The 56394-nt window shown below is 67.7% G+C and carries 53 protein-coding genes (1 of these 53 only partly in view); 32 read left to right on the forward strand and 21 right to left on the reverse strand.

Going from position 1 to position 56394, the window contains the following annotated elements; translation table 11 throughout:
• Positions 1-405 precede the first annotated feature (405 nt).
• Positions 406-1617, reverse strand: a complete 1212-nt coding sequence (gene tyrS, locus N5D91_RS15450) for a tyrosine--tRNA ligase (RefSeq protein ID WP_100437695.1) — start codon at positions 1615-1617, stop codon at positions 406-408.
• Positions 1618-1784: 167 nt separating this feature from the next.
• Between tyrS and N5D91_RS15455 the strand changes: the two genes are divergently transcribed.
• Together N5D91_RS15455 and N5D91_RS15460 are read left to right on the forward strand one after the other, a co-directional pair.
• A complete protein-coding gene (locus N5D91_RS15455) occupies positions 1785-3257 on the forward strand; it encodes a peptidoglycan DD-metalloendopeptidase family protein (RefSeq protein WP_180855588.1) in 1473 nt (490 codons plus the stop codon).
• A 64-nt stretch (positions 3258-3321) separates the two neighbouring features.
• Positions 3322-4449: an anhydro-N-acetylmuramic acid kinase gene (locus tag N5D91_RS15460; protein WP_180855589.1), complete on the forward strand. Its 1128-nt coding sequence runs from the start codon at positions 3322-3324 to the stop codon at positions 4447-4449.
• Positions 4450-4519: 70 nt separating this feature from the next.
• Here the strand turns inward: N5D91_RS15460 and N5D91_RS15465 are convergent, their stop codons facing one another.
• The 3 genes from N5D91_RS15465 to N5D91_RS15475 all read right to left on the reverse strand — a co-directional run bounded on the left by N5D91_RS15465 (position 4520) and on the right by N5D91_RS15475 (position 6930).
• Entirely contained in the window at positions 4520-4750 is a 231-nt protein-coding gene (locus N5D91_RS15465; RefSeq protein ID WP_180855590.1) for a hypothetical protein, read from the reverse strand.
• Between the two features lie 78 nt (positions 4751-4828).
• A complete protein-coding gene (locus N5D91_RS15470; protein WP_180855591.1) occupies positions 4829-6133 on the reverse strand; it encodes an MFS transporter in 1305 nt (434 codons plus the stop codon).
• The gene (locus tag N5D91_RS15475) at positions 6130-6930 is read right to left on the reverse strand and encodes an exodeoxyribonuclease III (RefSeq protein ID WP_032128444.1); all 801 of its coding nucleotides are present in this window, start codon (positions 6928-6930) and stop codon (positions 6130-6132) included. The genes N5D91_RS15470 and N5D91_RS15475 overlap by 4 nt, the downstream gene beginning before the upstream one ends.
• Before the next feature lie 162 nt (positions 6931-7092).
• Between N5D91_RS15475 and pyrE the strand changes: the two genes are divergently transcribed.
• The 8 genes from pyrE (at position 7093) to N5D91_RS15515 (ending at position 16573) form a co-directional block, all read left to right on the forward strand.
• The gene (gene pyrE / locus N5D91_RS15480) at positions 7093-7752 is read left to right on the forward strand and encodes an orotate phosphoribosyltransferase (RefSeq protein ID WP_010486876.1); all 660 of its coding nucleotides are present in this window, start codon (positions 7093-7095) and stop codon (positions 7750-7752) included.
• A gap of 19 nt (positions 7753-7771) precedes the next feature.
• Positions 7772-8434 (forward strand): hypothetical protein, encoded by a 663-nt coding sequence (locus N5D91_RS15485; RefSeq protein WP_110710811.1) that lies wholly within the window; start codon positions 7772-7774, stop codon positions 8432-8434.
• 221 nt (positions 8435-8655) lie between these two features.
• Complete coding sequence (locus N5D91_RS15490; protein WP_005407770.1) at positions 8656-8748, forward strand: potassium-transporting ATPase subunit F; 93 nt, start codon at positions 8656-8658, stop codon at positions 8746-8748.
• Between the two features lie 12 nt (positions 8749-8760).
• The gene (kdpA, locus tag N5D91_RS15495; protein WP_110710810.1) at positions 8761-10467 is read left to right on the forward strand and encodes a potassium-transporting ATPase subunit KdpA; all 1707 of its coding nucleotides are present in this window, start codon (positions 8761-8763) and stop codon (positions 10465-10467) included.
• A gap of 10 nt (positions 10468-10477) precedes the next feature.
• Positions 10478-12535: a potassium-transporting ATPase subunit KdpB gene (gene kdpB / locus N5D91_RS15500; RefSeq protein WP_279909061.1), complete on the forward strand. Its 2058-nt coding sequence runs from the start codon at positions 10478-10480 to the stop codon at positions 12533-12535.
• Positions 12532-13182: a potassium-transporting ATPase subunit KdpC gene (gene kdpC, locus N5D91_RS15505; RefSeq protein WP_153856767.1), complete on the forward strand. Its 651-nt coding sequence runs from the start codon at positions 12532-12534 to the stop codon at positions 13180-13182. Before kdpB ends, kdpC begins: the two co-directional genes overlap by 4 nt.
• A 36-nt stretch (positions 13183-13218) precedes the next feature.
• Positions 13219-15879 carry a sensor histidine kinase KdpD gene (locus N5D91_RS15510; RefSeq protein ID WP_110714244.1) on the forward strand — a complete coding sequence of 887 codons (2661 nt, stop codon included), beginning with the start codon at positions 13219-13221 and terminating at the stop codon, positions 15877-15879.
• On the forward strand, positions 15860-16573 hold the full coding sequence (locus N5D91_RS15515) for a response regulator transcription factor (RefSeq protein ID WP_004153862.1): 714 nt from the start codon (positions 15860-15862) through the stop codon (positions 16571-16573). Before N5D91_RS15510 ends, N5D91_RS15515 begins: the two co-directional genes overlap by 20 nt.
• Before the next feature lie 95 nt (positions 16574-16668).
• On the opposite strand, the gene N5D91_RS15520 is transcribed toward N5D91_RS15515, so the two are convergent.
• From N5D91_RS15520 to coaBC, 3 genes are read right to left on the reverse strand one after another with little or no spacing between them, the layout of a single operon-like run.
• On the reverse strand, positions 16669-19014 hold the full coding sequence (locus tag N5D91_RS15520; protein ID WP_180855212.1) for a phosphomannomutase/phosphoglucomutase: 2346 nt from the start codon (positions 19012-19014) through the stop codon (positions 16669-16671).
• A gap of 12 nt (positions 19015-19026) precedes the next feature.
• Positions 19027-19500 (reverse strand): dUTP diphosphatase, encoded by a 474-nt coding sequence (dut, locus tag N5D91_RS15525; protein WP_110710806.1) that lies wholly within the window; start codon positions 19498-19500, stop codon positions 19027-19029.
• Positions 19497-20759, reverse strand: coding sequence for a bifunctional phosphopantothenoylcysteine decarboxylase/phosphopantothenate--cysteine ligase CoaBC (gene coaBC, locus N5D91_RS15530; protein ID WP_164162253.1), 1263 nt, complete (start codon positions 20757-20759; stop codon positions 19497-19499). The genes dut and coaBC overlap by 4 nt, the downstream gene beginning before the upstream one ends.
• Positions 20760-20987: 228 nt before the next feature.
• Between coaBC and N5D91_RS15535 the strand changes: the two genes are divergently transcribed.
• From N5D91_RS15535 to N5D91_RS15550, 4 genes are all read left to right on the forward strand, one after another.
• Complete coding sequence (locus N5D91_RS15535) at positions 20988-21614, forward strand: response regulator transcription factor (RefSeq protein WP_110710804.1); 627 nt, start codon at positions 20988-20990, stop codon at positions 21612-21614.
• A gap of 70 nt (positions 21615-21684) precedes the next feature.
• Positions 21685-22389: a DNA repair protein RadC gene (gene radC / locus N5D91_RS15540; protein WP_110710803.1), complete on the forward strand. Its 705-nt coding sequence runs from the start codon at positions 21685-21687 to the stop codon at positions 22387-22389.
• A 114-nt stretch (positions 22390-22503) separates the two neighbouring features.
• Positions 22504-24192 (forward strand): arginine--tRNA ligase, encoded by a 1689-nt coding sequence (gene argS, locus N5D91_RS15545; protein WP_110710802.1) that lies wholly within the window; start codon positions 22504-22506, stop codon positions 24190-24192.
• A 21-nt stretch (positions 24193-24213) separates the two neighbouring features.
• Positions 24214-25104, forward strand: a complete 891-nt coding sequence (locus N5D91_RS15550) for an SPOR domain-containing protein (protein WP_164162255.1) — start codon at positions 24214-24216, stop codon at positions 25102-25104.
• 157 nt (positions 25105-25261) lie between these two features.
• Here N5D91_RS15550 and N5D91_RS15555 read toward each other — a convergent pair whose 3' ends face one another.
• Positions 25262-26014 (reverse strand): SDR family NAD(P)-dependent oxidoreductase, encoded by a 753-nt coding sequence (locus tag N5D91_RS15555; RefSeq protein WP_110710800.1) that lies wholly within the window; start codon positions 26012-26014, stop codon positions 25262-25264.
• 116 nt (positions 26015-26130) lie between these two features.
• On the opposite strand from N5D91_RS15555, the gene N5D91_RS15560 reads away from it, so the two are divergent.
• Entirely contained in the window at positions 26131-26598 is a 468-nt protein-coding gene (locus N5D91_RS15560) for a DUF1456 family protein (protein ID WP_005411992.1), read from the forward strand.
• On the opposite strand, the gene N5D91_RS15565 is transcribed toward N5D91_RS15560, so the two are convergent.
• Positions 26567-27454, reverse strand: coding sequence for a LysR family transcriptional regulator (locus N5D91_RS15565; protein WP_110710799.1), 888 nt, complete (start codon positions 27452-27454; stop codon positions 26567-26569). The genes N5D91_RS15560 and N5D91_RS15565 overlap by 32 nt on opposite strands.
• Positions 27455-27598: 144 nt before the next feature.
• Here N5D91_RS15565 and N5D91_RS15570 point away from each other — a divergent pair, with 144 nt between their 5' ends.
• Positions 27599-28747 (forward strand): MFS transporter, encoded by a 1149-nt coding sequence (locus N5D91_RS15570; protein ID WP_153856794.1) that lies wholly within the window; start codon positions 27599-27601, stop codon positions 28745-28747.
• Here N5D91_RS15570 and N5D91_RS15575 read toward each other — a convergent pair.
• Positions 28744-29442, reverse strand: a complete 699-nt coding sequence (locus N5D91_RS15575) for a TorF family putative porin (RefSeq protein ID WP_180855214.1) — start codon at positions 29440-29442, stop codon at positions 28744-28746. The two genes, N5D91_RS15570 and N5D91_RS15575, sit on opposite strands and share 4 nt — an antisense overlap.
• A 179-nt stretch (positions 29443-29621) precedes the next feature.
• Here N5D91_RS15575 and N5D91_RS15580 point away from each other — a divergent pair, with 179 nt between their 5' ends.
• Positions 29622-30011: a DUF6165 family protein gene (locus N5D91_RS15580; RefSeq protein WP_110710796.1), complete on the forward strand. Its 390-nt coding sequence runs from the start codon at positions 29622-29624 to the stop codon at positions 30009-30011.
• A gap of 12 nt (positions 30012-30023) precedes the next feature.
• On the opposite strand, the gene N5D91_RS15585 is transcribed toward N5D91_RS15580, so the two are convergent.
• Both N5D91_RS15585 and N5D91_RS15590 read right to left on the reverse strand, forming a co-directional pair.
• On the reverse strand, positions 30024-30695 hold the full coding sequence (locus N5D91_RS15585; protein ID WP_164162259.1) for a response regulator transcription factor: 672 nt from the start codon (positions 30693-30695) through the stop codon (positions 30024-30026).
• Positions 30696-30884: 189 nt separating this feature from the next.
• Complete coding sequence (locus N5D91_RS15590) at positions 30885-31457, reverse strand: Ax21 family protein (RefSeq protein ID WP_032130335.1); 573 nt, start codon at positions 31455-31457, stop codon at positions 30885-30887.
• A gap of 283 nt (positions 31458-31740) precedes the next feature.
• Between N5D91_RS15590 and N5D91_RS15595 the strand changes: the two genes are divergently transcribed.
• Entirely contained in the window at positions 31741-32100 is a 360-nt protein-coding gene (locus tag N5D91_RS15595) for a DUF1428 domain-containing protein (RefSeq protein ID WP_049455507.1), read from the forward strand.
• A gap of 15 nt (positions 32101-32115) precedes the next feature.
• Here N5D91_RS15595 and N5D91_RS15600 read toward each other — a convergent pair whose 3' ends face one another.
• Together N5D91_RS15600 and N5D91_RS15605 are read right to left on the reverse strand one after the other, a co-directional pair.
• Complete coding sequence (locus N5D91_RS15600) at positions 32116-32802, reverse strand: hypothetical protein (RefSeq protein WP_110710794.1); 687 nt, start codon at positions 32800-32802, stop codon at positions 32116-32118.
• Positions 32803-32909: 107 nt separating this feature from the next.
• Positions 32910-33803, reverse strand: coding sequence for a histone (locus N5D91_RS15605; RefSeq protein ID WP_153856762.1), 894 nt, complete (start codon positions 33801-33803; stop codon positions 32910-32912).
• A 491-nt stretch (positions 33804-34294) separates the two neighbouring features.
• On the opposite strand from N5D91_RS15605, the gene N5D91_RS15610 reads away from it, so the two are divergent.
• From N5D91_RS15610 to N5D91_RS15650, 9 genes are all read left to right on the forward strand, one after another.
• Complete coding sequence (locus N5D91_RS15610; protein ID WP_110710793.1) at positions 34295-35728, forward strand: Do family serine endopeptidase; 1434 nt, start codon at positions 34295-34297, stop codon at positions 35726-35728.
• A gap of 101 nt (positions 35729-35829) precedes the next feature.
• Positions 35830-36195 (forward strand): hypothetical protein, encoded by a 366-nt coding sequence (locus N5D91_RS15615; protein ID WP_004153835.1) that lies wholly within the window; start codon positions 35830-35832, stop codon positions 36193-36195.
• A gap of 8 nt (positions 36196-36203) precedes the next feature.
• Positions 36204-36674 carry a phage holin family protein gene (locus N5D91_RS15620; protein ID WP_004153834.1) on the forward strand — a complete coding sequence of 157 codons (471 nt, stop codon included), beginning with the start codon at positions 36204-36206 and terminating at the stop codon, positions 36672-36674.
• The gene (locus N5D91_RS15625; protein WP_110710792.1) at positions 36671-37126 is read left to right on the forward strand and encodes a protein sip-5; all 456 of its coding nucleotides are present in this window, start codon (positions 36671-36673) and stop codon (positions 37124-37126) included. Before N5D91_RS15620 ends, N5D91_RS15625 begins: the two co-directional genes overlap by 4 nt.
• 67 nt (positions 37127-37193) lie before the next feature.
• Entirely contained in the window at positions 37194-38303 is a 1110-nt protein-coding gene (locus N5D91_RS15630; RefSeq protein ID WP_110710791.1) for an AI-2E family transporter, read from the forward strand.
• A gap of 31 nt (positions 38304-38334) precedes the next feature.
• Positions 38335-39054, forward strand: a complete 720-nt coding sequence (locus N5D91_RS15635; RefSeq protein ID WP_164162262.1) for an HAD-IA family hydrolase — start codon at positions 38335-38337, stop codon at positions 39052-39054.
• A 3-nt stretch (positions 39055-39057) separates the two neighbouring features.
• Positions 39058-40425, forward strand: coding sequence for a M17 family metallopeptidase (locus tag N5D91_RS15640; protein WP_180855218.1), 1368 nt, complete (start codon positions 39058-39060; stop codon positions 40423-40425).
• A 135-nt stretch (positions 40426-40560) separates the two neighbouring features.
• Positions 40561-41664 (forward strand): catalase family peroxidase, encoded by a 1104-nt coding sequence (locus N5D91_RS15645; RefSeq protein WP_110710788.1) that lies wholly within the window; start codon positions 40561-40563, stop codon positions 41662-41664.
• A complete protein-coding gene (locus tag N5D91_RS15650; protein ID WP_012509795.1) occupies positions 41661-42197 on the forward strand; it encodes a cytochrome b in 537 nt (178 codons plus the stop codon). Before N5D91_RS15645 ends, N5D91_RS15650 begins: the two co-directional genes overlap by 4 nt.
• Before the next feature lie 555 nt (positions 42198-42752).
• Here the strand turns inward: N5D91_RS15650 and N5D91_RS15655 are convergent.
• From N5D91_RS15655 to N5D91_RS15670, 4 genes are read right to left on the reverse strand one after another with little or no spacing between them, the layout of a single operon-like run.
• A complete protein-coding gene (locus N5D91_RS15655) occupies positions 42753-43355 on the reverse strand; it encodes a response regulator transcription factor (protein ID WP_014035676.1) in 603 nt (200 codons plus the stop codon).
• Positions 43352-44566, reverse strand: coding sequence for a sensor histidine kinase (locus tag N5D91_RS15660; protein WP_180855219.1), 1215 nt, complete (start codon positions 44564-44566; stop codon positions 43352-43354). The genes N5D91_RS15655 and N5D91_RS15660 overlap by 4 nt, the downstream gene beginning before the upstream one ends.
• A gap of 6 nt (positions 44567-44572) precedes the next feature.
• Complete coding sequence (locus N5D91_RS15665) at positions 44573-45355, reverse strand: ABC transporter permease (RefSeq protein ID WP_049399875.1); 783 nt, start codon at positions 45353-45355, stop codon at positions 44573-44575.
• The gene (locus tag N5D91_RS15670; RefSeq protein WP_180855221.1) at positions 45352-46248 is read right to left on the reverse strand and encodes an ABC transporter ATP-binding protein; all 897 of its coding nucleotides are present in this window, start codon (positions 46246-46248) and stop codon (positions 45352-45354) included. The genes N5D91_RS15665 and N5D91_RS15670 overlap by 4 nt, the downstream gene beginning before the upstream one ends.
• Positions 46249-46450: 202 nt before the next feature.
• Between N5D91_RS15670 and N5D91_RS15675 the strand changes: the two genes are divergently transcribed.
• The 4 genes from N5D91_RS15675 (at position 46451) to N5D91_RS15690 (ending at position 51004) form a co-directional block, all read left to right on the forward strand.
• A complete protein-coding gene (locus N5D91_RS15675) occupies positions 46451-47704 on the forward strand; it encodes an efflux RND transporter periplasmic adaptor subunit (protein ID WP_180855223.1) in 1254 nt (417 codons plus the stop codon).
• A 102-nt stretch (positions 47705-47806) separates the two neighbouring features.
• Positions 47807-48496, forward strand: a complete 690-nt coding sequence (locus N5D91_RS15680) for an ABC transporter ATP-binding protein (protein ID WP_071229387.1) — start codon at positions 47807-47809, stop codon at positions 48494-48496.
• Between the two features lie 14 nt (positions 48497-48510).
• Positions 48511-49668, forward strand: a complete 1158-nt coding sequence (locus tag N5D91_RS15685) for an ABC transporter permease (RefSeq protein ID WP_032128170.1) — start codon at positions 48511-48513, stop codon at positions 49666-49668.
• Between the two features lie 13 nt (positions 49669-49681).
• Positions 49682-51004: an ABC transporter permease gene (locus N5D91_RS15690; RefSeq protein ID WP_180855225.1), complete on the forward strand. Its 1323-nt coding sequence runs from the start codon at positions 49682-49684 to the stop codon at positions 51002-51004.
• Between the two features lie 74 nt (positions 51005-51078).
• Here the strand turns inward: N5D91_RS15690 and N5D91_RS15695 are convergent, their stop codons facing one another.
• On the reverse strand, positions 51079-51378 hold the full coding sequence (locus N5D91_RS15695) for a YrhB domain-containing protein (protein WP_180855227.1): 300 nt from the start codon (positions 51376-51378) through the stop codon (positions 51079-51081).
• A 357-nt stretch (positions 51379-51735) separates the two neighbouring features.
• Here N5D91_RS15695 and N5D91_RS15700 point away from each other — a divergent pair, with 357 nt between their 5' ends.
• Complete coding sequence (locus tag N5D91_RS15700) at positions 51736-54561, forward strand: TonB-dependent receptor (RefSeq protein WP_180855228.1); 2826 nt, start codon at positions 51736-51738, stop codon at positions 54559-54561.
• 155 nt (positions 54562-54716) lie between these two features.
• Here N5D91_RS15700 and rarD read toward each other — a convergent pair whose 3' ends face one another.
• Entirely contained in the window at positions 54717-55616 is a 900-nt protein-coding gene (gene rarD, locus N5D91_RS15705) for an EamA family transporter RarD (RefSeq protein ID WP_110710780.1), read from the reverse strand.
• Positions 55613-56394: the 3' portion of a drug/metabolite exporter YedA gene (gene yedA, locus N5D91_RS15710; RefSeq protein ID WP_110710779.1), read on the reverse strand. It continues 124 nt past the right edge of the window; the window shows 782 of its 906 coding nt (coding positions 125-906); the start codon falls outside the window, past its right edge; its stop codon occupies positions 55613-55615. The genes rarD and yedA overlap by 4 nt, the downstream gene beginning before the upstream one ends.

The following is a 56394-nucleotide window of genomic DNA, read 5'->3' on the forward strand; positions in this document are numbered from 1 at the left end:
ATTCCCGTGTGCTGCGAAGTTTCCTTCGTAGCGAGCCGCCCATTATGCCAGACTTTTTAAGTCCGTCAACACCTTCGTTCGATCATCTCGTTCGGCGGTGGTGGGCGCCCTGTTGTCGCTGAAGCCCCTTGGTGGCGACCCCTGCGACGGGGGAGGAGAAGTATGTCCCCATTCGCATCATTTGTGAAGGGGGTGTGGCGTTTTTTTTCAACGGATGTTGCATCCGTTCATCCATCCCGCTGCGGGAGGACCCCGCGAAGAGCAAGACAAGAGCAGTCGAGCGTGGCTATGCCGGGCGTCCTGCCCGGCCCCCTCCGGGCCGTCGCAAGCGACGTTGGCAACGGCTCCTGCCGTTGCCTTCGACTCTACAAAGGAAGGGCCGGCTGCGCCGGCCCTTCCCTGGTGTCAGGCAGCGACCAGGCGCACGCGGGCGAAGGTGCGCTTGCCGACCTGCAGCAGGCCTTCGAAGCCCGGCTGCAGCACCTGCTGGCCATCTTCGACCACTTCACCGTCCACCTTCACCGCGCGCTCCTTGAGCTTGCGGTTGGCTTCGGAGTTGCTCGGGGTCAGGCCGGCCGCGGTCAGCAGTGCGGCGATACGCAGGCCTTCGGCCGGGATCGCCACGTCCTGCAGCGGCAGCTGGGTGATGTCGCCCTGCCCGGTCACCGCCGCTTCCCAGCCGGCAATGGCCTGCTCGGCCGCCGCGGCGTCGTGGAAACGGGTCGCCAGTTCACGCGCCAGGCGCAGCTTCACCACGCGCGGGTTCAGGCCGCCATTGGCCACCTGCTCGCGCAGCTGCAGGGCTTCGGCCTGGCTGATGTCGAAGGACAGCAGCTCGATCCAGCGCCACATCAAGGTGTCGTCCACCTTCATGGTCTTGGTGACGATGTCGATGGCCGGCTCGCTGATACCAATGTAGTTGCCCAGCGACTTGGACATCTTGTTGACGCCGTCCAGGCCCTCCAGCAGCGGCATGGTCAGCACCACCTGCGGCTTCTGGCCATGGTGCTCCTGCAGGCCACGGCCCATCAGCAGGTTGAACTTCTGGTCGGTACCACCCAGCTCGACGTCGGCCTCCAGGGCCACCGAGTCGTAACCCTGCACCAGCGGGTACAGGAACTCGTGGATGGCGATGGACTGCTGGGCGGCATAGCGCTTGGCGAAGTCGTCGCGCTCCAGCATGCGCGCCACGGTGTGCTGGCCCGCCAGGCGGATCATGTCGGCCGCGCCCATCTTGCCGAACCACTCCGAGTTGAAGCGGACTTCGGTACGGCTGCGGTCCAGCACCTTGAACACCTGCTCCTCATAGGTACGGGCGTTGGCCAGCACGTCCTCGCGGCTGAGCGGCTTGCGGGTCAGGCTCTTGCCGGACGGGTCACCGATCATGCCTGTGAAGTCGCCGATCAGGAAAATGACCTGGTGGCCGAGGTCCTGGAACTGGCGCATCTTGTTCAGCAGCACCGTATGGCCCAGGTGCAGGTCGGGCGCGGTGGGGTCGAAGCCGGCCTTGATCCGCAGCGGACGGCCTTCCTGCAGGCGCGCACGCAGATCCTCGAGCTTGAGGATCTCGTCGGCACCGCGGCCGATCAGGGCAAGGGCTTCTTCAATCGAGGACACGTGACTACTCCCGGCAACGCCGATTCTTGTGTGGGGTGTTAAAGCGAAGTTAACCCGATTGGCTTCACAAAAGCCAATGGGCACAAGGGTTTGACGCGGTTTTCTCAGGTGTCTATGGTAACCGGCGATCAGGCCCGCGCTCCCGGGCCGCCAGGAAAAAACCGCCGATGCACAATTCCGAACAAGGGCGCGCACGCAAGCAGCGCTTCCAGGAACGCCTCCACGTCCTGCACGACAACGCCCTGCATCGGAAGCTCAGGCAACATCTTCCCGCCGCCTTCAATGAGCGCTGGACCCGCCGTCATTGGATGCATGCCAGCCTGTTCGCGACGATCGGCGCCCTGGTGGCGACGATCGTCCCGGGTTTCTCGCACACCATCGACGCGCCCTTCGCCGACAGCCACACCAGCCTGGCGCTGCCGTTGCCGCCGCTGACCATGGCCCGCCAGCAGCAGGTGCCCGGAGACAGCTGGCAGGTGCTGCGTGTGCAGCGCGGCCAGACCCTGAGCGACCTGTTCGACAAGGCCGGCATCCCGGCCACCACCCTGCACCGGGTACTGGACCACCCAGGTGCACGTGAGGCGCTGACCAAGCTGCGCCCGGGTGCCGAGATCGCCTTCGACATGCCGCTGTCCGGTGACCTGCGCAGCATCCGCTTCGACCGCGATGCCGACAACCGGGTGGAACTGAGCCTGGCCGGCGATGACATCAAGGAGAAGGTGACCCAGCGCGAGACCTCCACGCGCACCGTGGTCACCAGCGGCGAGATCACCAGCTCGCTGTATGCCGCCGCCCGTCGGGCCGGGCTGTCGCCGTCGGCGATCGCGACGATGACCGACGACATCTTCAAGTACGACATCGACTTCTCGAAGGACCTGCAGCCGGGCGACCGCTTCAGCGTGGTGATGGATGAAACCTGGCGCGAAGGCGAGAAGGTGGACACCAGCAAGATCCTGGCCGCGACCTTCACCACCGGTGGCAAGACCTATTCCGGCTTCCGCTTCGACCGCAACGGCAAGTCCGAGTACTACGACATCAACGGCCGTTCACTGAAGAAGAGCTTCATCCGCATGCCGATCCCGTTCGCGCGGCTGAGCTCGACCTTTGGCGCGCGCAAGCACCCGGTGCTGGGCAAGATGCGCATGCACAAGGGCGTGGACTACGCCGCGCGCACCGGCACCCCGATCATGGCCGCCGGCGACGCCCGCGTGCAGTTCGCCGGGGTGCAGCGCGGCTACGGCAACGTGGTGATCCTCGACCACGGCCGCGGCCACACCACCCTGTACGGCCACATGTCGCGCTTTGCGAACATCAAGACCGGCCAGCGCGTGGCCCAGGGCACGGTGATCGGCTATGTCGGCTCGACCGGCCTGGCGACCGGCCCGCACCTGCACTACGAATTCCGCGTCAACGGCGAGCACCGCAACCCGCTGACCGTGACCATGCCGCCGCCGGAGCCGCTGAAGGGCGCCGAGCTGGTCGCCTTCCGCGCGCAGACCGCACCGGCGATGGCCCGCATCCAGGGCATGGAGAAGCTGATCTACGCCGACGCCAGCCCGGCGCCGACCAGCCGCGACGAGGCCGCCCCCGAGGTGGCCAGCGCCAAGGACAAGCAGACGACCGGCCGCAAGCGCGGCTGAGCCCTGCGTTGACGAAGAAGGACGCGGCAGCCCAAGCTTGCCGCGTCCTTTTTTTATGCCTGCCATGAATACAACTGCCGACAGCGACGCCCCCCTGTACCTTGGCCTGATGTCGGGCACCAGCGCCGACGGCATCGATGCCGCACTGGTGCAGTTCCCGAGCAGTGGCGGCTGCCGCTTCGTGCACGGCCTGACTGCCCGCTGGGAGCCGGTGCTGCGGGCGCGGCTGGTGGCGCTGGGCGAAGGTGGCCCGCTGGACTCGCTGGAGGAGCTGGGCGAGCTGGACGCGCGGATCGCGATCAACTTCGCCGAGGCCGCCAACCAGCTGCTGGCCGAGGCCGGGGTGGACCGCAGCCAGGTGCGCGCGATCGGCTCGCACGGCCAGACCGTGCGCCATCGTCCGCTGGCCAACCCCGCCTTCACCGTGCAGCTGGGCGACGGCAACCGCATCGCCGAGCTGACCGGGATCACCACGGTCTCTGACTTCCGCCGCCGCGACGTGGCGGCCGGGGGCCATGGGGCGCCGCTGATGCCAGCCTTCCACCTCGGCATGCTCGGCACCGCCGACGAAGACCGCGCGGTGCTGAACCTGGGCGGCATCGCCAACCTGACCCTGATCCCGCGCGAAGGCGCGGTGCGTGGCTTCGATACCGGCCCGGCCAACGCGCTGATGGATGCCTGGTGCCAGCGCCACACCGGCCGCACCTTCGATGCCGATGGCGCGTATGCCGCCAGTGGCGCGGTGGACGAGGGCCTGCTGGCCGGCTGGCGTTCGGAGCCGTGGTTTGACCTGCCGCCTCCGAAGAGCACCGGCCGCGAACAGTTCCATCTGGCCTGGGCCGAGGCACACATGGGCGAAGGCCAGTACGCCGCCGCTGATGTGCAGGCCACCCTGCTGGAGCTGACCGTGGCGACGGTGGCCGATGCGCTGCTGGCGCAGCAGCCGCAGACCCGGCGCCTGCTGGTCTGTGGCGGCGGGGTGCGCAACCGGCAGCTGATGAAGCGGCTGGCGGCGCGGCTGCCGGAGGTGCAGGTGGAGTCCAGCGCGGTGCATGGGCTGGACCCGGAGTACGTGGAGGCGATGGGCTTTGCGTGGCTGGCGCAGCGGACGATGGACGGGCTGGCCGGCAACCTGCCGAGCGTGACCGGGGCGACGGGGCCGCGGATCCTGGGTGCGATCCACCTGGCGTGAGGTGGTCATCCACGCATGGCGTGGATCTACCGGGAACGGCGGTCGAGCGTGGCTCGATGCTACATGGGCACTAATCGAAGCCCTGCCCTGCGGGCAGGGCCTGCAGGGCGGCGATGGCGTCGGAGAGCGCATCCACTTCGGGATCACAGAAGCCGGAGCGGACCTCCAGTTCACTGCTGAACAGGCCCTGCTCCAGCAAGGCGGTGCAGGTCTGTTCGTGGGTCCAGCCGCGGGCGACCGCGACGCGTCGGATACGTTCCAGCAGCAGCGGGTCCAGGTCCCGCAGCACAACGTCGGCCATGCTCACTTCCCCGTTCGCAAGGCACCGCCCCCTCGGCGCGTCGGGGGCGATGATCCCGCAGTCCGGGCGGGCAGGCAATCAGGCGACCGGCGGCGGCCCGCGGTCGGCGATCCGCGGCCACAGCCACGCCAGCAGCAACAGGGTCGGCACCACGGTGATCGAGCTGAGGATGAAGAACGTGCTGTAGGACGTGGCTTCGACGATGTAGCCGGAGACACCGCCGACGAACTTGCCGGGCAGGTTGGCCAGCGACACCAGCAGCGCGTACTGGGTGGCGGTGAAGTTGCGGTCGGTCAGCGACGACATGAAGGCAACCAGCACGGTGCCGGCAAAGCCCTGGAACAGGTTGTCGGCACTGAGTGCGGCATAGAACGCCCACAGCTTGCCCGGGTTGTGCGCCATCAGCAGGAAGGCAAGGTTGGACAGCGCCACGCCCAGTGCGGCCACCAGCAGCATGCGGCGGAAGCCGAACGCGGCCACCGCGATACCGCCCAGGAACGCACCACCGATCCCCATCCACACGCCGAACAGCTTGGAGACGGTGGCGATGTCGGCCTTGTCGAACCCCGAATCGAGATAGAACGGCCCGGCCATCACACCGATCACCTGGTCGGGGAACTTGAACAGGCCGACAAAGGCCAGCAGCACCAGTGCCAGCGCCACGCCATTGCGGCTGAAGAAGCTGGAAATGGGCTGGATGAAGGCTTCGGCGATATCGATGCGGCGCTGCACGGCGGTGACCGGGCGCTCCGGCTCGGCACACAGCAGGGTGGTGACGATCGGCAGCAGCATCAGTGCCGCCATCGCCAGATAGGCGACGATCCAGCCTTCGAACTGGGCCAGGTACAGTGCGCCAGCGCCCGCCAGGATCAAGCCGATCCGGTAGCCCAGCGTATAGGTCGCAGCCAGCGCAGCCTGGGCGGCCTGCGGCGCGATCTCGATGCGATAGGCATCGACGGCGGAGTCCTGGGTGGCGCCGGCGAACGACGCCACCAGCACCCACATCACCAGCGGCCAGACACCCTGTTCTGGCCGCACGAAGGCCAGTGCCACCAGGCCGACCAGCACCAGCGCCTGCGACACCAGCAGCCACGAACGACGGCGACCGAGCCCACCCAGCAACGGGAAGGCATAGCGGTCCAGCAACGGTGCCCACAGGAACTTGAGCAGGTAGAAGAAGCTGGCCAGGCTGATCAGGCCGATGCTGCCCAGGTCCAGGCCGACGTCGCGCAGGCGCGTGGACAGGGTCTGCGAAGCGATCAGCAGGAACGGCAGGCCGCTACCGAAGCCAAGCATGGCCATGGTCAGCGCCGACGGGGTACCGAAGGCACGCTTGATTCCTGCCCAGCCCTTGTAGCTGACCGGCGTGGCCGCCTCGGTCACAGGTCGTAGTCCACGATGAACGGCGCGTGGTCGGAGAAGCGCTCGTCGCGGTAGATCGAGCAGCTGCGCAGGCGGTCACGCAGGCCCGGGGTGATGAACTGGTAGTCGATGCGCCAACCGACGTTGTTGGCGCGGGCAGCACCGCGGTTGCTCCACCAGGTGTAGTCCTCGCCGGTGGGGTTGAGCAGGCGGTAGGCGTCAGCCCAGCCACGGCCGGCGGCGACATCGGTGGCCTGGCCATGGTCGGCGCACAGGGCGTTGAGCCAGTCGCGCTCTTCCGGCAGGCAGCCGGAGTTCTTCTGGTTGGACTTCCAGTTCTTGATGTCCAGCGCCGAACGCACGATGTTCCAGTCGCCGCACAGCACGTAGTCGCGGCCGCTGCGCGCCCATTCCTCGAGGATCGGCCGCAGCCATTCCATCACTTCGAACTTGAAGCCCTGGCGCAGGTCGCCCGAGCTGCCCGACGGGATATAGAAGGAGACCACGCTGAGGTTGCCGTAGCGCGCCTCGATGTAGCGGCCTTCGTCGTCGAACGGGGCCCAGCCCAGCGAGGTGATCACCTGGTCCGGCTCGCGCTTGCTGTAGATCGCCACGCCGCTGTAGCCCTTCTTGGTGATGGCGTCGCGGTAGAAGCAGTGGTGGCCGTCCGGGCGGAACATCGGATCGGTCAGCTGGTCTTCCTGGGCCTTGGTCTCCTGGATGCACAGGACGTCGGCGTCCTGGGACCGGAACCAGTCGAGGAAGCCCTTGGTTGCGGCGGAGCGGATGCCATTGGCGTTGAAACTGATGATGCGCATGCGGGGGACCTGCGGCGGGAAACCGGGCAAGCATACCGGTTGCCCGCGGGGCTGCGCAGTCCGCCGCGACGGGCCGCGACGGCCTTCACGAGGGTCCGGACGAGCGCGAAACGCCCAGCTGGATTAGGATTTGTGCTCCAAATGAAGATGAATCGAGTTTTGATGAGCGACCACCGCCACCGTTTCCTGCAGCTGGCCCTGACCGCCGACGCCCTGCGCTTCGGCCAGTTCACCCTCAAGTCCGGCCGGCTGAGCCCCTATTTCTTCAACGCCGGTCGTTTCGACTCCGGTTCGCTGCTGTCGCAGCTCGGCGCCTGCTACGCCGATGCCATCGATGCCACCGGGATCAAGTACGACGTGGTGTTCGGCCCCGCCTACAAGGGCATTCCGCTGGCCACCGCGATGGCCTGCGAGCTGGCCCAGCGTGGCCGCGACCTGCCGCTGTCGTTCAACCGCAAGGAAGCCAAGGACCACGGTGAAGGCGGCCAGCTGATCGGCGCCGACATGAACGGCAAGCGCGTGCTGATCGTCGACGACGTGATCACCGCTGGCACCGCGATCCGTGAAGCGCTGGGCATCATCCGCGCCGCCGGAGGCACCCCGGCCGGCATCGTGGTGGCGCTGGACCGCCAGGAGATCGCTTCGGAAACCGATCGCCGTTCGGCGGCGCAGTCGGTGGCCGAAGAGGCCGGCATTCCGGTGATCGCCGTGGCGTCGCTGGCCGACCTGCTTGATTTCGCCTCCGGCAACCCGGAACTTGTGGGTTACCGGCAGCCGCTGGAAGCCTACCGGGCCCAGTACGGCGTCCGTTCGATCCGCTGACCGACCCAGGGGAAAGGTCATGTCCCGAGTTCCTGCTGTCCTCTTTGCCGGCCTGCTGCTGGCCGTGCCGTTCACCGTACCGGCGCAGTCGCGCGACAGCGGCAAGACGGAAAAGAAGCTGTACTGCTGGAACGAGGGCAAGGAGCGGATCTGCAGTGATTCGCTGCCGGCCGACGCGGTCAACCATGCCCGCGAGGAGTTCAACGCGAAGAGCGGCCTGCGCAATGCGCAGGTCCAGCGCGCGTTGACCGACGAAGAGCGCGCCGCCGCCAGCACGGAGGCGGCGCAGCAGCAGCTGGACCTGATGGCCGCGCAGACCCGCCAGCGCACCGAGCAGGCTATGCTGACCACCTATGGCAGCGAGGACGACCTGCGCCGGGTATTCGCCGAGCGCCAGGAAGTGCTGGACAACAACCTGAAGACCGCCGAGTACAACGTCACCAGCCTGCGTGAGTCGCTGGTGGCGCTGCTGGCGGCCGCAGGTGACCGCGAACTGGCCGGTGGCAAGGTGGCCGACAAGCAGGCCGAGGCGATCCGCCAGCGGCACGTGCAACTGCAGTCGCAGCAACGCCTGCAGGCCGGGTTCCTGCAGCAGCAGCAGGCGTTGAAGGTGGAAATTGAAAGCACCCTGCAGCGCTATCGCGAGCTGAAGGGGCTGGTGCCGGCGAGCCAGGCTCCGTAATTCGCCTGTAGCGCCGGGCCCGCGCTCGGCTCTGCGTGACCTTGGGAAAGAGCAGCCGAGCATGGGCTCGGCTCTACAGCAGGCGGCGCCTGGTTACGGGTTGGCCCACGGAATTTATGCACTCTTTACGCGTCGACCCGGTCCGGCGCGTAGTGCGTTTATGGGCGGCAGGACGACGATGACGGCCTGAGGTGGAGGGGTTCCACCAGGACGCTATTGCAATGTCCCCCTGGCTGTCGTTGTTGTGTGGCGTGCTGGTGCTGGTCGCCGCCGCCTATCTTCTTTATGTCGTGCTGCGGCCCGAGTCGTTCTGAGCGGAGCCGGCCATGACTGAGATGCTTGTGATTATTGCCGCCAGCCTGCTGCTGGCGTGGCCGCTGGGCCTGTACCTGGCCCGCGTGATGCGTGGCACGCCGATGAAGGTCGACGTGCTGTTCCACTGGATCGAGAAGCCGCTGTACAGGGTGTTCGGGGTCGATCCGTCGCGCTCGATGTCCTGGCGCGGCTACGTGCTGGCCTTCGTACTGAGCAACGTGGTGGTCGCGGTACTGACCCAGGCGGTGTTCATGACCCAGGCCTGGCTGCCGCTGAATCCGGACCAGATCCCGAACATGCGCTGGGACACCGCGCTGCACACGATGATCTCGTTCCTGACCAACACCAACCAGCAGCACTATTCGGGCCAGGCGCAGCTGTCCTATCTCTCGCAGATGACCGGCATCACCGGCCTGCAGGTGGTGACGCCGATGATGGGCCTGGCGCTGGCAGTGGCGACGCTGCGGGCGTTGTTCTCGCGTGCGCCGCAGGCGGCGGCGACGGGTACCGGCGATGACCGCCAGGTGGCGGTGGGCAACTACTACGTGGACGTGGTGCGCCTGTGCGTGCGCTTCCTGCTGCCGCTGTGCCTGGTGTGGACCCTGCTGCTGACCAGCCAGGGCGTGCCGTCGACGATGACCGGTGGGCCGCAGGCCACGCCGATCGACGCCAGCGCCGGCATGGCCGAACAGAAGCTGCCGCTGGGCCCGGTCGCGGCGATGGTCGCGGCCAAGCAGCTGGGCGCCAACGGTGGCGGCTGGTACGGCCCGAACAGCAGCTTCCCGCTGGAGAACCCGACCCCGCTGTCGAACGCGCTGGAAATCGTCGGCATCCTGCTGGTGCCGATGGCGGTGATCTTCATGATCGGTGCGTTCACCGGCCGACGTCGCTTCGGCGCCCTGGTGTTCAGCTGCATGCTGGGCATGTCGCTGCTTTCCACCGGCGCGATGATGTGGAGCGAAGGGCATAGCGCCAGCGCCGCCACGCCGCTGCTGATGGAAGGCAAGGAGGTGCGCTTCGGCGCCGATGGCACTGCGCTGTGGGCGGCGGTGACCACCCAGGTCTCCAACGGTTCGGTCAACGGCATGCACGATTCGCTGGCACCGCTGAGTGGCGGCATCGCGATGGTCAACATGCTGGTCAGCGCGATCTGGGGCGGCATCGGCTGTGGCCTGCAGCAGTTCATCGTCTATCTGCTGCTGGGTGTGTTCCTGGCCGGGTTGATGACCGGGCGCACGCCGGAACTGTTCGGCCGCAAGCTGGAGACGCCACAGGTGCGCCTGCTGGCCCTGCTGGTGCTGCTGCAGCCGATCACCCTGCTGGTGTTCACCGCGATCACCCTGGCCGTGCCCGGCCTGGCAGGGACCTCCAACCCCGGCTTCCATGGCATCAGCCAGGTCTTCTACGAGTACGTCTCGGCCTACGCCAACAACGGCTCGGGCTTCGAAGGGCTGGGCGACGCCACGCTGTGGTGGAACCTGAGCTGCTCGCTGGTACTGCTGCTGGGCCGCTTCCCGCTGCTGATCATTCCGCTGGTGGTGGCCGCACAGCTGGCTGCCAAGCGCCAGGCCCCGGAGTCTGCCGGCAGCCTGCAGATCGAAACCCCGACCTTCGCCCTGACCCTGGTCTCGGTGATCGTCATCCTGACCGTGCTGCAGTTCATGCCGGCGCTGGTACTCGGCCCGATCGCCGACCACCTGAGCCTGGGACTGCACTAAGGACACCCTGATGAGTACCCAAGCAAGTTCAACCCGTAGTACCCATGCAGCGCGCCCTGCCCTGCTGGATGGCGCCGGCCTGCGCCGTGCGCTGGTCGACGCAGTGCGCAAGCTGTCGCCGATGCATCTGGTGCGCAGCCCGGTGATGGCGGTGGTGATGGCCGGCACGATCGTGGCCGCGATCGTCACCCTGACCGGCAATGCGCCGCTGGGCTTCGGCCTGGCAGTGACCGTGATCCTGCTGGTGACCGTGCTGTTCGGCAACTTCGCCGAAGCGGTGGCCGAAGCGCGTGGCCGTGGCCAGGCCGCCTCGCTGCGGCGTGCCCGCCAGGACCTGGTGGCACGCCGGCTGGCGGCGCCGCAGCCGGGCGCCGCCGAAACCCAGGTGCCGGCCGCCGAACTGCGCCCGGGCGACCATGTGATCGTCAGCGCCGGTGAGCTGGTGCCGGCCGATGGCGAGATCGTGCAAGGCCTGGCCACCATCAACGAAGCGGCGGTGACCGGCGAATCGGCCCCCGTGCTGCGCGAGGCCGGTACCGACCGTTCCGGCGTGATCGGCGGCACCAAGGTGCTGTCCGACCAGATCATCGTGCGGGTGACTGCCGAGCCGGGCCACAGCTTCCTGGACCGGATGATCGCGCTGGTGGAGGGCGCCAACCGCCAGAAGACCCCGAACGAGATCGCGCTGACCCTGCTGCTGGCCGCGATGACGCTGACCTTCCTGGTGGTGGTGGCCACGTTGCCGGCCATTGGTGCCGCCGTCGGCGTCAAGGTCGACCCGCTGCTGCTGATCGCGCTGCTGGTGTGCCTGATCCCGACCACCATCGGCGGCCTGCTGCCGGCCATCGGCATCGCCGGCATGAACCGTGCGCTGGCCGCCAACGTGCTGGCCAAGTCGGGCAAGGCGGTGGAGGTGGCCGGCGACGTCGACGTGCTGCTGCTGGACAAGACCGGCACCATCACCTACGGCGACCGCCAGGCCAGCCACTTCCATCCGCTGGCCGGCATCGACGCCAGCCAACTGCGCGAGGCGGCACTGCTGTCCTCGCTGGCCGACCCGACCCCGGAAGGCAAGTCGATCGTGCGCCTGGCGCGCGAACAGGGTTGTGCCACCGCCGAACCGGACCACGCCGAGTACCTGGCGTTCAGTGCGCAGACCCGCATGTCCGGCGTGGATCTGGAACATGGGCGGCAGATCCGCAAGGGCGCCGCCGATGCGATCCGCACCCACGTGCAGGCGCTGGGCGGCAACGTGCCGGCGGAACTGGCCGGTCGCGTCGAGCAGGTCGCACGCAATGGTGCCACCCCGCTGGTGGTGGCCGAGGGCCGCCACGTGCTGGGCGTGATCGAGCTGTCGGACGTGGTCAAGCACGGCATGCGCGAGAAGTTCGCGCAGCTGCGGGCGATGGGTATCCGCACGGTGATGATCACCGGCGACAACCCGCTGACCGCCGCCGCGATCGCTGCCGAAGCCGGCGTCGACGACTACATCGCCGAGGCTCGCCCGGAGGACAAGCTGGCACGCATCCGCCAGGAGCAGGCCGGCGGCCGCCTGGTGGCGATGGTCGGTGACGGGACCAACGACGCCCCCGCACTGGCCCAGGCCGACATCGGCCTGGCGATGAACTCCGGTACGCAGGCGGCGAAGGAGGCCGGCAACATGGTCGACCTCGATTCGGATCCGGCCAAGCTGCTGGCAGTGGTGGAAGTCGGCAAGCAGCAGCTGATCACCCGCGGCGCGCTGACCACCTTCTCGCTGGCCAACGACGTCTCCAAGTACTTCGCGATCCTGCCGGCGCTGTTCGCCGCGGCCGTTCCGACCATGGCCGCCTTGAACGTGATGCAGCTGTCGAGCCCGCGCAATGCGGTGCTGGCAGCGCTGATCTTCAACGCCCTGGTGATTCCCGCCCTGATCCCGCTCGCCCTGCGTGGCGTGCGCTTCCGCCCGGCCACTGCAACCGCACTGCTGCGCCGGAACATGCTGGTGTACGGCCTCGGCGGCGTGCTGCTGCCGTTCGCAGCGGTCAAGGCAATCGACCTCCTTCTTGTCCTGGTATTCGGCGCATGAACCGTTCCGCTTCCACCTCCACCTCCCTGTCCCGCGAAGCAAAAGCCGAGGCCCGCGTGGCCAGCCTGCAGGACGGCGCCAGCTGGCGCCCGGCGATCGGCCTGGGCCTGGCTACCCTGCTGCTGGCCGGTGCGGTCTACGCCGGTATCGCCACCGGTTTCGCCGGCCTGGCCTACCCGACCCAGGCCGAGGGCAGCCTGCTGCGCGATGGCAGCGGCCAGGTGCGCGGCTCGGCATGGTTGTCGCAGCCGTTCAACGGTGACGGCTACTTCCAGGCACGTCCGTCGGCAGCCAACTACGACCCGATGGCCGCGGCCGGTTCCAACATGGCGCGCAGCAATCCGGCCCTGGCCGAGCGTGTTGCAGCCAGCACCGCTGCGGTGGCCGCGCGCGAAGGCGTCACCCCGGCGCAGGTACCGGCAGACCTGGTCACGCAGTCCGCGGGTGGCCTGGATCCGCAGCTGTCGCCGGCCGCGGCGCAGCTGCAGGTGGCACGCGTGGCGCGCGCCCGTGGCCTGCCGGTGGAACGCGTGCAGGCACTGGTGCAGGCGCATACCGAAGGTCGCCAGTGGGGCCTGTTCGGCCAGCCGCGGGTGAACGTGGTGACGCTGAACTTCGCGCTGGACCATGCGGCCAAGGCACCGTGATGCCGGCCTGCACCGGCTGCGCGCACAATGGCACCCATGACTGATGCGCGTACCCGCCAGGCCGATGCCCTGGTCGAAGGCCTGCAACGCGAAGCCGGCGGCAAGCTGACCGTGTTCCTCGGCGCGGCGCCGGGCGTGGGCAAGACCTACACCATGCTGACCCGCGCACAGGAACAGCTGCGCCGCGGTGTCGACCTGGTGGTGGGCCTGGTGGAAACCCACGGCCGCGCCGATACCCAGGCGCTGCTGGAGGGCCTGCCGCAGTTGCCGCTGAAGGCAGTGGCCTACCACGGCCATACCCTGCAGGAGATGGACCTGGATGCCGTGCTGGCACGGCATCCGGCGCTGGTGCTGGTGGACGAACTGGCCCATCGCAATGCGCCGGGCAGCCGCCATGAGCGGCGCTGGCAGGACGTGATGGAGCTGCTGGACGCCGGCATCGACGTCTGGACCACGGTCAACATCCAGCACCTGGAAAGCCTCAACGACGTGGTGATGCGGATCACCGGCGTACGCGTGAGCGAGACCGTGCCGGACGGCGTGCTCGACCGCCTGCATGACATCGTGCTGGTCGACCTGCCGCCACGCGAACTGATCGCGCGCCTGCAGCAGGGCAAGGTCTATGTGCCCGAACAGGCCGCGCAGGCGCTGCAGGCATTCTTCTCGCCGGCCAACCTGACCGCGCTGCGTGAACTGGCGATGCAGGAAGCCGCCGACCGCGTCGACAGCAGTCTGCGTGAAGCACGCGCCGCACGCGGCGAGAGCAACCTGCCGCTGCGTCGCGGCGTGCTGGTGGCCATTGATGGCGGCGGTCAGAGCGAATACCTGGTGCGGGTGGCGCGTCGCATCGCCGAACGCCGCGATGCGCCGTGGACGGTGGTGACCGTGCAGGGCCGACGCCAGGACGAGGCGACCCGGCGCGAAATCGATGCGGCCTTCGCACTGGCACGGCGCCTGGGCGGCGACGCCGAACTACTGCACGGATCGAGCATCGCCGATGCCCTGCTCGACCATGCCGCGCACAACGGCGTGTCGACCCTGGTGCTCGGCCGGACCCGCGAACGTCCGCTGGCGCGGATGTTCAACCGCACCCTGACCCAGCAGCTGATCCAGCGCGGCGCGCACTACGAGATCACCATCATCAGCACGCCGCAGGCACGCGCACGCTCGCGCCGCGAGGGGCTGATGGCACCGGTGCGTGGTTTCAGCCATGAACCCGTGCAGGCCCTGATCGCCACGGCGTTGGCGTGCGTGGTTGCCTGGCTGGCTGAACGCTGGGTGGGCATGGCCGACCTGTCGATGGTGTTCATCGTGGCGGTGGTGCTGGTGGCTGCACGCACCCGTGCCAGCGTGGCGGTGATGGCGGCGATCCTGTGTTTCCTCGCCTACAACTTCCTGTTCATCGCACCGCGCTTTACCTTCGCCATCGGCGCACGCCAGGGCGTGATCACCGTCTTCCTGTTCCTGGCCGCCGCACTGGTGGCCGGACGCCTGGCCTCGCGCCTGCGCATGCAGGTGATCGCGCTGCGTGCGGCCAACCGCCATGCACGTGCGCGCCAGCAGCTGGGCCGGCAGCTGGCCAGTGCCGCCGGCAACGGCGAGGTGGCACAGGCGGGTCGGCATGCACTGGAACAGGCGATGGACGTGCCGGCATGGCTGCGGATCGGCGCCGACACCGCAACCGGTGGCCGCAGCCAGCCCGGCGACACCGACCTGGCCGCCGCCGACTGGGCGCTGCGCCATGGCCAGCCCAGTGGACGCTTCACCGATACCCTGGCCGGTGCGCAGTGGTGGTTCCTGCCGCTATTGGATGGCGAGGACCGCGCGATCGGCGTGGCCGGCCTGTACCTGCCCGGCGCACAGGCGCGCCTGCTGCCCGAACAACGGCAGCTGGCCGAAGCAATGGTCGATGACATCGCGCAGGCCGCGCTGCGCACGCGGCTGGTGGCCGAACTGGAGCAGGCGCACGTCAGCAACGAGACCGAGCGACTGCGCTCGGCGCTGCTCTCTTCGGTGTCGCACGACCTGCGCTCGCCACTGGCGGCGATGATCGGCTCGGCCGACAGCCTGGCCAGCTACGGTGCGGCAATGGATACGGCCGATCGCCGTGCCCTGCTCGACACCATCCTGGTCGAGGGCGAGCGGCTGGACCGCTACATCCAGAACCTGCTGGACATGACCCGCCTCGGCCACGAAGGATTGAAGATCAACCGCGACTGGATCGGCGTGGACGAACTGATCGGCTCGGCCGCACGGCGCCTGCAGCGCTACCAGCCGAAGGTGCGGCTGGAGCTGGACATTCCGGCCACGCTGGCGCCGATCTGGGTACACCCGGCGCTGGTCGAACAGGCGGTGTTCAACGTGATGGAAAACGCGGCCAAGTTCTCACCGCCCGATGCCGCCGTGCAGGTCCAGGCGCGCGAGCTGGACGGCCAGCTGCGCATCGACGTGATCGATGCCGGCCCCGGCATTCCCGACGACGAGCGTGCGCGCATCTTCGACATGTTCTACAGCGTCGAACGCGGTGACCGTGGCCGCCACGGCACCGGCCTGGGCCTGACCATCTGCCAGGGCATGATCGGCGCGCACGGCGGCAGCGTGCAGGCGCTGCCCGGGCGCGACGGTCGCGGTACCCTGATCCGCATCACCCTGCCCCTGCTCAAGCCAGCCTCCCACGATGAGCCCGACCCCGATTGATGCCAGCGTGCCAGCCGCGCGCGTGCTGGTGATCGATGATGAAACCCAGATCCGCCGGTTCCTGGACATCAGCCTGCGCGCGCAGGGCTACCAGGTACGGCAGGCCGCCACCGGTCAGGAAGGCCTGCAACTGGCCGCCAGCGAGGACATGGATCTGGTGATCCTGGATATCGGCCTGCCGGACATGGAAGGCCACGAGGTGCTGGAACAGCTGCGGCAGTGGAGCCAGGTGCCGGTGATCATGCTGACCGTGCGCGCCGGCGAAGCCGAGAAGGTACGGGCGCTGGACACCGGCGCCAACGACTACGTGACCAAGCCGTTCGGCACGCAGGAGCTGATGGCGCGGGTGCGGGCGCTGCTGCGCACCCGCAGCGTGCCCAGCGACGGCACGCCGCCGGTGTTCGACGACGGCCACCTGCATGTGGACCTGGTGCGCCGTGAAGTGGCGCTCGACGGCGAACCCGTCGCATTGACCCGCAAGGAGTACGCGTTGCTGTCGCTGCTGCTGCGCAACGCCGGGCGGGTGGTGACCCAGCCGCAGATCCTGCAGGAGATCTGGGGACCGACCCACCAGCACGACACCCACTACCTGCGCATCCTGGTCGGCAAGCTGCGGCACAAGCTGGGCGATTCAGCGCTGGATTCGCGCTACCTGTTCACCGAACCGGGCGTGGGCTTGCGGTTCAAGGGGTAGTGCCGGCCGCTGGCCGGCAACCTCCTGAACCCCAGAACCATCCTGTGGTTGCCGGCCAGCGGCCGGCACTACCCGATCGATCCAATCCCGATCAATCAGAACCCCAGCGGGGTGTCGCCCAGCACCGGCTGCAGCTGGCTGCGGAACAGCGCCTGGATACGTTCCAGCGCCGCCTCGTCATTGCCCTCGAAGCGCAGCACCAGCACCGGCGTGGTATTGGAGGCGCGCACCAGGCCCCAGCCATCGGGGAAGTCCACGCGCAGGCCGTCGATGGTCGACAGGCGACCGCCCACATACGGGTTGTCCGGCGACTGCGCCGCCGCCACCAGCATCGCCACCAGCGCATGCGGCGTGCCTTCGGCCACCGGCACCTTCAGTTCCGGCGTGGCCACCATCTCCGGCAGCTCGGCCAACACCTCATCCGGCGTTTCCTCGCGCTGGGCCAGGATCTCCAGCAGGCGCGCAGCCGCATACAGGCCATCGTCGAAACCGAACCAGCGTTCCTTGAAGAAGAAGTGGCCGCTCATCTCGCCGGCCAACTCAGCATCGGTCTCGCGCATCTTCGCCTTCATCAGCGAATGCCCGGTCTTCCACATCAACGGACTGCCGCCATTGCGCAGCACGTGGTCGGACAACTTGCCGGTGCACTTCACGTCGTAGATCACCATCGCGCCGGGGTTGCGCATCAGCACGTCGGCGGCGAACAGCATCAGCAGGCGGTCGGCATAGATGATCTTTCCTTCGCCGGTGACCACGCCCAGGCGGTCACCGTCGCCATCGAAGGCGACGCCGAGATCGGCACCGAAGCGCTTCACCGTCTGCACCAGGTCTTCCAGGTTCGCCGGCTCGCTGGGGTCGGGATGATGGTTGGGGAAGCTGCCGTCGACATCGCAGTACAGCGGGATGACTTCCGCACCGATCGCTTCCAGCAGCTGCGGCGCGAGCGCGCCGGCCACGCCGTTGCCGGCATCGGCCACGACCTTCAACGGGCGGTCCAGCTGCACGTCGTCGGCAATGCGCTGGATGTAGTCGGCGCTGACATCGCGCTGCTGGTAATCGCCCGGTTCGGCGGCCTGCACCAACCGGCCTTCAATGATGCGCTGGTAGAGATCGGTGATGGCATCGCCGGACAGCGTCTCGCCGCCGATGACCACCTTGAAACCGTTGTACTCGGGCGGGTTGTGGCTGCCAGTGACTGCCACGCAGGTACCGGTACGCAGGTGGAAGGCGGCGTAGTACACCAGCGGCGTCGGTGCCAGGCCGATGTCGATCACCGCACAACCGGCCCGACGCAGGCCCTCGGCCAGGCCTGCGGCCAGCTCCGGCCCGGACAGGCGGCCATCACGGCCGACCACCACCTCGCGCAGGCCCTGTTCCAGGGCCACGGTGCCGATGGCCTGACCGATCAACGCAGCGGTCTTCGGCGTCAGTTCGCTGCCGACCACGCCGCGGATGTCGTAAGCGCGGAAAATGCCGGCGGCCAGTTCCTCGGCCGGCACCGGCGGCGGCGGCGGTGGCGTGCTTTCCTCGCTGGCGGCAGCGGCCAGCGGGGGCGGCGCCATCTGCAGGCTCTCGCTCAGGGTCGGGCCATGGTCGGCCTCCGCTGCAGCGGCACGGCGCGGCAGTGGCAGGGTCTTCGGCAGTCGGCCACGACCGACCACCAGCAGCACGGCGATGAACGCCAGCAGCAGCGCGACGATGGCGCTGGCCAGCGCGCCCAGGCCCAGCGGGCCGGCTTCAACATTGGGCACCGCGGCGACCAGCCGCAGCGGTGTACCGGCGACCGGCCGTGCCAGTGCCTCGGCGCTTTCCGCCAGGCCGGAATCGCCTTGGGCGACGAGGTCGTGCGCGCCCTGGCGCAATCCGAGGAAACCCGTGGACGGCGCGCTGACCTGATCCAGCGGTGAGGTCAGCCGCAGCAACGGCTGGCGCACATACAGCACCGCCGGGCCGAGGCTGCCCAGTTGAACCGGCGCTGCCAGGCCCAGGCGATTGCCACCGCCATCGCGGACCACGCGCAGGCTGGGCTTGCCTTCGGCCAATGCCGCTTCCAGCAGCGCCAATCGGGCATAGCCAAAGGCGGCCGGGTCGGCGTAGGCGTTGGCCAGATCGGCAGTCAGCACGTCAGCCTGCTCCACGCCGGTCCAGCTCTCGCGCACGGCCAGCGCCGCTGCCGCTGCATCACCGGCCTGCAACGCCTGCTGCACGCGTTCGTTCTTCAGCTGCTGCTGCAGCTGCTTCAGCTGGCCAGCGGCCGCGTCCTGCAGGCCCTGCACGGCCTGGTCACGTGCTTCTTCCAGCGCCTGGCCGTTGGCCTCCTGGCGCCATTGCTGCACCGCGCTCCATCCGAACCAGCCGGCCAGCAGGATCAGCAGCACCCCCAGTAGTGGTGCACTGCGACCCAACGACCGTCCCCGCTGTCCTTCCCCGATGCCGCTCATCGATGTCCCCCGTCAACGCACCCCGGTATGGCCGAATCCACCCGTTCCCCGCACGCTGTCGGTGAAAGTATCCACCACCTGCAGGTTGACGCGGGCAATCGGCACGACCACCAGCTGCGCGATGCGATCGCCCGGCTCGATGGTGAAGGCCTCACGGCCACGGTTCCAGACGCTGATCAGCAGCGGGCCCTGGTAATCGGCATCGATCAGGCCGGTGCCGTTGCCGAGCACGATGCCGTGGCGATGGCCCAGCCCCGAGCGCGGCAGGATCACCGCGCACAGGTGCGGATCGGCGATGTGGATGGCCAGGCCGCTGGGCACCAGCGCGGTGTCGCCCGGCTGCAGGGTCAGCGCGGTATCCAGCGCCGCGCGCAGGTCCATGCCGGCGCTGGCCTCGGTTGCGTAGGCCGGCAGTGGCCAGCTGTCGCCGAAACGCGGGTCGAGCAGCTTGACCTGCAGCGGTTGGGAAGTGAAAGCCTGGGTCATGCCTGGAGTCTCCGCGCGATCAGCGCCAGCAGTTGTTCGGCCAGTTCACGCTTGGAGGTGGCCGGGAATACCTGTTCACCGTCCTGCCAGAAGGCCGTGGCGGCATTGTTGTCGCTCTCGAAACCGCCACCGCTGATGCCGACCTGGTTGGCGATCACCAGGTCGAGGCGCTTGTCGACCAGCTTGCCACGCGCGTATTTCTCCACGTCGTGGGTCTCGGCGGCGAAGCCGACCACCAGCTTCAGCGACTGGGTCTGCGCGGCGACTTCGGCAAGGATGTCCGGAGTGCGCACCAGCTCGATCACCAGCGACTGGCTGTCGGCGGTCTTCTTCAGCTTCTGCTGGGCCACCTGGCGCGGTGTGTAGTCGGACACCGCTGCGGCACCAATATAGATGTCGGCCGGCAGCGACTTCAGCACGGCATCGCGCATCTGCGCGGCCGAGCGCACGTCGACGCGCTGCACGCCGGGCGGCGTCGGCAGCTGTACCGGGCCGCTGACCAGCACCACCTGAGCACCCATCGCGGCGGCGGCAGCGGCCAGGGCAAAGCCCATCTTGCCGCTGCTGCGATTGCCGACATAGCGCACCGGATCAATGTCTTCATAGGTCGGGCCGGCACTGATCAGCAGGCGCAGGCCCTGCAGCGCGCGGGTTTCCGGTGCGGCAACCGCAGCGGCGGCACCGCCGTTGGCGGCCAGCGCGGCAACGATGTCGGCCGGTTCGGCCAGCCGGCCGGGACCGGATTCACCTTCGGCCAGCGGGCCGTCGACCGGGCCGATCACCTGTGCGCCGCGCTGGCGCAGCAGGGCGATGTTGGCCTGGGTGGCCGGATGCAGCCACATGCGGTGGTTCATCGCCGGGCAGAGGGTCAGCGGCGCGGTACTGGCCAGGCACAGCGTGCTGACCAGGTCATCGGCGTGGCCCTGGGCCAGCCGCGCCAGCAGATCGGCGGTACCGGGGGCAACCACGATGCGGTCGGCCCAGCGCGCCAGCTCGATGTGGCCCATGGCCTGTTCGGCGGCGCTGTCCCACAGCGTGGTGCGGGTGGGCTGCCCGGACAGGGCCTGGAAGCTGAGCGGAGTGACGAACTGCTGGGCACCGGCGGTCATCGCCACCTGCACCTGGGCACCGGCGTCGCGAAGGCGCCGCACCAGCTCCAGGGCCTTGTAGGCCGCGATCCCGCCTCCGACGCACAACAGCAGTTTCTGACCTTCCAGCGCGCGGGCCGGCGCGGGGGAAGCGTTGGGGGAGTCAGCCACCTGGAATTCCTGTGCAAACGAGGGCGTTAGCTTACCCGATGGTCGGTAATGTCCCGGTGCACGGTGCACATAGCGGACAGCTATCAGCAGATGGAGCGCGCTGCGCTTGACCCGGGGTTTGCCGGGCATCGGTTTCGGACCTTTCCTATACCTCTGCGGCCCTGCCCTTTTGCAGAATCAGGCGTTGGCCGCTGTGTGCTGCGGTCCGTCCGATCCCCGAGGAGCCGCGTGCACCCGCGCATCATCATTGCCGACGACCATCCGGTGGTTCTGCACGGCATCCGCATCGTGCTGCAGACCCACCTGATGGAGATCGTCGGCAGCGCCAGTGACGGCGCGGAGCTGCTGCAGCTGCTGGATCGGCATGACTGCGATGCGGTGCTGACCGATCTGTCGATGCCGGGCGACGGCCCGGATGGCCCGGAACTGATCGATGCACTGCGCGAGCGCCATCCCGGGCTGCCGGTGGTGGTGCTCACCGGAGCTCGTCATCCTGGACTGCTTGACGGCCTGCTGCGCGAGGGCATCAGCGGCCTGGTCGACAAATGCGCCGATTTCACCGAGCTGCCGCAGGCGCTGAGCGCGGCACTGGCCGGCCAGGTGTTCGTTTCCCAACAACTGCGCCACCACCTGCAGGCCCGCGACCTGCTGTTCCCGCGCGAACCGGCGCCGCTGTCGGCGCGGGAACAGGAAGTGCTGGATCTGCTGGCGGCCGGGCTCAGCGTGAATGCCGTCGCCGAACGCTGCGGGCGCAGCCCCAAGACGATCAGCCGGCAGAAGGCCGAAGCCAAGCGCAAGCTGGGCCTGCAGAACAACCAGGAACTGTTCGACTATCTGCAGACCCGGCGCGGGTGAGGCATCGCCCGACCCGGTGCTGCGGTGTGCACCGATGGGAGCCGCCACGCGGGCTGGCGATGATGCAGGCATGCCCATCCATGACTGGCCCGAACAGGAACGCCCCCGCGAGAAGCTCATCGCACGTGGGCCCACCGCACTTTCCGACGCCGAACTGCTGGCGTTGTTCCTCGGCTCCGGATTCGGTGGCCGCGATGCCGTGCAGACCGCGCGCGACCTGCTGCAGGCGCATGGCCCGTTGCGGGTGCTGCTGGACCGCTCCGCAGGCGACCTGGCCCGTCTGCCCGGGCTCGGCCCGGCGCGCAGCTGTACGCTGGCTGCCGGGCTGGAACTGGCCCACCGCTACCTGGCAGCGGAGCTGGAGCACGGCGAAGCGGTCGGCAACAACCCGGCCGCGGTCGGCCGCTACCTGCAGCACCGCCTGCGCGGGCAGGCGCGGGAAATCTTCATGGCGCTGTTCCTGGACAACCGCCACCGCCTGATCGCCTGCGAGGAACTGTTCCACGGCACCATCAACGCCGCCCCGGTCTACCCCCGCGAGGTGGTGCGGCGCGCCCTGCTGCACAACGCGGCGGCGGTGATCCTCAGCCACAACCACCCCTCCGGCGACCCGGAACCCTCCGGTGCCGACACCCGCATCACCGACGAACTGCAGCAGGCACTGGCGCTGGTGGATGTCCGCCTGCTGGACCACTTCGTGGTCGGTGAGGGCCGCCCCGTTTCGTTTGCTGAACGAGGCCTGCTGTCGCCGCCCCAGCCCCGCCTGTTCGGCTGAGCGCCCGCCCTCCAGGCGCCATCGGTCGCCCCCACAGGCAGGTTTGGGTCAGCGTGGCCGCTGGTATCTGCGCTAAAATGGGCGATTCCGCCGCTCATTCTCACAGCAGGCCTCGTGAAAAATCTCCTCCGCGCCCTGATCAGCCAAGGCATCGAAGCCTTGCGCGCCAATGGCACCCTGCCCGCCGACTCCCTGCCGCCGGACTTCGTGGTCGAGCGCCCGAAGACCCGTGACCACGGCGACTTCGCCACCAATGCCGCGATGCTGCTGGCCAAGGCCGCGCGCAGCAATCCGCGCGCACTGGCACAGGCGCTGGTCGAGGCGCTGCCGCGCAGCGAGGACGTGAGCAAGGTCGAGATCGCCGGCCCCGGCTTCATCAACTTCCACCTGGCCCCGGCCGCGTACCAGCGCGAAACCGCCTCGGTCATCAAGGAAGCCCACGACTACGGCCGCAACCTGTCCGGCAATGGCCGCACGGTGGGTGTGGAGTACGTGTCGGCCAACCCGACCGGCCCGCTGCATGTCGGCCATGGCCGCGCGGCGGCGATCGGCGACTGCGTGGCACGCGTGCTCGATGCGAACGGCTGGAACGCCAAGCGCGAGTTCTACTACAACGACGCCGGCGTGCAGATCGAGAACCTGGCGCTGTCCACCCAGGCACGGATCAAGGGTATCGCGCCGGACCAGGATGGCTGGCCGGAGGGTGGCTACCGCGGTGAATACATCGCCGACGTCGCCCGCGCCTACATGGCCGGCGCCAGTGTCGATCTGGAAGGCAGCACCGTGGTCGGTGCCAAGGACCCGGACGACATGCAGGCGATCCGCCGCTTCGCCGTGGCCTACCTGCGCAACGAGCAGAATCTGGACCTGGCCGCGTTCGGCGTCGACTTCGACATCTATTTCCTGGAAAGCTCGCTGTACGCCGACGGCAAGGTTGCCGAAGCCGTGGCCAAGCTGCAGGCCTCGGGCCACACCTATGAGGAAGGCGGCGCGCTGTGGCTGCGCAGCACCGACTTCGGTGACGACAAGGACCGCGTGATGCGCAAGTCCGACGGCACCTTCACCTACTTCGTACCGGACGTGGCCTACCACCTGTCCAAGTGGCAGCGCGGCTACGAGCGTGCGATCACCGAGCTGGGTGCCGACCATCACGGCTCGCTGGCGCGCGTGCGTGCCGGCCTGCAGGCCATGGAAGTGGGCATCCCGCAGGGCTGGCCGGAATACGTGCTGCACCAGATGGTCACCGTCATGCGCGGCGGCGAGGAAGTGAAGCTGTCCAAGCGTGCCGGCAGCTACTTCACCCTGCGCGACCTGATCGAGGAAGCCGGCCGCGATGCGACCCGCTGGTTCCTGATCGCGCGCAAGCCCGATTCGCAGCTGACCTTCGACATCGACCTGGCCCGCCAGCAGAGCAACGACAACCCGGTGTTCTACGTGCAGTATGCGCACGCCCGCGTCTGCAGCCTGCTGCGCCAGGCACAGGAGAAGGGCCTGGTGTACGAACAGGGCAATGGCCTGGCCAACCTCGGCCGCCTGGCCGACGACGCCTCGCTGCTGCTGATGAACGAGATCTCGCGGTATCCGGAAGTGGTGGAAGCAGCCGGCGTGGCGCTGGAGCCGCATCTGGTGGCGCAGTACCTGCGTGAATTGGCGCACGCGTTCCACACGTGGTATCACGGGACGCCGGTGCTGGTGGAAGACACCGCCGACCGCAATGCCAAGCTGACCCTGGCCTGCGCGGCACGCCAGGTGCTGGCCAATGGCCTCGACCTCCTGGGCGTCAGCGCCCCGGAAAAAATGTAAGCATCAGGAGACGCAGTACTCATGGCAGCACGACGCGGCAAAAGCCAGGCACGACGCAACAGCGGCAGCCAGGGCACACCCGGATGGGTGTGGCTGGTGGCCGGTGTAGCGATCGCGGCCGTGGTGTTCCTGGCGGCGCCGAACCTGTTCAAGGGCGAAGGCGATGGCTTCCTGCGCGCCGGTCCGCAGCCGAACCCGAATGCGCAGCCGGCCCCGGTTGCTGATGCCGACAGCGATGTCGGCACCCAGCCGGCCGCGCAGCCGACCACGCCGAAGCCGGCCGAACCGGAAAAGCCGGCCGCCACCCAGTACGACTTCTATACCCTGCTGCCGGGCAAGGAAGTTGAAATGTCCGACGCCGAACTGGCCGCCAGCGCGCGTGCCGAGGACCAGCGCCGGGCCAAGGCCGAAGCGCAGCGCGCGCAGGCGGCACTGGAAGGCAAGCCGGTTCCGCCGCCAGCGGCTACCGCGCCGGCACCGACGGCCACGGCCAGCGTGGCCAGCACCGCACCAGTGACCGCCACCAGCCGTCCGCTGCCGGCACCGCTGAGCGAACGACCGGCTGCGGCGACGCCGCCGGCGTCGACCAGCACCGCCGCCGCCACTCCGGCAGCGCGTGCGGAAACCGCGCCGACCGCGGCCACTCCCCCGGCCGCTGCGGCACCGGCTGCTGCCGACAACGCCCGCTACATCCTGCAGGCGGGTGCGTTCGGTGCCTCCGGCGACGCCGAAGCCACCAAGGCCAAGCTGGCCATGATGGGCCTGGCGGCACGCGTGGAATCGGCGCAGATCAACGGCAAGACCGTGTACCGCGTGCGCATGGGGCCGTACGGCAGCGCCGGCGAACTGTCCGAAGCCAAGCAGAAGCTGGATGGCACCGGCCTGCAGGCGATGGCGATCAAGGCGCAGTGAGCCTGCCGAAGTGAATGAAAAAGCCGGGCACTGCCCGGCTTTTTTTGTTTCTGTAGCGTCGAGCCATGCTCGACTGGGAGTAGAGCAACAGTCGAGCATGGCTCGACGCTACAAAGGGCGAAGAGCAGTCGAGCAAGCTCGACTCTGCAGACGGCGGTCAGCCTTCGCGGGCGACCTGGAAACCGGCGAAGGACTGGCTGACCGGCATCAGTTCCAGGCGATTGATGTTCAGGTGCGGCGGCAGCGTGGCCACCCAGAAGATCTGTTCGGCGATGTCTTCGGCGGTCATCGGGTTGGCGCCGGTGTAGAGCTTGTCCGACGCTGCCTGGTCGCCATGGGTACGCACCACGGTGAACTCGGTTTCGGCCATGCCCGGCTCGATCGTGGTCACGCGCACGCCGGTGCCGTGCAGGTCCGAACGCAGGCCGAGCGAGAACTGGCTGACGAAAGCCTTGGTGCCACCGTAGGCATTGCCGCCCGGGTACGGGTAGACACCGGCCACCGACGAAATGTTGATGATTGCGCCCTTGCGCTCCACCAGCTGCGGCAGCAGGCGGTGGGTCAGGGTCACCAGCGCGGTGATGTTGGTGTCGATCATCGTGGTCCAGTCCGACAACTTGGCGCTCTGTGCCGGCGCAGTGCCCTGCGCCAGGCCGGCGTTGTTGACCAGCAGATCGATCTCGCCAAAGGCCGGCGGCAGTGCCAGCAGCGCCGCTTCCATCGCCACCGGATCGCGGATGTCGAAGGCGGCGGCATGCACCACGTCCTTGCCGTAGCGCTCGACCAGCGGCTGCAGGCGTTCGCCGCGGCGGCCGGTGGCGATCACCTTCCAGCCCGCCTGGGCGAAGCGGTGGACGGCGGCGGCGCCGAAGCCGGACGTGGCGCCGGTAATCAGGACAGTGCGGGTCATCAGGCAACTCCAGGGGAAAAACCAGACCCCCATTCTGGCACCGTCGGCCGGGGGTTGCGTTGCCTGATCGGCCAGATCCGGCCCCGCCTGTCGGGGTGACCGGTACAATTGGGGCCATGATCAACAACGATGTCCTGCGCAGCGTGCGCTACTCCCTGGACCTGGGCGACCACCACGTGGTGACTCTGTGCCAGATGGCCGACCCCGCCTTCGCCGTGGATCCGGAACAGGTGAAAGCCTGGCTGCGCCGCGAGGACGAAGCCGGTTTCGAAGCGATGAGCGACAGCGCGCTGGCGCACTTCCTCGACGGCCTGATCGTGCACCTGCGCGGTCGCGATGAGAGCCAGCCTCAGCGTGCGGTGGAAACCCGCATCGACAACAACCTGGTGCTGAAGAAGCTGCGCGTCGCCTTCCAGCTGCGCGACGTCGATCTGATGGAGATCTTCGCCAGCGCCGGCTTCAACGTCTCCAAGTCGGAAGTGGGCGCATTGTTCCGCCAGCCCGGGCACACCAATTACCGGCGCTGCCTGGACCAGATGCTGCGCAATTTCCTCAAGGGCCTGAGCCTGCGCCTGCGCGGCTGAGCACGGCTTCGACAAACGCCCGCGCCGCCGGTGTCGGCAGTCGCTGCCAGACCAGGTGCACGCGGCGGGTCGGGGTCGGCTGCAGCGGAATCTGTACCACCCCCTGGAACCCGTCGGCGATCAACGCTGGCACGATGCCAACCGCCAGCCCATGGCGGACGAAGCGCTCGATCAGTTCCATCAGATTGACCTCGAAGCGCACCGTATGCGGCAGGCCAGCGGCGGCGAAGGCATCGTCGGTCTGGCGGCGTGCACCGGTGCCGCGCGGAAAGTCGACCAGCGCCTCGTCCTGCAATTCGGTCAATGGCAGCCGCTTGTGGCGGGCCAAGCGGTGCGACGGCGCCAGCACCGCCACCAGGTCTTCTTCCTGCAGCATCTGGTGGCAGACCCCGTCCAACCCCGCCGACGGCGCCAATCCGACCAGTGCCACGTCCAGCTCTCGCGACTGCACCTGCGCGATCAGGTCCTCGCTCTTGTCGACCCGCAGCTGGAACTCCACCTGCGGGTGCGCCTGCTGGAAGGCCGCCAGCATCGCCACCACATCGATGTCGGTCAGCGAGGAGATCTGCCCGATCGCCAGCAGGCCACGCACCTCGCCAGTGACGGCGGCCACGTCGGCGCGCAGGTGGCGCAGGCTGGCCAGCACCTGGCGTGCATGCACCAGCAGCGCCTCGCCGGCGGCGGTGGCCCGCACCTGGCGCGGCAGGCGCTCGAACAGCGTTGTGCCCAGTTCCTGCTCAAGATGGGCGATCTGGTGACTGAGCGCGGACTGCACCACGTGGCAGCGCTCGGCGGCGCGGGTGAAGTTGCCCTCCTCGGCCAGGGCGACGGCGAACTCGAGCTGCTTGAGATTCACGCAACCATCTCATTTCCAGATGACAGGGATGATGATGATTCATTTCCATCATGACTGCAGCAGGCGGACACTGTGCTCCCCCGCTTCCTGGAACACCGCGTGAGTCCGTCCCTTCCCCCTCTGCACCGCTGGCAGGTGCTGCTGATGTCGGTGGCTACCGGCGTGGCCGTGGCCAGCAACTACTATGCGCAGCCGCTGCTGCACACCATCGCCGATGCCTTCGGTGTGCCGTTCGGCCAGGTCGGCATGGTGGTCACCGCCGCACAGCTGAGCTATGCCGCCGGACTGATCCTGCTGGTGCCGCTGGGTGACCTGTTCGAACGCCGCCGCCTGATCGTGGTGATGAGCCTGCTGTCCGCCGGCGGGCTGGTGATCAGTGCCTGTGCGCCGTCGCTGGCCTGGCTGCTGGTGGGTACCGCGATCACCGGCCTGTTCTCGGTGGTGGCACAGGTACTGGTGCCGTTCGCGGCCACGCTGGCCGCACCGGAACATCGTGGCCGCGTGGTCGGCACATTGATGAGTGGCTTGCTGCTGGGCATCCTGCTGGCGCGCACCGTGGCCGGACTGCTTTCCAGCCTGGGCGACTGGCGCCTGGTGTATGCCATCGCCGCCGGCACCCTGGTGCTGACCGCGCTGGCGCTGCAGCGCGGCCTGCCGCGATTCCACCACAGCGCCGGCCTCGGCTATTTCGCATTGCTGCGCTCGATCGGCGTGCTGTTCGTGCAGGAGCCGGTGCTGCGCCAGCGCACCCTGCTGGGCGCCTGCAGCTTCGCCATGTTCGCGATCTTCTGGACCCCGCTCGCGTTCCTGCTGGCGCAGCCACCCTACGCCTACAGCGACGCCACCATCGGCCTGTTCGGGCTGGTCGGTGCCGCCGGCACGCTGGCTGCGGGCCTGGCCGGGCGCATGTCCGACCGCGGCCAGACCGGACGCGCCACCGCCATCGCGCTGGTGCTGTTGCTCCTGTCATGGCTGCCGCTGGGACTGTCGGCACACTCGCTGCTGGCACTGCTGGCCGGTGTGGTGGTGCTGGACCTGGCCGCGCAGCTGCTGCATGTCAGCAACCAGAACCTGATCTACGCACTGCAACCGGCGGCGCGCAACCGGCTCAACGCCGGCTACATGACCGGCTACTTCATCGGCGGTTCGCTGGGCTCGCTGCTGTCGGCGCAGGTCTACCAGCGCTTCGGCTGGACCGGGGTCTGCGTGGCCGGTGCTGCAGTGGCCGTGCTGGCCCTGCTGCTGTGGATGCCCGGCGCGCTGCGCGCACGCCAGGCTTCGGTGACTGACTAGAAGCTGCCCTGCAGCGCCAACTCCCACCGCCCACCGGCATTGCCCGGGAACAGCCGCTTCGCTGCGTTGTCGGTGTCATGCACGGTGGCCCGCAGCTCCCATGCCGGGGTCAGCGAGGCGATGGCACTGAGCTGGCCATGCAGGTAATCAGGCCCCTGTGCGGTGGCCAGCCAGTACTGGCCTACCGCCGCTTCCAGGCGGAACCGATCGTGCAGCGGCACCCGCACACCCAGCTGGGCATAGGTGCCGCGATGGCCACCGGCCAACGCGTCGTTGGAATGCGCGATCTGCAACCAGGCGCGCTGCTTCCAGGTCACGGTGGTATTGAGTTCGGTCCAGTCCAGCGCGCGGCCGGTACCTGGATACACATAGCGGGTCAGGTTGGCATCCAGTGTCCAGTCCGGTGCCAGCGCGCCGGACCAGCCTGCCACCAGGTCGAACTCGCTGCGCGCGCCATTGTCCGGTTTGAACGAAACGTTGGAGCCCCACACGCTGGCATACCAGCCCGATGCAACCGAGATCTTCGCGCCCGCCTGCACCGCCGGGTCGCCATCGCTCTGCGAGCTGCCACGCCACACGTAGTCGCTGGTCAGTGTGGCACTGCCGCTGACCTGCACCTGTGCCTGGGCGCTGCCGATGCCGAGCAGCCCTGCCAGGGCGGCCACCATCGCCGCCATCATCCCCTTGCTGTTCACTGCACTGTGTTCCTCGTTGAAGGCGGTTGCGCCGCCGGGAGCGCAGTGTCGAGGTGGTGGCCGTAACGGATCGAGGGTGCTGCCGGGCCCGTGGCGCAAATTCGGCGTAAATCCCGTGGACCGGGGGCCGCGTGCCAGCGGCGCGGTATCATGGCGCCTTGTTTCCAGGAACCAACCGCGTGGACGCCATCCTGACCCCGGTATCGATCGGCGAGCTGATCGACAAGATCACCATTCTCGAGATCAAGGCCGAGCGCATCGACGATGTGGCCAAGCTGGCCAACGTCCGCACCGAGCTGGACGGCCTGCTGCCCTTGCTGCAGCAGCAGCTGCAGGCACAGCCGGCACTGGCCGTGCTGAAGCAGCAGCTGAAGGCGATCAACGAGCGCATGTGGGATATCCAGGACCAGCTGCGCGACAAGGAAGCAGCCCAGGTGTTCGACGATGCGTTCATCCAGCTGGCGCGTGGTGTCTATGGCACCAATGGCGAGCGCGTGCAGGTGAAGAACGAGATCAACCGCGTGGCCGGTTCGGCGCTGGTGGAAGAAAAGCAGTACCAGGGCGAATAAGCCGGCTCACCCTCATTCGAGCAGATGCCGGATGCGGAACAGTTCGCCGTCACTGCGGATGCCGAGCTTGCGATAGGCGGTCCGCTTCTGCGTACTGACCGTGCTGGCCGTACGGCCGAAACGCCGTGCGACCTCACCGGTGCTGCAGCCCTGCAGGACCAGCCGGAGCACTTCGCGCTCACGTCGGCTCAATGCTGCGAGCAGCGGCTCCGGTGTCCGCCGCATCCGCGATCGACTCAACGCCGTGCGAAGTTCCGGCGGTACGAAGCGTCCGCCACGGACCAACACATCGACCGCGCGTCGCAGCATGTCCGGCGAAGTCTCCTTGGACAGGAAGCCGCGCGCGCCAGCCTGCATCGCCAGGGTCACCGTGCTGGCATTGCAGTGTGCGGACAGCACCAGCACCGGCAGCAGCGGCCAGCGCCGTGACAGCAGGCGAAGCAGGGACAAGCCTTCCCCGGGCCCATGCGGTGCCAGCAGATCGACCAGCAACAGGTCGATGTCGCCGGGCTGGCGCTGCAGCAGGTCGAACAGTTCGCGCTCACAGGTGAAGCTGGCACAGACCTGCACGCCAGCGTGCCGGCGCAGTACGACTTCCACCCCCAGCCGAAGTACTGGATGCGGCGCCAGCATGGCCAGGCGGCAGGGCCGGTCGAGACACAGAGCGGGAACGGCAGGCGGCATCACACAGATCCGGCAATACGAAGTACCCACCGTAGGTCGGTGCTGCGGTCAGCGGAATCCAATTTATTGCAACAGAGCACGACCGGGGCGTGTGGTCAGGCGCGGTTTCGTTTCCCCACAACGCAACAGGCCCGGCAGAAGCCGGGCCTGTCGAGGCATCTTCAGCGCGCAGGCGCGCCGAGGAAGCAATTACCAGCTGAAGCGCGGGCCGACGGTGTATTCCTTGTCGCCGTCGCGGTTCATCTTCAGCTCGCCGTTCAGGCCCCAGTTCTGGTTCAGCTTGACCTGACCGCCCAGGCGACCGTACCACTGGCCTTCCGGATTGATGCCGTGCTTCTTCGAGAAGTCTTCGTAGCCGACCATGCCGTAGACTTCGGCGTGGGCACCGAAGGCGGTGCGGATACCGGCTTCAGCGCTGTAGCCGTTGAAGTCCAGGCCGTGCTTCTGGTCGCGCTTCTGGTAGGCAACGCGGGCAACGAAGTCGGTGGTCGGAGCGATTTCAACGTTGTAGCCGGCGCCGATCTTCCACTGGTCCAGCTTGATGTTGGTGTGGTCGATTTCCTGGCGGCTGTACTCACCGAAGGCGTGGAAGTTCGGCAGGAAGCCGTAGGAACCCTTCACGCCCCAGCCGTCGGCCTTGAACGCGTCGATGTCGGTCTTGGCGTAGTCAGCTTCGGCGTAGTTGTACGACAGGTTCTCAGCAGCCGAGGCGGTGAACGGCAGGGCAGCGGCCAGGGCCAGAGCAATCAGCGAATTCTTCATGGGGGTACACCTTTACTTTCTTATGGTGTGCAGCAGCGCCAGGGCGCCATCGCATCGGGAATGTAAATTCTCCGTTATTCGCCACAACGCTCCCTGAAAACAGCGGTCTTCGCATTGCTGAATTTTTTGGCTTGATTCAGGCTGCGTCTGGCATACGCGCGCGGCGCGCGTGCATTTCATGGGCTACAACGAACGTGCGCTGCTGAATTGTCGATCCATGGCGCCCTGGTTCGTCGGGTACTTGAAGGCCGTGCATGCGGCACGGTCCATCCGGAGGCAGGCAATGAGCTACATCGATGGTTTCGTCCTGGCGGTGCCCACCGCCAACAAGGAGAAGTTCCTCGCCCATGCACGCACAGGCGATCCCGTTTTCATCGAGTACGGCGCGCTGCGTGTGGTCGAATGCTGGGGTGACGACGTACCGCACGGCAAGACCACCGACTTCTTCGGCGCGGTGAAAGCCACGCCGGATGAGACGGTGGTGTTTTCCTGGATCGAATGGCCGGACAAGCCGACCCGCGACGCCGGCATGAAGAAGATGATGGAAGACCCGCGGTTTGATCCGGCGAAGAATCCGATGCCGTTCGACGGCGCGCGGATGATCTACGGTGGGTTCGTACCGCTCTACGAGCTGACGCGCTGAATCCGGCGGACGTGCTCAGCGCGCGTCCGTGTCATCGCTGGCAGACGCATGGCCGGCGCCCAGAGCGGCGCCGGCGCCGAGGCCCACACCGCCCATGCCGGCCCCCATTCCGCCACCGCCACCACCACCCGCACGACCGCCCTTGGCATCGCCGTCGTTGCGGCCCTTGCCGCCACCACTGGCAGCGGGTCGGGTTGGTCCCTGCGGCGGTATCTGCAGGTCGGTCGGAATCGGCGCCAGATCCAGCGCTTCGCGCACGAAGTCGCGCAGCGAGACCACCAGTTCGTGGGTGTGCACCGGCCGCCCCTGTGCCAGTTCGTTGGCCGCGCGCGCGGCCAACCGCACCTGTTCGTCGGTGCCCAGCAACAGGATGTCCGACAACGCGGCCTCGACGGCATCGCGGATGCGGCGCGCGCGATCCGAGCGGGGTTCGGCGATGCCTTCGGCATCTTCGCGCTGGCGCAGGTCGCGGCGATGGCTGGGATCCACGCCCAGTTCGCCAGTGAAGGAACCGCCCAGGGTCTTGTAGGCCGCCATCAGCGTGCGCAGCCGCTCATTGATCTGCCGGTTCTCGCGCTCGCGGCGCTGCTGCAGGGTCTGCATCACCAGCAGGCGGATGCCCACGCCCAGCAGGGTGATCAGGACCAGGCCAGCCAACGTGGACAGCACGCCCTGCCAGGAACTGAAGTCGATACCACGCATGCCCGGGGCTCCGGCGGGAAGAACCTGCATCTTGCCCCATGGGGTGTCCCAGAAACGCGAAAGGCCCCACCACCCGTTGGGTGGCAGGGCCTTCGGTCACGGCGCCATTACTTGCGCTTGGCGACCTTGCGCACGGCCTTCTTGGCCGGAGCCTTCTTGGCGGCGACCTTCTTCAGCGGCGCAGCCTTCTTGGCGACCGTCTTGCGGGTGGCGGCAACCTTCTTGCCCACCGCCTTCTTGGCAACGGCGGTCTTCTTGCCGACAACCTTCTTGGCAGCAGCGGTCTTCTTGCCGACGGCCTTCTTGGCGACAGCAGCCTTCTTGCCGACAACCTTCTTGGCGGCCGCGGTCTTCTTGGTGGCGACCTTCTTGGTAGCGGCAACCTTCTTGCCGACAACCTTCTTGGCAGCCACGGCCTTCTTGCCAGCGACCTTCTTGGCGGCGACGGTCTTCTTGGCCACGGCCTTCTTGGCGGTAGCGACCTTCTTGCCGACAACCTTCTTGGCGGCCGCGGTCTTCTTGGCAACGGTCTTCTTGGCGACGCCGGCCTTCTTGGTGGCGGCCTTCTTCACGGTGGCGACCTTCTTGCCGGCAGCCTTGGTGGCGGCCTTGGTGGTCTTCTTGGCAGCAGCGGCCTTCTTGGTCACGGCCTTGCCTGCAGCCGCCTTCTTCTTGGCCACTTCCTTCTTCAGGGCAGCGGCTTCGGCCTTGGCGTTCTTCTTGGCGGCTTCCAGCTTCTTCTTGGCGTTGGCAACGGTCTTGCCGACCGACTTGGCAGCCTTCTCGGCCTTCTTGGCAACGGTCTTCTCAACCTTGGCCACAGCCTTCTTGGCCTTGGCAACGCGGGTACCGGCAGCCTTGGTGGCGCGCTTGACGGTCTTCTTGACCGACTTCACGGCGTCTTCGGCGGCGTGGGCGATGGTCTCGCCGACGTTGGTGGCGGTTTCTTTCACGTTCTCGACGGCGTCGGTCACGACCGACACACCATTACCGTTGCTCATGTTGCCCTCCTGGGGGCCTTAAGTATCAAAACGGGGCGATGCTATACCGACATTGACGATCGTGGAACGGGGCATGCGCCCGCAATCGCATCTGATGCGACGGCAATGGTGTAGCCCACCACCCTCATCAACGCTGCCGTCGTGCACGAAACCCCTTCTTTTCAGTGCTGCGCCGCAAGGTCACGGCGGGCGGAAGCGTTCGGCGCATGCGCCCGCTCAATTGCAGCCGAAGGCGTGCGATATGGCGCATCGCGGCACCGGGATGCGCAGAACTGCGCAAGTATCGGCCTGTATCGCGCCACGCCCGGGCGCGTATCCACGTTGCGTGGCGCACGGATCGCGCTGTCGCCAACGGCTCATTCGCGGCGCGCGCGGTCGGCGCTCCGGGCGCCCGGTTTTCATGGCGCATTTATCCAGATCGCGACACACTCATTCAGCTTGTTTTACCGTAGGGCCGAACCGCCCCCACCCACGCCAGCGAACCGACTCCCATGCGACCGCTTCCCACCCTGCTCACGCTCGCAATCGCCGCCGCCTTCGGTGGCTTCGTTGCCACCGGCATCAATGCGCACCTGGACAACCGGGCCGATGCCGCACCGCTGCCAGCGGTCTTGCCGACCAGCGCCGCACTGCCGGCCTCGGTAGCCGGGCAGGCGGTGCCGTCGCTGGCACCGATGCTGGAAAAGGCGATGCCGGCGGTGGTCAGCGTCAACACCAAGCAGGTGGTGCGCGTGCGCAACCCCTTCTTCAATGACCCGTTCTTCCGCCGCCTGTTCCCGGACATTCCGCAGGAACGCATCAACGAATCGCTCGGCTCCGGCGTGATCATCGACGCCAAGGAAGGCCTGGTACTGACCAACCACCATGTCATCGACAACGCCGATGACGTGCAGGTGACACTGGCCGACGGGCGCACGGTCAAGGCGGAGTTCCTCGGTTCGGACCGCGATACCGACATCGCACTGATCCGCATCCCGGCGCAGAACCTGACCGACATCAAGCTCGGCAACAGCGACCAGCTGCGGGTGGGCGACTTCGTGGTGGCGATCGGCAACCCGTTCGGCTTCAGCCAGACGGTCACCTCGGGCATCGTCTCGGCGGTGGGCCGCAGCGGCATCCGAGGGCTGGGCTACCAGAACTTCATCCAGACCGATGCGTCGATCAACCCGGGCAATTCCGGTGGCGCTCTGGTCGACCTGCAGGGCCAGCTGGTCGGCATCAACACCGCCAGCTTCAACCCACAGGGCAGCATGGCCGGCAACATCGGCCTGGGCCTGGCGATTCCGTCCAACCTGGCGCGCAGCGTGGTCGACCAGCTGGTCAAGCACGGTGTGGTGGTGCGTGGCACGCTGGGCGTGGAGAGCCAGAACCTGACCGCACAGATCGCGCAGGGGCTGGGCCTGGGTGAAACCCGTGGTGCGCTGATCACCCGGGTACTGGCCGGTTCGGCCGCTGCCGCAGCCGGGCTGAAGCCGGGCGATGTGGTGGTCTCGGCCAACGGCCAACGCGTGGACAGCGCTGAAGCCCTGCACAACGTGGAAGGCCTGGCCGCGGTCGGCAGCCCGCTGACGCTGGACGTGCGCCGCGAAGGCAAGCCGCTGCAGATCAAGGCAACGCTGAAGGAACAGGCCCGCGCAGTCACCGGCGACAGCCTGGATCCGCGCCTGGGCGGCGCCACCTTCGTCGACCTGCCGGAGTCGCTGCGCCAATCGGGCGTTGGTGGCGTACTGGTCAGCGAGGTCAAGCGCGGCAGCCGCGCCGCCACCAACGGCCTGCAGCAGGGCGACATCATCACCGATGCAACGGTGGGTGAATTCGCCGACCTCGCCAGCTGGCGCGCCAATTTCCAGCAGCGCCCGCCAACGCTGGTCGTGCGCGTACTGCGCAACAATGGCCAGCAGCAGGGCCAGCTCGTGATGCGCTGATCGCCCAGCCGTAACACCCCCTATACCCCGGCAATGCTATTGCTGTCAGTCCAGGTCGGCACCGCCGACACCCGTTCCCCCATCGCAACAGGAGTGATTCGATGAGCCCCACCAATACCGAGAACCTGAAGGAACACCTGGGTGAAGCCGGTTCCCACCTGAAGCAGGCCGCCACGGCCGCCGGCGGTGCGATCAAGGGCGCAACCGGTGCCGCGACCGACGAACTGCGCATCGGCAAGGCCAACGTCAAGGCCGAACTGTCCGACAGCGCGCTGTCCGGCCTGGCCGCCGCCGAGTTCGGTGGTGCCGCTGCCAAGGAACAGGTCGACGCCCTGATGGACAAGGGCAAGGACCTGATCGACAGCGCCGCCGAGCTGATCCGTGAGCGTCCGCTGGCCTCGTTCGGCGTCGCCTTCGCTGCCGGCTGGATCATCGCCAAGCTGGCCCGCGGCAGCAGCGACAAGTAAGCCGCGGCGTGAGCGAAGACAACGCGCAAGCCCCTGATCCGGCGGCCACCCCGCCGCTGGATGAGAGCATCCGCCAGGTCGGCGCGGCCGGTCGTGCCGCTGCCGATTCGGCCAAGCATTCGCTGCGTTCGCTGCGCCGGTTGGCCTCGGCCGACTTCGCACTGGCACGCAGCGCGTTCGGCCGTGCGCTGGCCTGGGCCGGCGTGGCGATCGTGTTCGGTGCCTCTGCCTGGCTGCTGATGGCCGCCACCCTCATCGCCCTGCTGCAGAGCTGGGGCCTGAGCTGGCTGCAGGCCCTGCTGATCACCTCGTTGCTCAGCCTGGCCGTCACCGGTTACGCGATCTGGCGGGTGTCCTACTTCTTCCACCACACCGGCATGCACGCCACCCGGCGCCAGCTGTCACGCCTGGGCCTGTTCGACGAGCCCAGCGAAGACGATCCCGATGCCGATGTGCAGCTGCCGGAGGGCAAGCCATGAAGTTCGGTGCGCTGCAACGGCGGGTGAAACGCTGCGAACAGGTGGTGACCGTGCGCCTGGTTGAAACCCAGGACCACTGGTCCACGCTCAGCCAGGTCTGGCGACAGGGCTGGTCACCGCTGCGCATCGTGGTGGTCGGTCTGGCCGGTGGCTTCATTGCCGGCAAGCTGGAAGTACCCGGCAAGGTCAACGGTGCCCGCTGGCTGCAGATGGTGGGTTCGGTCTCGAACCTGTTCGCCAGCGCGCAGGCCGCGTTCGCCACGGCGATGGCGGCGCAGGCGGCAGCCAGCGCCGACGACGCGGCCGAAGAAGCCGACGAAGCCAGTGAGCAGGTGCAGGCGACCGCGTCGGCATCCACCGCTCGGCCGGCACCAGCGGCGCAATCCGCCGCGGAACCGGAACTGCGCGAACCGCGCCCGGCCGAGGCCGCCACCGAGCTGTCCGAACGTTGATCCACGAAATCCGCCGCGCCGATCGCGGCCGGCGGATAATGCGCTCCCCTTTCCGGTTGATGCGTCGATGAGCGAGTCCCTCCTGTCCCCGCCACCGGCCGGCCCCGACGAGCCAGAGGCAGCGCTGCCACCGCCGTCGCGCCCGCGCGGGCCGATGTCGCTGGTGGTGCTTGCGACCCTGGCGGTGGGCTACACGCTGTGGGCCGCACAGGACATCATCCTGCCGGTGCTGCTGGCGATGTTCTTCGCGCTGGTCGGCAACCCGATCCTGCGCCTGCTGCAGAAGCTGTGGATTCCGCGCGCGCTGGGCGCACTGTTGATCCTCGGTGCGGGCCTGGGCGTGACCGGTTCATTGGCCGTGCAGCTGATCGGCCCGGCGATGGAATGGGCGCAGGAAGCCCCACAGCAGCTGCGCAAGGTCGCCCGTCAGGTGCAGGACCTGACCAAGCCGGTGCAGCAGGCCAACCAGGCGGCGGAGAACTTCGCGCGCGTGGCCGGTGGTGACAGCAACCACAAGGTGCAGGTGATCCGCACCCAGCTGGACGACCCGTACCGCATGCTGACCCGCGCGCCGCGGCTGGCGGCTTCGGTACTGGCGGTGGTGCTGCTGACCCTGTTCTTCATGATCTACGGGCAGAGCCTGCAACGCGCAGCGATCGCCCTGTTCCCGAACCGCCAGCAGCAGCGCTTCACCAGCGACATCCTGCGGTCGATCGAGCGCGAGGTCTCTCGCTACGTGCTGACCATCAGCGTGATCAACACCCTGGTCGGGCTGGTGTTCGCCGGTGTGTTGATGCTGTTCGGCATCGGTCTGCAGGAAGCCCTGCTGTGGGGCACGGTGGCTGCATTGCTGAATTTCGCCCCGTATGTCGGTCCGCTGATCGGCGTGGCGCTGATGCTGCTGATGGGCTTCGTCGAGTTCCGCGACCCCCTGCAGGCCCTGCTGCCGGCCGCCGCCTATCTGGGCCTGCACACCCTGGAAGGGCAGATGGTGACCCCGATCGTGCTGGGCCGGCGCATGAAGCTGTCACCGCTGGTGCTGATCCTGGCGCTGATGGTGTTCGGCTGGGCCTGGGGCATGATCGGCCTGCTGCTGGCGGTGCCGCTGCTGGTCTGCATCAAGCTGGTGCTGGCACGGCTGGACGGCATGCAGGGCTGGGCGCGGCTGCTGGAATGAAAGCCCGTGCGGGCAGGGGTAGAATGGCGGGGTGAATTTCCCAGTCCAAGCCATCACCCTCGACCTTGACGACACGCTGTGGCCGTTCGCTCCGATCGGCGCCCGCATCGACCTGGTCCTGCACGAGTGGATGCGTGAACACAGCCCCGCCACCGCCGAAATGTATCCGGTGGCGGCGATGCGCGAACTGCGCGAGCGCCTGTACCACGCCCATCCGCACCTCCATCACGACCTGAGCGCACTGCGCCGGCTGACCCTGCACGAAGCGCTGCACACCAGCGGTGCCAGCCTGGAGCTGCTGGAACCGGCGTATGAAGTGTTCTACGCCGCGCGCAACCAGGTCGAGTGCTACCCCGATGCGATCGACGCACTGGCGCGGATTGCCGCGCGGGTGCCGGTGGCGGCGCTGAGCAACGGCAATGCCGATCTGGAGCGAATCGGCCTGGCCCATCATTTCGCCTTCCAGCTGGGCGCGCGCGAACACGGCGCAGCCAAGCCGGAGGCGAGCATCTTCCATGCCGCCTGCACCCGCCTGGGTGTGGCGCCGGCACAGGTACTGCACGTCGGCGACCATGCCGAAATGGACGTGGCCGGGGCGATCGCCGCCGGCCTGCGCGGGTGCTGGATCAACCGCGAAGCAGCCACCTGGACCCATCCGCAGCTGCAGCCGGACCTGCAGTTCGACACCCTCACCGGTTTGGCCGACTGGTTGGATGCCAACCTCGATGCCGCCGCACCCCGGAGTATCTGACGCATGAGCGAGATCACAGGCTTCACCGCCGACACCGCCGCAGCACTGCCGCTGTACGTGCTGGACCGCGAGCAGTTCGCGTCCTGGAAGGCAGGCCAGCCGGCCGCCACCCAGGCATGGCTGGCGTCGCAGGGTTTCACCGCCGGCGCGCACAGCGTGGCCCTGCTGCCCGGCACCGATGGCCTGGCCGGTGCGGTGATGGGTGTGGGTGATCGTGGTGATGCCTACAGCTATGCGCATGCCCCGCACGCGCTGCCGGAGGGCAGCGTGTGGCAGCTGGCCAGCGAACTGCCGGCCGCCGAACAAGCGCTGCTGCAGCTGGGCTGGGGCCTGGGCAGCTACCGCTTCGACCGCTACCGCAAGCGCAACCGCGCCCCGGCTCAGCTGGTGGCTGCACCGTCCGGTGAAGTGGCCGACCTGATCGCCGCCAGCCTGCGCGTGCGTGACTGGGTCAACACCCCGACCGAAGACATGGGCCCGCAGCAGCTGGAAGATGCCGCGCGCGCGCTGGCCGATGCACATGGTGCGCAGGTCGATGCGATCACCGGCGATGAACTGCTGAAGCAGAACTTCCCGGCCATCCACGCCGTGGGCCGCGCCTCGCACCGCGCACCGCGCCTGGTCGTGCTGCGCTGGGGCAAGGACACCGATCCGGCGCTGGTGCTGGTCGGCAAGGGCGTGTGCTTCGATACCGGCGGCCTGGACATCAAGCCCGCCGACGGCATGCGCAACATGAAGAAGGACATGGGCGGTGCGGCACACGCGCTGGCCCTGGCCGGCCTGGTGATGGCGCGCGGCCTGCCGGTGCGGCTGACCCTGCTGGTGCCGGCAGTGGAAAACGCGATCGGACCGGATGCCTTCCGCCCGGGCGAAGTGATCGCCACCCGCAAGGGCCTGAGCGTGGAGATCGACAACACTGACGCCGAAGGCCGCGTGATCCTGTGCGATGCGCTGACCTTCGCCAGCGAGCAGAAACCGGACCTGGTGCTGGACTTCGCCACCCTCACCGGCGCCGCGCGCATTGCGCTGGGCCCGGACCTGCCGGCGCTCTTCAGCAACGACGACAGCGTGGCCCAGCAGTGGCTGCAGGCCGGCGACGCGACACGCGACCCGGTCTGGCGCATGCCGCTGTGGCGCCCCTACCTGCGTTACCTGAGCAGCGGCATCGCCGACCTGGCCAACGCCGGTTCGCGCATGGCCGGCTCGGTGACCGCCGCGCTGTACCTGGAGCGTTTCCTGAAAGACGGCCAGCGCTGGGCGCACCTGGACGTGTACGCCTGGAACGACGGCGAACGCCCGGGCCGTCCGGCCGGTGGCGAAGCGCTGGCGCTGCGTTCGGCGTGGGCGATGCTGAAGCAGCGCTACAGCTGATCGGGTGGGTGCCGACCTTGGTCGGCACGCCGTCCCCGGCAAACTTGACGAAAAATTGAATACCGGGCCTGGAAGGGTTCTGCGAGGATGTGTGGGTCGACCACCCACACGCTCCGTGAAGGCAGGACTCCGACCATGTCGCTCTTCCGCTACACCCGCGCTGGCCAGACGCCGGGCGCACCGCGCAGGCATTCGCCGCTGCCCTGGATCGCACTGATCGCACTCATTCTGGGTGCGGTGGCGCTGGCCTTCGCCTGGCTGGCCGGCTGGATTGGCGACCGCCTGACCGCGCAGCGCTTCACCGACACCATCGAAGCTACCGGCCCCGCCCATCCCGGGTTCCGTCGTGCGCACAGCAAGGGCATCTGCGTAAGCGGTTGGTTCGAACCCAGTGCGCAGGCCCCTACCCTGTCCAGCGCCCGCGTGTTCTCGCAGTCACGCGTACCGGTGATGGGCCGCCTGTCGATCGGCGGCGGCGATCCCTACGGCGCCGACAACACCGCACGCGTACGCAGCCTCGCGGTGCAGATGGTCAGCGATGATGGCCAGGAATGGCGCATGGCGATGAACAGCTTCCCGTTCTTCGCCGTGCCCAACGCCGAGGCGTTCTACGAGCAGACGCGCGCCGCCATCCCCGACCCGGCCACCGGCAAGCCCGACCCGCAGAAGATGGCCGCCGTACTGGCCAGGTACCCCAGTGCGCAGGCTTTCCAGCAGTGGGCCAAGACGGCGCCGTGGACCAGCAGCTGGGCCGACACCACTTTCAACAGCGTCAACAGCTTCTGGTTCACCAACGCGCAGGGCCAGAAGCGCGCGGTGCGCTGGCGCTGGCAACCGCAGGCGCCGGTGGTCGAGATGGATGCGGAAACCCGCAAGCAGGCCAGCGTCGATTTCCTCAGCCAGGAACTGCAGCAGCGCCTGGCCAGCGGCCCGGTGCGCTGGAACCTGGTCGTGACCACCGCCGAGCCTGGCGATGCCATCGATGATCCGTCGGTACCGTGGCCCGAATCGCGTGATCAGGTGGTGGCCGGCGTACTCAGCCTGGACCGCATGCAGTCGCAGGAACAAGGCGCGTGCGGCCAGATCAACTTCGATCCGCTGATCCTGCCCAGTGGCGTGCGTGGCAGTGACGATCCGATCCTGGCGGCCCGCTCGGCGGTGTATTCGCAATCCTTCAACCGCCGCGAACGCGAGCGCGCCACCGGCAACGTCGAGCAACCGAAGGAGGCCGCACGATGAGCACCGGCAACGGCCACTTCAACCTGCTGGCGCGGGTGCTGCACTGGTCCATGGCACTGATGATCATCGCCATGCTGTTCATCGGCGTGACCATGGTCGCCTCGCTGCACCTGCGGCCGATGCTGATCGATCTGCATCGCCCGTTGGGCATCGCGATCGGCGTACTGGTGCTGCTGCGCCTGTACAACCGGCTGCGCCATCGCCCGCCACCGCTGCCGGCGGATCTTCCGGTGTGGCAGGTGATGGCGGCCAAGGCCTCGCACTGGATGCTGTACGCGCTGATGCTGGCGATGCCGCTGATCGGCTGGGCGATGCTGTCGGCCGGCGGTTACCCGATCGTGCTGTGGGGCGGCCTGCACCTGCCGCCGATCGTGCCGCACACCCCGGCGCTGTATGCCGCGTTGCGCAATGCGCACAGCCTGCTGGCATATGTGTTGTTCGCCACGGTGCTGATGCATGTGGGTGCGGCGCTGTTCCACCTGTGGGTGCGGCGGGATGGCGTGTTCCAGGCGATGGCGCGCGGGAAGGATTGATCGGGTTCGCCGGGCGTTCCCGGCGGATTGTTTCCGCGACCGCGGGGGGTGTCACTTTTCTTTTCGCGCGAAAAGAAAAGTAACCAAAAGAAACGCGCCGCCAGAGCGCGAGCCGGTGCTGCGCACCGGTGCCCTGTGCTTCTCGGTGAATCAGGGGACGGCGCCGAACTCGCTGCGCTCAAACACCGGCGCCTCTTCGCCCCTGATTCCCCTGCGATGCTCGGCTCGCTCAAGGCGGACCCAAGGTCAAATGCCACAGCTGCACCCAGTAGATCCACGCCATGCGTGGATGCTCTAGCTGTTGATCTTGCCCTTCAAGTCCGCCTTGAGCGAGCCGAGCACCGCAGGTCCGGCGAGGGCGAAGAGGTGCGGGTGTCTGAGCGCAGCGAGTTCCCGCGCCGTCCCTCGACGGACCGAGGAGCGCAGGGCACCGGCGTGCGCAGCACGCCGGCTCGCGGCCGGCGGAGCGTTTCTTTGGTTACTTTCTTTGCGCGCAAAGAAAGTGACACCCCCCGCGGTCGCGGAAATGACATCACCGGGAAAGGCAGGGCGCTGCTACAACCACCCCTTCTGCCGCGCCAGCCGGTACGCCTCGATCCGATTGGCCACGCCCAGCTTGCCGATGCACTCGGACAGGTAGTTGCGCACCGTACCGTGCGACAACCCCAGCTGCTCGGCGATCTCACTGGCGGTGCGGCCCTCGCCCGCCAGCCGCAGCACGCGGCGCTCACGGTCGGTCAGCGGGTCGGCCTGCGACCACGCATCCAGTGCCAGCTGCGGGTCGATCGCGCGGATGCCCTGCTTCACCTTGCGCAGGGCATCGGCCAGGTTCTCGGCCGGTGCGTCCTTCAGCAGGTAGCCCAGCACCCCCGCCTCCAGCGCGCGACGCAGGAAGCCGGCACGGGCGAAGGTGGTCACGATCACCACCTTGATCGGCAGTTCCTGGCGGGCGATGCGCTGCGCCAGTTCCAGTCCGCTCAGGCCCGGCATCTCGATGTCGGTGACCAGGATGTCCGGCTGCAGCTGCTGCAGCATCCGCCACGCGGTTTCGCCATCGGCGGCGCTGCCCAGCACTTCGATGTCCGGCTCCAGGCCGAGCAGCGCCGACAACGCACCGCGCACCATCGCCTGGTCTTCGGCCAGCAGGATGCGGATCATGCGGCACCGTCCTGCGCCAACGACGTAGGCGACAGCGGCGTAGTCGCGGCCATCAACGGCACGCGCACCGTCAGCACGGTGCCCGCCCCGCGCGGCGACTGCAGCGTCAACTGGCCACCCAGTGCTGCGGCCCGCTCACGCATGCCGCAAAGTCCATTGCCCTCGGCCTGCACGCCGCCACGGCCGTCATCGCGTATCTGCATCGCCAACTGTCGTTCCTCAAGCATGAAATCCACCTGTACCCGGGTCGCCTGCGCATGGCGCACGATGTTGGTTGCCGCCTCGCGCAGCACCAGCGCCAGGCCACGTTCCACGTCCACCGGCATCGCAGGTGGCGTCGTGTACTGCAGATGTACCTGCTGGCATTCCAGCAGCAGGCGCGCCGATGCCAGCTCGCCAGCAAGATCGCTGGCGCGGATGCCGGTCACCGCACTGCGCACCTGTGCCAGCGCTTCGCGGGCAATGTCCTCGGCCTCGCCGATCTCCTGCCGCGCGCGTGCATCACCGCGGTCGTGCAGCTTGCGCGCCAGTTCCAGCTTCAGCGTGATCAGCGACAGGGTATGGCCCAGCAGGTCGTGCAGGTCGCGGCCGATACGCTCGCGCTCGGCGGTGGTCGCCAGCCGCCGCACCTCGTCCTGGGACAGCTGCAGGGCGACGTCCCGTTGATGGCTCAGGGCCTCCACGTTCACCACCAGCCCGACGATGAACGAGACCGCCGGCATCCACACCATGGCCTGCCACGGATATCCGAAGTACAGCGCGGTGCTGCAGAACAGAAGGTTCAGCCCGGTGAGCTGCAGCAGGTACTGCCACCAGCCGCCGCGGCTGCTCATGCGGATCATCACGCAGCCGAACACGAAATAGCTCAGTCCCGAGGGATACCACGGCAGCAGTACCAGGGCCATCACGATCATGCCCAGCGCGTAGCGCCATGCATGGTGCCGTGGCGCCAGCATCACCTTGGCGTAGAGCAGCAGGAACAGCGGATAGCTGACCAGGGTCAGCAACAGCCAGCGCAGGGTGAAGCCGTTCCCCAGCACCGGGGTGAGGAAGATCCATACCGACCACAGCAGGTGGATCGCACCGCTCCAGGGCGATTTGCCACGTCGCAGCAGCTCGGCCACCGCCGAATCCGGTGCGGGGCGCAGCAGGGACGCAAGCCAGCTCGACGACACGGGAGAATCCAGGCGGGGACGATCGCTGCCGATCATGCCAGTTCAGCCGATCCGGCGCAGGCGACGGCGCGCCAGCAGCAGCGCGACCACCGTGACCGCCAGCAGCACCAGCAGGTGGCCGGCCACGCTGCCCACCGACGGCAGCCCGACCACCGGCAGCGCCAGCTGCGCCAGATGCCAGGTCGGCCACAGTGGGGCCATCGTCGAGAACAGCGTGGGCAGCGCCGACAGCGGCAGCCACAGGCCCGACAGCAGGGCCAGCGGCAGGTAGACCAGGTTGACCATCGCCGGTGCCGCGCTGGCACTGACATGGCTGCCGATCAGCAGGCCGATCGCCCCCAGCGGCAGCGCCGCCAGGCCCGCCACCGCCAGCAGCTGCAGCACCTGCAGGGCGTGCAGCTGCACACCACCGAGCACATGCGCCACGCCGATCAGCAGCAACGCCACCAGCAGCGCGAACATCACCGCCATCGCCAGCCGCGCCAGCAGCGGTGCCGCCGCCGGCATCGGCAGCGCGCGCTTGAGGGTCAGCAGGCCGCCTTCTCGGTCCAGCGCCAGCTGCACGCCGAAGCCGAACAGGGCCGGGGCCATCGCACCGAACACGCAGTAGGTGGCCAGCAGGTACAGCGGCGCGTGACCACGTCCGAGCAGCACGCCGAACAGCAGGTAGAACAGCACCGGGAACAGCAGCGAGGGCACCGCGAACGCCGGCGTGCGCCAGGCGCGGCGCAGTTCAGCCATCAGCTCGGCGCGGTACGGGCGCAGTGCCTGGCGCCATGCAGATGGCGGCGCGGGTGTGGTGCCGGTACGGGTCATCGTGTTCATGCGGCCTCCCGGGTCATGTCGAGGAAGGCGTCGGCCAGCGCCGCGCCCTGTACTTCCAGTTCGCGCAGCTGCGCATCGGCGGCCAGCAGGCGCGCCACTACCGGCTCGGCCGGGCTCGCCAGCAGCTGCAGGTGCTCGCCGTCGCGCCGCACCTCCTGCACGCCCGGCCACTGCTGTACGTCCTCAATGGGCAATCCACTACGGCAGCGGATGCGGCGTGGCCGGTCGGCCAGGCGCAGCTCGCTCAAGGGCGCATCGGCCAGCACCCGGCCCTGCTCCAGCACCACCACCTGCTGCGCCAGCGCTTCGGCCTCCTCCAGATAATGGGTGGTCAGCAGCACGCCGCAGCCTTCGGCCACCAACTGCCGGATTGCCTGCCACATCGCCTGCCGCGCCTGGATATCCAGGCCGGTGGTGGGCTCATCCAGGAACAGTACGCGTGGCCGCCCACACAGCGCGATGGCGAACTGCACGGCGCGCTGCTGGCCGCCGGAGAGCTGGCCATAGCGGCGGCCTGCAAGCGCCTGCAGGCCGGCGCGCTGCAGCACCTCCTGCAACGGCATCGGGTCGGGATAGCAGGCGCTGGCCTGCGCCACCAGTTCGTCCACCTGCAGCATCGGCGGCAGGCTGGTGCTCTGCAGCATCACGCCCAGGCCGATACGGCTGGCGCGCTGCTGCGGGTCACCGCCAAGCAGCTCGACCTGGCCGGCGTCGGCGCGGCGCAGGCCCAACAGCACGCTGATCGCGGTACTCTTGCCGGCACCGTTGCGGCCCAGCAATGCGAGCACCTGGCCAGCGCGAACCTGCAGGTCGATGCCCTGCAGGGCGGTATGGTCGCGGTAGCGCACCTGCACCTGCTGCAGGCGGGCCAGCGACGGGGCGATCGGATCCATGGGCGGTACCGGTAGCGGGGACGTTGCCATCCTGTGCCGCCGTGGTCACGTTTCGCAGTTGCCGCCGTCAGTGTCATCGGGTGACAGCTGTCACTGCCGTCATCGCTGTGCCTGCCTTCATGCTGTGCCGCACGCTCCACCGCCGGAACCGCCGCCGTCCGCTCTTCCGGCCACACCCGCCCGAACGCCTGTGATGGAACGAATGAACGCTTCTGCCGAGCTGTTGAAGGAACTCCGTATCGACCGCAAATCGCCGCCGCCCGCCTCCGGTGGCGGTAGCAATGGCGGTGGCCGCCGCTGGCTGTGGATCGCGATCATCGTGGTCGTGCTGCTGGTCGCCGCCGCCGTCACCTTCCTGTTCGGCCGTGCGCCGGCGGTGGAGGTGGAAACCGCACCTGCCGTGGCCATCCAGCAGGGCAGCGCCAGCAGTTCGGTGCTCGATGCCAGCGGCTATGTGGTCGCCCGGCGCATGGCCACGGTCTCGGCCAAGATCACTGGCAAGGTGCGCGAGGTGATGATCGAGGAAGGCATGCGCGTGGAGCAGGGCCAGATCATGGCCACGCTGGACCCGATCGATGCCGACGCGCAGCGCAGCCTGTATGCCTCGCAGCTGCAGGCCGCACGCAGCCAGGTGGCCGGTCTGGAGGCACAGCAGAAGCAGGCCGCCGCCGAAGCCAGCCGCCTGAAGGCGCTGGTCGGCCAGCAGCTGGTGTCGCGCTCGCAGTACGACCAGGCCGTGGCCCAGCGCGACAGCCTGCGTGCCCAGCTGGATACCGCGCAGCGCAACGTCAAGGTTGCCAACGACCAGCTGGCCATCGCCGACCTGGGCGTCGACAACAACATCGTGCGTGCGCCGTTCTCCGGCGTGGTCACCGCCAAGGCCGCGCAGCCCGGCGAAATCGTCTCGCCGCTGTCGGCCGGCGGCGGCTTCACCCGCACCGGCATCGGCACCATCGTCGACATGGACTCGCTGGAGATCGAAGTCGAGGTGGGCGAAGCCTTCATCGGCCGCGTGCAGCCGAAGATGCCGGTGGAAGCCACGCTCAACGCCTATCCGGAGTGGAAAATTCCCGGCGAGGTGATCGCCATCATCCCCACCGCCGACCGCGGCAAGGCCACGGTGAAGGTGCGCGTGGCACTGAAGGTGAAGGACCCGCGCATCGTGCCGGAGATGGGCGTGCGGGTCAGCTTCCTGGAGCAGGCGCAGCCGCAGGCGGCGGCCAAACCGCAGGGCGTGCGCGTGCCGGCGGGCGCCGTGGTCCAGCGCGAGGGCGCCTCGGTGGCCTTCGTGCTGGGCGACCAGAACCGCGTGCAGCAGCGCACGGTCGAGGCCGGCCAGGCGATGGGCAAGGACCGCCAGATCCTCAAGGGCGTCAGCGCGGGTGAGTCGGTGGTGGTGAACCCGCCCGACACCCTGCGCGATGGCGCCAAGGTGCAACAGAAACAAGCGCAGTAACGGCCTGGCGCCCACGGGCGCCGCCGGCAGCACCGCTCGACGCACGCCTGCGGCCCCCGCCGTGGCGCTTCCCCGTTTCCCGCCTTCCGTGGAGAACCACCCATGTCGACCCTGGTTTCACTGCGCAACATCACCAAGACCTACCAGCGTGGCCCCGAAAAGGTGCAGGTGCTGCACGGCATCGACCTGGACATCGCCAGCGGCGACTTCGTCGCACTGATGGGTCCGTCCGGCTCAGGCAAGACCACCCTGCTCAACCTGATCGGCGGCCTGGACAACCCCAGCGGCGGCGAGATCAGCATCGAAGGCGAGCGCATCGACCAGATGAGCGGCGGCCAGCTGTCGACCTGGCGCAGCCACCACGTCGGCTTCGTGTTCCAGTTCTACAACCTGATGCCGATGCTGACCGCGCAGAAGAACGTGGAGCTGCCGCTGCTGCTGACCCATCTCAATGCCGCGCAGCGCCGCCGCAATGCCGAGATCGCGCTGACCCTGGTCGGCCTGGCCGACCGCCGCAACCACCGACCGAATGAGCTGTCCGGCGGCCAGCAGCAGCGCGTGGCGATCGCGCGGGCGATCGTCTCCGACCCGACCTTCCTGATCTGCGACGAGCCCACCGGCGACCTCGACCGCCAGTCCGCCGAGGAGATCCTCGGCCTGCTGCAGCAGCTCAACCGCGAGCATGGCAAGACCATCATCATGGTCACCCATGACCCGAAGGCCGCCGAGTACGCCACGCACACGGTGCACCTGGACAAGGGCGAGCTGGCCGACGCGCCGCTGGCCCACTGACGGAGGCCACGGCGATGAAATACTTCTCGTTGGTGTGGGCGCAGCTGTTCCGCAGCCGCACCCGTACATTGCTGACCCTGCTTTCGGTGGTGGCCGCGTTCCTGCTGTTCGGCATGCTCGATTCGGTACGCGTGGCATTCACCTCCGGCGGCAGCGTGGAAGGCGCCAACCGGCTGGTGGTCGCCTCGCGGCTGTCGATCACCCAGTCGCTGCCGATCCGCCTGGAAGCCCAGGTGCGGCAGGTAGCCGGCGTGCGTGACGTGGCCTACGGCATGTGGTTCGGCGGCATCTACCAGGACCCGAAGAACTTCTTCCCGAACTTCTCGGTGTCACCCAACTACTTCGATGTCTACCGCGAGCTGCAGATCGATCCGGCACAGCTGGAGGACTGGAAGCAGACCCGCACCGGCGCCATCGTCGGCGAGACCCTGGCCAAGCAGTTCGGCTGGAAGATCGGCGACACCATCCCGCTGCAGGCAACGATCTTCCCGCGTGGCGGCAGCAACGACTGGCCGCTGGAACTGAAGGGCATCTACCGCTCCAAGGACCGTGCGCTGGCCGCCAACGAAGAACGCCAGCTGATGATGAACTGGAAGTACTTCGATGAATCCAACGACTACATCAAGAACCAGGTGAGCTGGTACACGGTGACGCTGGACAACCCGGACCAGTCCTCGCGGGTGGCGCAGGCGATCGATGCGATCTCGGCCAACTCCGACCACGAGACCAAGACCCAGACCGAATCGGCGTTCCAGCAGGCCTTCGTCAAGCAGTTTGCGGACATCGGCATGATCGTCACCTCGATCATGGGCGCGGTGTTCTTCACCCTGCTGCTGTTGACCGGCAACACCATGGCGCAGGCCGTGCGCGAGCGCGTACCCGAACTGGCCACGCTGAAGACACTGGGCTTCAAGGACAGCACCGTGCTCACCCTGGTGATGGTGGAGTCGGTGCTGCTGATCGGCCTGGGCGGCCTGATCGGCATGGGCCTGGCCGCGCTGATCCTGCCGGCGATTGGCCCGAAAAGCATGGGCATGCTGCCGCCGCACGTGCCAACGCCGACCTGGCTGATGGGGCTGGGCCTGATCGTGGTGATCGGCATCATCGTCGGCCTGTTGCCGGCGCTGCGTGCCAAGCGCCTGAAGATCGTCGACGCACTGGCCGGCCGCTGAGGAGAACGCAGACATGTTCAAGAGCAAACTCAAGAAGTGGCTGGGCAACGGCGTGACGGTGCTGCTGCTGGTGATCGGCCTGGTGCTGTGGATCAGCCTGCCGTGGATCGGCGTGCTGGCCGTGGCCGTGCTGGTGGCCCTGTGGCTGCTGCTGACCCGCGGTGGGCGACTGGCACTGGCCGCCACCCGCATCGGCGTGGCCAGCCTGCCGCAGCGCTGGGGTGCGTCCTCGGTGATCGTGGTCGGCATCGCTGGCGTGGTCGGCGTGCTGGTGGCGATGCTGGCGATGGGCGAAGGCTTCCAGGCCACCCTCAACAACACCGGCGATGACACCACTGCCATCGTGCTGCGTGGCGGCTCGCAGGCCGAAACCAACTCGGTCATCACCCGCGAGCAGGTACCCACGCTGTCCACCCTGCCCGGCATCAGCCGCGATGCCGAAGGCCGGCCGTTGCTGTCACCGGAGCTGTCGCAGGTGGTCAACCTGGTGTCAAAGTCCGATGGTACCGACGTCAATGCGCAGTTCCGCGGCGTCGGCCCGCAGGCGTGGGCGGTGCATGACAAGGTCAAGATCGTCGAAGGCCGCAAGTTCGCCACCGGTCTGCGCGAGATCGTGGTCGGCCAGGGCGCCAAGGGCCAGTTCCGCGATATGGAGGTGGGCAAGACGTTGACCCTGGGCAACCAGACCTGGACCGTTGTGGGCGTATTCGCCACCGGCGACGCGCATGATTCGGAACTGTGGACCGACGCCGACACGCTGGCCACCACCTACCAGCGCAGTGCGTGGCAGTCGATCAGCGTGCGCACCGATGGCAAGCCCGGCTTCGAGCAGTTCAAGGCCGCCGTCGCTGCCGACCCGCGCCTGAAACTGGACGTGGAAACCACCCGCGTCTACTACAGCAAGCAGGGCGGTGGCCTGACCAAGCTGATCGACATCCTCGGCAAGGTGATCGGCACCATCATGGCGGTGGGTGCGGTGTTCGGTGCGCTCAACACCATGTATGCAGCAGTGGCCACGCGCGCGCGCGAGATCGCCACCATGCGCGCGATCGGCTTCCGCGGCCTGCCGGTGGTGACGGCGGTGATGCTGGAGACGATGCTGCTGGCCCTCCTCGGCGGCCTGCTCGGTTGCGCAGTGGCATGGCTGCTGTTCAATGGCTACAGCGTGTCCACCATCGGCAGCAACTTCAGCGCGGTGGTGTTCAAGTTCCACGTATCGCCGGAACTGCTGTGGACCGGACTGAAATGGGCATTGGGCATCGGCCTGGTCGGTGGCCTGTTCCCGGCACTGCGCGCGGCACGTTTGCCCATCACCACGGCGCTGCGCGAAACCTGAGCATCACGCAGCGACAGACTGCGCATCACGCAGGGGGACGGAGCGAAGGCTCCGTCCCTTTTTCGTTGCCGAACTCAGCAATCCACCGCCGCGACATCACACGGCGGGCGCCGCTGGGCCAGATGCTGGCGAAGCGCCTCCTCCGGCGCGCACGCCGTGCCCAACGCGTGCTGCTCGCCCGTATGCCGGTCGACGAAGATCGGTCCATTGCCGGCCAGCGCATCCGAGATCTCGCCGGATTGCAGGTAGCGCAGCGACTGGAAACAGAACAGCCAGCCTTCAACCACTTCATGCTCGTGCGTGATGGCAACCGGCTCATCGTCGCTGGCAAGTGCAGCCTCCACGCGGCGGCGTGCTTCTTCGAGCTGGATCATTCCTTCATCTCCTGCGTTCGACGAAATCGCGAAGAGCATTTCATGCACGCAGGCGCATCACAACGGAAGAGCACCTGCGCATCGCCGCGCTCTGCGACGTGTTGTCGCAACCACTCAAGCATGCCGGGTTCGCGCCGCTATCGATGCCTCTGCCCATCGCAAACGCAGCGCGCGTGACGCTGCGCACAGCGCATCTGTGGATTGTTGGTTGCGATTCATTTTCGCGCACATCCGTGGCGCAGAGACAAACAGTTGCGAATGGAAACATTCTAGAATCGCGCCCCCCACGTTGGTTTGCAGCACCCCACGCGCCCATAGAACGGGCGCATGTTTTTCTTGAAACACGAGATTTCACGGATGTCCCTGAAAACCACTCCGCTGCGCAACGCGATCGTCATCGCGCTGGCCGCCAGCTGCACCACCCCCGCCTTCGCACAGAGCACCGGCGACGCCACCACCACCCTCGACCGCATCGAAATCACCGGCTCGCGCATCCGCCAGGCCAGTGTCGAGACCGCACAGCCGGTGATCGCGCTCAACCGCGCCGAGATCGAGAAGAAGGGCTACGTCAACGTCGCCGACATCCTGCAGGACATCCCCGCTGCAGGTTCGCCGAGCATGAGCCGCGCGTCTTCGCTGACCTCCTCGCGCGACTTCGGCGGCATGTACGTCAGCCTGCGCAACCTCGGCCCGGAACGCAGCCTGGTGCTGATCGACGGCCGCCGCATGGGCGTCAGCGCCGGCGGCTACTCCGACCTGGCCTCGATTCCGTCGGCCATCGTCGAGCGCGTGGAAGTGCTGACCGATGGCGCGTCCGCGCTGTACGGCTCGGACGCCATCGCCGGCGTGGTCAACATCATCACCCGCAAGAACTTCGACGGTGGCGAAGCCAGCGTCTATGTCGGCCAGTACGGCCAGGGTGACGGCCAGAAGCGCTCCTACAGCGCAACCTTCGGCAAGACCTTCGACCGCGGCTGGTTCACCGTGGGTGCCGAACGCACCAAGGAAGACGAGGTGCTGGGCAAGGACCGCGAGTTCAGCCGTTACACCAACGGCCCGCGCCACCCGAACGATGGCCTCAACGGCAACACCCCGTGGGGCTACGTCACCGTCGGTGGCAAGAACCTGACCGTGGGCCCGGGCGGAGACCCGAGCAAGGCCGGCAACTTCCATGCGCCGGATCCGGCCGATGGTGCCAACAGCAAGACCAACATGAGCCTGCTGACCGGCCTGGAGCGCACCTCGGTGTTCGCCAACGGTGGCTTCTCGATCACCGACAACCTGCGCATCGTCGCCGACGCGCTGTACAGCAAGCGCGAATCGACCAAGCACCTGGCCGGTTACCCGTACTCGGTCAGTGCCGCGCAGGCACGCAACGGTAGCCGTGCTGCGCTGTCCAAGGACAGCACGTTCAACCTGTGGGGCCAGGACGTGCTGTTCGCACACCGCTCCGAGGAGCTGCCGCGCGGCACCGAGAACAATCTGGAAACCAAGCGCGCCAGCGTCGGCCTGGAAGGCAGCTTCGAAACCGGTTCGCGGTACTGGGACTGGAACGTCAGCTACATGTACAACCGCAATGAAGGCGAGCGCATCGGTACCGGCAGCATGTACCAGCCGCACGTCAACCAGGCCGTCGGCCCGTCCTTCATGGATGGCAGCGTGGCCCGCTGTGGTTCGCCGGGTGCGGTGATCGCCGGCTGCGTGCCGTGGAACCCGGCTGCACCGATGGGTTACACCGGCCCGGGCTCGCTGAGCAACCAGGACGTGCAGGACTACCTGTTCGCCCGCTTCGTCGACAAGATGAAGAGCACCACCAAGGTCGCCAGCGCCAACATCTCCGGTTCGCTGTTCACCATGCCGGCCGGCGACATCATGGGTGCGATGGGCTTCGAGCATCGCAGCGAAGAAGCCAGCTACACGCCGGACATGAAGGTGCAGAAGGGCGAGATCGCCGGCACCAGCGGCCAGCCGACGCGTGGCGACTACTCGCTCAACGAGGTCTACCTGGAGCTGCAGGTGCCGCTGCTGGCCGACCTGCCGTTCGCCCGCGAGCTGTCGCTGGACGTGGCCGGCCGCTACTCGGACTACAACAACTTCGGCTCGACCACCAACAGCAAGTTCGGCCTGAAGTGGAAGCCGATCGACAGCCTGCTGGTCCGCGCAACCTATGGCACCGGCTTCCGTGCGCCGACCGTGGATGACCTGTACGGCGGTACCGTCACCACCCGCGATTCGTTCACCGATCCGTGCGATACCTCGTTCGGTACCGCGGCCACCAGCCCGACCGTTGCTGCCCGTTGCCAGGCGCTGAAGGTGCCAGCCAACTTCCGCCAGCTCAACAGCGATGGCACCGTTGCCACCAAGCCGGGCCAGCAGTCGACCGTCGACTTCAACTCGGGTTCCAACGCAGCGCTGAAGCCGGAAACCGCCAAGACCTGGACCGTGGGCCTGGTGTACAGCCCGGACTTCGTGGCCGGCCTGGATGTCAGCCTCGACTGGTGGAAGATCCGCATCAACAACGCCATCGTCTCCGAGACCGCCAGCAGCATTCTCGAGCAGTGCTATGTGCAGGGTTCGGACGCCGCCTGTGGCCGCTTCACCCGTGGCAGCAACGGCCAGGTCAACAGCCTGGACCGCTCGCTGGTCAATGCCGGTTTCCGCGAAACCGCCGGCTATGACGTCAACGTGCGTTACCGTCTGCCGGAAACCACGTTCGGCCAGTTCGCCGTCAACTGGAACACCACCTACACCGACTACCTGAAGCAGCGCAACGACAACGCCGCGACCACGCCGGTGGAGCAGCGCACCAGCTGGGGCGGCGACTTCCGCGTCCGCTCGACCTTCAACCTGGATTGGCAGTACGGCGACCTCGGCATCGGCTGGACCGCGCGCTACTACTCCAGCATGAAGGAGAAGTGCTCGTACATGGACGAGTGCAACCTGCCGGGCTTCAGTTCGTCGTACACCAGTGCATCGCCGACCAACAAGGTGGGCTCCAACACCTTCCACGACCTGCAGGTGCGCTACAGCCTGCCGTGGGATGGCACCGTGTCGCTGGGCGTGAACAACGTGTTCAACCACCAGGGTCCGATCATGTACAGCCAGCCGAACAGCAGCTTCACCTACTACGGTGGCTTCGACATCGGCCGCTTCATGTACATGAAGTATCAGCAGCGCTTCTAAGCCTGCAACCGCGTTCCCGCCACAGCCATCTCTCTCCTGGCTGTGGATGGAAGCAGAGCGGCGCCCCTCGGGGCGCCGTTCTTTTTTGGGAAGCGGGGTCGGATCCCTTCGCCCCGCGAAGGGCTCTGACCCCGTTCCATGCGACCCCGTCCTGGTCAGCGCCTTGCGGCGCGCATCGTGCGGATGTTGTCGCCGACGAACAGCACCAGGCCGGCCCAGATCGCGGCAAAGCCGATCGCCTTGGCGGTGTCGAACGCTTCGTGGAAGAAGAACACACCCAGCAGCAGCTGCAGGCTCGGCGCGATGTACTGCAGGATGCCGACCAGCGACAGCGGAATGCGTTTCACACCGTAGGCGAAGCCGATCAGCGGCACTGCGGTGACTGCGCCGCCGAAGATCAGCAGCAGGTCGTTGCGCCAGCCCCAGCCATGGAAGAACGCGCCGCCGTGGCCATTCTCGGCCCAGATCGCGAAGGCCAGCGCCGGCAGGAACAGGTACATGCTTTCCACGCCCAGGCCGGCCACCGGGTCGACTGAAACCAGCTTGCGCAGCAGGCCATACAGGCCGAACGAACAGGCCAGGCCCAGCGCGATCCACGGCGGTGTGCCGGCGTCGATGGTCAGCCAGGCCACGCCCACCGCCGCCATCGCCACCGCCACCCACTGCAGGCGGCGCAGGCGTTCCTTCAGCACCAGCACGCCCAGCAGCACGTTCACCAGCGGGTTGATGAAGTAGCCCAGGCTGGTCTCGATGACATGGCCGGCGTTGACCGCCCAGATGTACAGGCCCCAGTTGAAGGCGATGGTCAGGCTCGACACCAGCAGGATCGGCAGCGCGCGCGGCTGTGCGGCGATCTTCTGCCACCAGCCCAGGCGCGAGCTGAGCAGCAGCCAGCCCAGCACCAGCACGGTGCTCCAGATGATGCGGTGGGCGATGATCTGGAACGAGGGCACCTCGTTGAGCAAGTGCCAGTACACCGGCACCAGTCCCCAGATCACGAAGGTGGAAGCGGTGACCAGCAGGCCCCGGCGTTGTTCTTTCTCATCCATGCTCATTTCTTTCTTGTCCTTGCCATCGTCAGCACCACCACACCCAGAAGAATCACCACCATCGCCAACAGGTCGCGCCAGCCGAACCGCTCACCGTTGAGCAGTGCGCCCAGCAGCACCGCGATCACCGGATTGACGTACGCGTAGCTGCCCGCCAGCGCGGGGCGCACGTTCTGCAGCAGCCACACGTAGGCGGTGAACGCGACGATGGAGCCGAACACGCACAGGTAGGCCATCGCCAGCAGGCCACCGGTATCGGGCAGCGTGGTCGGGCGCTCGCCTACCGCCAGGCCGATCAGCACCAGCAGCACGCCACCGCAGACCATCTGCCCGGCAGCGGTCATGAACGGGCCCGGCAGGTCCAGCCCACGCGCCCACACCGAACCGAAGGCCCAGCCGATCGGCGCGATCAGCAGCAGCACCAGCCCGGTCGGCGAGGCCGTCAGGCTGCTGCCGGCGTTGAGCCAGACCACGCCCAGGAAACCGATGGCGATGCCCAGCCATTCGCCCTTGCTGGCGTGCTGGCCGCGCAGCGCCGAGAACAGCGCCATCCATAGCGGCACCGAGGCCACCGCCGTGGCGGCCAGGCCCGAGGACACCTCGCGTTCGGCCAGGACCACCATGCCGTTGCCCAGCACCAGCATGGTCACGCCCATGATGACCAGGTTGCGCCATTGCCGCAGGGTCGGGTTCGGCAGCTTCCAGAACAGGCGCAGCGCAAGGAACATCAGGCCGCCGGCAATGATGAAGCGGCTGCCGGAGACCATCGTCAGCGGCAGTGCGC

The sequence above is a fragment of the Stenotrophomonas sp. GD03794 genome (assembly GCF_029842145.1).
GTDB classification, from domain to species: Bacteria; Pseudomonadota; Gammaproteobacteria; order Xanthomonadales; family Xanthomonadaceae; genus Stenotrophomonas; species Stenotrophomonas riyadhensis.

Excerpts from the sequence above, each read along its gene's own strand:
- N5D91_RS15455 (WP_180855588.1), top strand. The coding sequence starts at position 1,785 with ATGCACAATTCCGAACAAGGGCGCGCACGCAAGCAGCGCTTCCAGGAA.
- N5D91_RS15460 (WP_180855589.1), top strand. The coding sequence starts at position 3,322 with ATGAATACAACTGCCGACAGCGACGCCCCCCTGTACCTTGGCCTGATG.
- N5D91_RS15465 (WP_180855590.1), bottom strand. The coding sequence starts at position 4,750 with ATGGCCGACGTTGTGCTGCGGGACCTGGACCCGCTGCTGCTGGAACGT.
- N5D91_RS15475 (WP_032128444.1), bottom strand. The coding sequence starts at position 6,930 with ATGCGCATCATCAGTTTCAACGCCAATGGCATCCGCTCCGCCGCAACC.
- pyrE (WP_010486876.1), top strand. The coding sequence starts at position 7,093 with ATGAGCGACCACCGCCACCGTTTCCTGCAGCTGGCCCTGACCGCCGAC.
- N5D91_RS15485 (WP_110710811.1), top strand. The coding sequence starts at position 7,772 with ATGTCCCGAGTTCCTGCTGTCCTCTTTGCCGGCCTGCTGCTGGCCGTG.
- N5D91_RS15490 (WP_005407770.1), top strand. The coding sequence starts at position 8,656 with ATGTCCCCCTGGCTGTCGTTGTTGTGTGGCGTGCTGGTGCTGGTCGCC.
- kdpA (WP_110710810.1), top strand. The coding sequence starts at position 8,761 with ATGACTGAGATGCTTGTGATTATTGCCGCCAGCCTGCTGCTGGCGTGG.
- kdpB (WP_279909061.1), top strand. The coding sequence starts at position 10,478 with ATGAGTACCCAAGCAAGTTCAACCCGTAGTACCCATGCAGCGCGCCCT.
- kdpC (WP_153856767.1), top strand. The coding sequence starts at position 12,532 with ATGAACCGTTCCGCTTCCACCTCCACCTCCCTGTCCCGCGAAGCAAAA.
- N5D91_RS15510 (WP_110714244.1), top strand. The coding sequence starts at position 13,219 with ATGACTGATGCGCGTACCCGCCAGGCCGATGCCCTGGTCGAAGGCCTG.
- N5D91_RS15515 (WP_004153862.1), top strand. The coding sequence starts at position 15,860 with ATGAGCCCGACCCCGATTGATGCCAGCGTGCCAGCCGCGCGCGTGCTG.
- N5D91_RS15520 (WP_180855212.1), bottom strand. The coding sequence starts at position 19,014 with ATGAGCGGCATCGGGGAAGGACAGCGGGGACGGTCGTTGGGTCGCAGT.
- dut (WP_110710806.1), bottom strand. The coding sequence starts at position 19,500 with ATGACCCAGGCTTTCACTTCCCAACCGCTGCAGGTCAAGCTGCTCGAC.
- radC (WP_110710803.1), top strand. The coding sequence starts at position 21,685 with ATGCCCATCCATGACTGGCCCGAACAGGAACGCCCCCGCGAGAAGCTC.
- N5D91_RS15550 (WP_164162255.1), top strand. The coding sequence starts at position 24,214 with ATGGCAGCACGACGCGGCAAAAGCCAGGCACGACGCAACAGCGGCAGC.
- N5D91_RS15555 (WP_110710800.1), bottom strand. The coding sequence starts at position 26,014 with ATGACCCGCACTGTCCTGATTACCGGCGCCACGTCCGGCTTCGGCGCC.
- N5D91_RS15560 (WP_005411992.1), top strand. The coding sequence starts at position 26,131 with ATGATCAACAACGATGTCCTGCGCAGCGTGCGCTACTCCCTGGACCTG.
- N5D91_RS15570 (WP_153856794.1), top strand. The coding sequence starts at position 27,599 with ATGTCGGTGGCTACCGGCGTGGCCGTGGCCAGCAACTACTATGCGCAG.
- N5D91_RS15585 (WP_164162259.1), bottom strand. The coding sequence starts at position 30,695 with ATGCCGCCTGCCGTTCCCGCTCTGTGTCTCGACCGGCCCTGCCGCCTG.
- N5D91_RS15590 (WP_032130335.1), bottom strand. The coding sequence starts at position 31,457 with ATGAAGAATTCGCTGATTGCTCTGGCCCTGGCCGCTGCCCTGCCGTTC.
- N5D91_RS15595 (WP_049455507.1), top strand. The coding sequence starts at position 31,741 with ATGAGCTACATCGATGGTTTCGTCCTGGCGGTGCCCACCGCCAACAAG.
- N5D91_RS15600 (WP_110710794.1), bottom strand. The coding sequence starts at position 32,802 with ATGCGTGGTATCGACTTCAGTTCCTGGCAGGGCGTGCTGTCCACGTTG.
- N5D91_RS15605 (WP_153856762.1), bottom strand. The coding sequence starts at position 33,803 with ATGAGCAACGGTAATGGTGTGTCGGTCGTGACCGACGCCGTCGAGAAC.
- N5D91_RS15610 (WP_110710793.1), top strand. The coding sequence starts at position 34,295 with ATGCGACCGCTTCCCACCCTGCTCACGCTCGCAATCGCCGCCGCCTTC.
- N5D91_RS15615 (WP_004153835.1), top strand. The coding sequence starts at position 35,830 with ATGAGCCCCACCAATACCGAGAACCTGAAGGAACACCTGGGTGAAGCC.
- N5D91_RS15625 (WP_110710792.1), top strand. The coding sequence starts at position 36,671 with ATGAAGTTCGGTGCGCTGCAACGGCGGGTGAAACGCTGCGAACAGGTG.
- N5D91_RS15630 (WP_110710791.1), top strand. The coding sequence starts at position 37,194 with ATGAGCGAGTCCCTCCTGTCCCCGCCACCGGCCGGCCCCGACGAGCCA.
- N5D91_RS15640 (WP_180855218.1), top strand. The coding sequence starts at position 39,058 with ATGAGCGAGATCACAGGCTTCACCGCCGACACCGCCGCAGCACTGCCG.
- N5D91_RS15645 (WP_110710788.1), top strand. The coding sequence starts at position 40,561 with ATGTCGCTCTTCCGCTACACCCGCGCTGGCCAGACGCCGGGCGCACCG.
- N5D91_RS15650 (WP_012509795.1), top strand. The coding sequence starts at position 41,661 with ATGAGCACCGGCAACGGCCACTTCAACCTGCTGGCGCGGGTGCTGCAC.
- N5D91_RS15655 (WP_014035676.1), bottom strand. The coding sequence starts at position 43,355 with ATGATCCGCATCCTGCTGGCCGAAGACCAGGCGATGGTGCGCGGTGCG.
- N5D91_RS15660 (WP_180855219.1), bottom strand. The coding sequence starts at position 44,566 with ATGATCGGCAGCGATCGTCCCCGCCTGGATTCTCCCGTGTCGTCGAGC.
- N5D91_RS15665 (WP_049399875.1), bottom strand. The coding sequence starts at position 45,355 with ATGAACACGATGACCCGTACCGGCACCACACCCGCGCCGCCATCTGCA.
- N5D91_RS15670 (WP_180855221.1), bottom strand. The coding sequence starts at position 46,248 with ATGGATCCGATCGCCCCGTCGCTGGCCCGCCTGCAGCAGGTGCAGGTG.
- N5D91_RS15675 (WP_180855223.1), top strand. The coding sequence starts at position 46,451 with ATGAACGCTTCTGCCGAGCTGTTGAAGGAACTCCGTATCGACCGCAAA.
- N5D91_RS15680 (WP_071229387.1), top strand. The coding sequence starts at position 47,807 with ATGTCGACCCTGGTTTCACTGCGCAACATCACCAAGACCTACCAGCGT.
- N5D91_RS15685 (WP_032128170.1), top strand. The coding sequence starts at position 48,511 with ATGAAATACTTCTCGTTGGTGTGGGCGCAGCTGTTCCGCAGCCGCACC.
- N5D91_RS15690 (WP_180855225.1), top strand. The coding sequence starts at position 49,682 with ATGTTCAAGAGCAAACTCAAGAAGTGGCTGGGCAACGGCGTGACGGTG.
- N5D91_RS15695 (WP_180855227.1), bottom strand. The coding sequence starts at position 51,378 with ATGATCCAGCTCGAAGAAGCACGCCGCCGCGTGGAGGCTGCACTTGCC.
- N5D91_RS15700 (WP_180855228.1), top strand. The coding sequence starts at position 51,736 with ATGTCCCTGAAAACCACTCCGCTGCGCAACGCGATCGTCATCGCGCTG.
- rarD (WP_110710780.1), bottom strand. The coding sequence starts at position 55,616 with ATGAGCATGGATGAGAAAGAACAACGCCGGGGCCTGCTGGTCACCGCT.